Here is a 56,416-nt window from a genome sequence, read left to right as displayed (position 1 = left end):
CGCAGGCGGACATTGCCCTTGCCGCCGTCGAGGTCGCGGCCGTCACGCGCCATGCCACGCAACAATTTCTCGACGACGTCGGGGCGGACGTGGCTATGACCTTGGTCGCGCAGCTTCTGGCTGGCCAGTTGCAAGTTGAAAGGCGTGCTGACCGCGTCCTCTTTGTCAGGCGCTTCTTCTCGCATGACCGCAATCAGGTCGGTCTCAAGCCGCGTCGTCTGCCCGAGCCGCTTGCGGGAATCGTCCACTACCCCGGAGTGCACAAAAACTGTCACCGCCGTGTCGTTCCGCGCGATTCCGAGGGTTTCGAGATCCGCCATCGCCTTGGTCAGTTGCCCGCCCGTCAGGCCGCTGACACCGGTCAGCTCATCGGTGGAAATCCCCTCGTCAGGCGGGGCGTTCATCAAGTGGCGCACAATGTCCATCAACTGCGTGCGGCGCATCCCGGTGATCTGCGCCTTTTCCACCAGTGCCCCCGCCTCGTCGATGCTGCGCACCCGAAGCGACGAAGGAAAGACCTGCACGCGGTTTTCCTCACGCGACAGCAGCTTGGCTTCTTCCAGCCAAGAGATCGCGGTCTTGACCCGCGTGTCGTCGGTGGCGCTCTCGCGTTGGAATTCGCGGTCATGTTCCTGTCGCACGATCTCTCCCGAGGTGGCGACGACAGTACCCGTGTGGCGGGTCCGGACATCCATCCGCCGCACCGCTTTGAGGATGGCCCCGATTTCGCGACGGTCGAGCCGCGACCGCGCGGATAGCTGGAATTGCCGCTCCACGTCGTCGGGCGCATAAAGCAACACGCAATTAGCGCCGGCGCGGTCCCGCCCGGCACGGCCTGCCTCCTGAAGGTAGTTTTCAAGCGAGCCGGGAATGTCACCGTGCACCACCAGCCGGATGTCAGGTTTGTCGATACCCATGCCAAAGGCGTTGGTGGCCGCAATCACCCGCAACTGGCCGATGCGAAACCGCTCCTGAATGGTCTTTTTCTCGTCCGGCGTGAGGCCCGCGTGATAGCGCTCTGCCGACAATCCCTGTTGTTGCAGGAACTGTGCGACTTCCTCAGTCGCGTTGCGCGTTGCGCAATAGACCACGGCACCAGAGGCGCCTGCGGACGGGAGGCGCTGTTCGATGACATCGAGGATGTCGGCCAGCTTTGTCCGCTTGCCGGTCGAGCGCACTTCAAAGCTCAAGTTGGTGCGCGAGGCCCCGCCGTCGAGCAGCAACAGTTGGGTTCCAAGCCGCTGGTGAAAATGATCCCGAATATCGCGCACCACCTCTGGCTTGGCGGTGGCGGTCAGGCAGATCACCGGGACCGGATCCTCGTCCCCTGCCGTTTCGCGTATGAACCGAGAGATGTAGCGATAATCCGGCCGGAAATCGTGCCCCCATTTCGATACGCAATGCGCCTCGTCCAGCACCCATAGGCCAATCTCACGCTGTTTGAGAACAGAGCGCACCGAGACGCTGCGCAACTGCTCGGGCGAGATCAGCAGCATCGCGGCCTCGCCCATTCGGACCTTGTCCAAGGCATCCTGCCGCTCTGGTAGCGACAGCATTCCGTTCACCGTGACCGCCGAGGAAATGCCTGCCCGCTCCATCCCGGCCACTTGGTCAGCCATGAGCGCAACCAGCGGCGAGATCACGACCGTCAAAGCGCCGGTCCGGTCGAACTTCGCCAGAGCCGGGATCTGGTAGCAGACAGATTTGCCGGTCCCGGTGGGCAGGATACCCAGCAGACTGTTGCCACGCATGCCCTCATCGACGATGCGCTCCTGCAAGGGGCGACCGTCTGCATCGGTGGGCACCGGCCGGAAGCCATCGAAGCCGAACCAGCGAGAGAGCGCCTTGACCGGATCGCCTTTTTCGCGGCACCAGACGCAGTTTGGCGCGTCGCAGGCCGTGTCGCGCAGGCGTTTGACCATGCGTGCCGCATCCGGAAACTGCATCCGAACCCATGGCGGCATGACGGAGTCGCCTCCCGCAACCGAAATCCACGCCAAAGCATAGGCCAACGGCCATCCCGTCTGCGGCGCGCCGATCTGCTCCAGCAGGTCCTGCAAAGCCGTGGCGCAGGCCTCTTCGTCAAGCAATTGCCACAGCGCCTGTCGCGCCTGTTCAGCAGAGGGCACGCAGGCAGCACGGACATGTCCAAAGACAGCCTCGAAACCCCGGTCCTGTTCGCCCAGAGACGTCAGGTAGTGGTAGGCGGCAATTGTGCTGGGCGCTTTTACGTTCAATGTGCGGAAGGCGTCGAATTGGTTTTCCAGCACCTCAAAGACCAGCCGCGCGTCTGCCTCCGGATCGTTGACGTGCCCCGACAGAAGGCGCCCGTCGTGGTGATGCTTGACGAGGCGGTGATACGGGTTGCGCGGAAAGGCCAAGGGATTAAGCCAGAGCGTGTCGATCGGCGCCTTGGCAAGCGGTCCAAGTCTCGGCCGCATGGCCGCCAGATGCGGCAAGTCATGGCGCAGGATATTGTGCCCGATGAGGTGCCGGGTCTCGCCGAGGTCAGCCTCTAACCGATCCAGCGCCGCCGCCATATCTCCCCGATGGCACCGAATTGCGGGCCTATCGTCATAGCGCACCGCCGCAAGATCGAATACCCGCGCCGTTTTCGGATCGACCTCAAGGTCAACGGACAGACATTCTGCCAAGAAGGGATCGGGCTGTTGGACGGACTTTAGCAGGGGGCACCGGCGAAGTTATTTATATCAATAACATGTGTGAGATACTTCGCGTAGCGGGGTCAAGCGTGACCCGGAAATATACGTTGTTCGGGCGCAAATTCTGTGTCCACAAAGCACCTCCCTCAAATGCGAATTTCATAGAGATGGGGCCAATTCAACTTACCCGAAACCCTCGGGATGATCGTGAATAAGCAGGTCAGCGCGATTGCCTTTCCTATACTGTATTGGGTGAGCCACGCCTAAATTTTCTGGACAGGTTTTGACGTAAATTGAGTCAACTTCGCCCTGCTCATCAGGGTTGGCTGTTTTGCGTCGCAGGCAAAAGCACCGCAGGAATTTGATCGGTAACGACCAAATCGGAACGCACAATCTGATAGAGGAAAGCAGTCGGGAAACCTGCGCGACTGAACCCGGACGCGAAAATTAAGGCCTTTACGAAATCAAAAGTACTTTGCGACAAACCGTTTGGCATCGCAGGAGTTACGGCCATGCCTACAACCTTCACGCCACCGGACCATGAGTTCGCCGCCGCCAGCGGCGACAACGTGAATTGGGACCCGGACTGGAGCTACTTCGATTACCCGCCGAACTCTACCGCGAACCTCACCGTGACCTCAAACGACGGAGATCTTGATCCCGGCAAATTTGAAACCGGCGAATCCTATGACCTCACGTGGACGGGCCATGGCGGTGGAAATATTGAAGATGCCGTGGTCATTCGCTCGGACTATCTTGGCCCCGGACAAGGGGCTATTGTGTTCGAGGGCACCAATACCGTGTCGGGCGAGCTTGTTCAGATCGTCTGGACCCCCTCGTTTGATCTGGAGTCATGGTATTACGACCATGGTGGAGGCCCTTCCAATTCACCGGGGTTCTGGACTTCGGACCAGGATCCCGAGAGTTTTCAATTCGCATGTTTTGCCAAGGGGACAATGATCGAAACGCGCGATGGTCCGCGCGCCGTTGAAACCTTGTGCGCGGGCGATCTGGTGATGACGCTGGATCACGGCCCGCAGGAAATCCTTTGGACCCATTCCAGCGATCAACCGCTGGAGCACGCAGACATCCAATCGAAACCTGTGCTGATCAGCGCGGGTGCTTTAGGCCCGGACCGGCCGACCCACGATCTGATCGTCTCACCGCAGCACCGGATGCTGGTAGGCGGCCAAGGTCAGATCAAAGCCGCATTCGAAATCGAGTATCTGGCCCCGGCCAAGGCGCTGGTCGATTTGCAAGGTATCCGGTTCATGAACGGCAAGCGGGCCATCACTTGGGTGCATTTCGCCTGTGCCCGTCACGAAGTGGTGTTTGCAAACGGCTGCGCGTCGGAATCGCTGTTGCTGGGACCGATGGCGCTGCAACCGCTGACCCGAAGCGAACAGGCCAAGGTCGTTCAGACGTTCAGCGCCCTCCAATCCGATGCAGAGGCGTTGAACGGTCACGCTGTGCGACCCTGCCTCAGTGTTGGCTCGGCCCGTCAGCGTATTGAGGCGCATCTCAAGCAGAAGACAACGCGCAAGGCGCAGGAAGCCCACAAATGGGATGCCGACCTTGCGATCGAGAAATCGGAAATCAAACAGCGTCGCCAACGACAGCCGAGCGGCCAAGTGATGGAACACATGCTTCGGCCCTGACGTGTCGCCTCAACCAGCCTGTCGACTACTGGGCTAGCATTTCGGAGGTAGCCGCCCCAATGGTCAGATATCGATCTCGCCAATGATCTGCGCAAAGGATGCGCCGTGCATATCCCGGTCGAAAATCGTCCCCTGAATTGCAGGGCGCGGCAGGCTGAACTTGACGACATTCAGGTCCGGCATGTCGAACCGTTTGAGAGATGTCGGATCAATCCGGAACGCGTCGGCCACGCGCGCCGTGTCCAGCCCGCTGGACACGCGCGCGAAAACGTCGGGCGCACCGCAAAACACATCGACCGTCAGCCAGAACGGTCCGGCGTTCTTGGACCGGACTTTGGGGACCAGATCGGCAAGCTTGCTCATGCGCCCAACTCCTCGGTGGTCAGGGTGAAGGCCGCCATCGGATCGTCCAGTTCCAGCACGTGGTTCAGGCAGAATTCGTAGATCGCCCCGCGCGACATTTCGGCCGGTGAAAAGGGAAAGGCGAAGGTCGGCATTTCTTCTTGTTCGGTCAACGGATGGTGCAGCAGGTAGGGGTTCAGCATCTTGGCCACCTCGCGGCTTTGCGCCTCTGTCGGGGCGGTCACGATGCCCAGCACCCCGACCTCACTGCCGACAACAGGGGCGGTGTCCAGCGGGCCCAGAGTGGCATCGACGCCGATCAGGCGGAGTTCCATTGTGAACTCTCCGCCGACGCGGTCGCGGGCCTTGGCGCTGCATTTGGCGTGGATATCGTCACACCACTCACGGATATGCGCCACGTAACGCGGGTCGCACACCAGCGCCAGAGAGACTGTCTGATAGCCGCCCAGCAGCGCGCCCTCCAACTTGACAGTGTAGGTGTCAGAGGGCACCCATTCGCTGCCCTCGACCCGCACCTGACGGTCGTCCAGCGCGGTATAGCTGGCCCCGCGAACATCCAGATGCCCGCCGGGTTCATAGAGGATATAGGGATCAGAGTTCTCATACAGCATATGGGCAGAGACAGTGTGCGGCGTGGCGCGCGCCTCTGCGCCCATCGGCGTCATGGTGAACCCGGTTTCGTCAAACGCGATCAGAATGGTGCCGGAATTGGGACTGGTGGTGGCCAGCGCGCCGCATTCGCCAATCTTGGCCCCGTGCCACGCGCCGCCCGCGTGACACCCGCGCGCCAGCGGCAGGGCAGAGATGATCGCCGTGTCCGTGGTCCGGCCCGCGATGACGATATCTGCGCCGGTGTTCAGCGCGGCCTGAACCTGCTCGGCCCCGGCCAGCGCCACGATGTTAGAGCACTCGCGGAACGTCTCTGCCGTCACCTCGGGGGCGGCGGCCAGCGGCGTGATGCGCCCCGCCTCGAACGCCTGAGCCATGGCTTCGGGCGACTGACCGCTTTTCAGCACCGCCAGCTTCAGCGACGCGCCGGTCTCGGCGGCGATCTCACGGGTGATCTCGACCAGCCAGTCGACCGCATCATCCGCGCCGCAGGTCCCCGCCGTGCCGATGATCAGCGGCACGCCCGCCTCGGCCCGAGCGGCCATCAATTCGCGCCACTCGGCCTTGGTCGAGCCGCGCGAATATTTGGATGTGCCCGTGCCCAGATAGTGGGGTCCGCTGTCGGTCGACCCGCCGTCGATGGCAATGATGTCGGGCTTTTCGGCGATACCACGGGCCAGCGCGGCCCGGTCGTACCCCAGACCCAAAGCACCGGAGGGAATAAGCACCTTGACCATCAGTCGGTGATCCTTTGCGGTTTCTTCATGATGCCGCGCAGGAACATCGGCGCGACAAACCCGGCCACGGCGACAACCCAGAGCGAGGTCGCGATGCCAGAACTGAACAGATAGGTCCAGTCGCCATCCGACAGCACCATGGCGCGGCGCAGGCTGTCCTCCATATGGCCACCCAGCAGGATGCCAAGAATGATCGGCACCGTCGGCACGTCCAGCTTGCGCAGCACCCAGCCCAGCGCGCCAAAGCCCACCATCAGCAGCAGGTCAAAGTACGACCCCGACAGCGAATAGATGCCCACGAAAGAGATCATCGTGACACCCGGCAGCAGCACCCAGGGCGGCACGCTGAGGATCTTGACGAAGATCTTGACCATCGGGACGTTCATCAGAAGCAGCACAAAGTTGGCGATCAGCAGTGAGGCGATCAGGCCCCAGACCACCTCGGGCCGTTCGGTGAACAGCGTCGGGCCGGGGGTGATGTTCAGCGTCATCAGCAGCGCCAGCAACACGGCAGTGGTGCCCGATCCGGGCACGCCCAGCGTCAGCATCGGCACCAGCGCGCCGCCAGCGGCGGCGTTGTTGCCCGCCTCGGGGGCGGCCACGCCCCGCGCGACTCCGGTGCCGAACTTGCCCTTTTCACCGGCAATGGATTTTTCCGACATATAGGCCATAAACGACCCCAGCGAGGCCCCTGCCCCCGGAAGCACACCGGCAACAAACCCGATCAGGGAACTGCGCAGTTGCGTCCACTTGGTGTCCCAGATGTCGCGCCACGGCACGGTGACCTTGTCCAGCTTGACCCCGATCGAGGTGTTCTTGCCGTGGCTCTCGATGAAAAAGAACACTTCGGCGATGGCGAACAGGCCCACGATGGCGACAAGGAAATCGATTCCGTCGAACAGGTGCATGTTGCCAAAGGTCAGCCGCGGCAGACCAGAGTTGTTGTCGACCCCGACCATCGCGATTCCCAGACCGATACAGGACGCAATCGCGGCCTTGGCCTGGTTGTTCGAGGCGATGCCACCCAGCGTGGCAAAGGCCAGCAGGTAAAGCGCGAAATATTCCGCCGGACCAAACTGGAAGGCGATCCGCGCCAGCAGCGGTGCCAGCAGCATCAGGCCGACGGTCGACAGGAACGCGCCGGTAAACGAGGCCACGCCCGAGATTACCAGAGCATCACCCGCCCGACCCGCCTTGGCCATGGGATATCCGTCCAGTGTGGTCATCAAGGCGGGTTCGTCGCCCGGAATGTTCAGCAGGATGGAACTGATCCGCCCGCCGTACATCGCGCCGTAATAGACGGCTGTCATCAGCACCAGCGCACTGGTCGCGTCCAGCCCCATCGAAAAAGTCAACGGGATCAGGATCGCCACGCCGTTCGAAGGCCCAAGGCCCGGCAGTGCGCCGATGATCGTGCCGATAAAACATCCAAAGACGGCCAGCATCAGGGTAAACGGGCTCAGCGCGATGCCAAAGCCAATCGCGAGGTTCGAAAACAATTCCATGTCGACATCCTCAGCCGTGCAGGACGGCCGGCAGCGCAACCAGACCAAGGCCCAGCGCGAATTTGAAAATGATGAACAACCCGACCGACAGGCCGACACCGGCCAGCGCGGCAGCGCGGGGGCGCGGGCTGATCTGATAGCTCAGGATCGCCGCCGTGATCGCTGTCGGCAGCAGGAAACCCAGCGGCTTCAACGCGTAGGCATAGGCCACCAGAACCACCACGGCGACAAGCAGCGCACCCAGCGTTCCCAAAACGGGCCATTCCGGGTCTTCGTCCGGACGCAAGACAACGATGAGACCGCAAAATGCAGCCACGCCGCCGACGATGAAGGGGAAGGTGCGCGGGCCGACCGGATCGGCCAGAAAGCTGGTCTGAATCTGTGTGGCGCTGGCAATATATGCCAGCGCCACCAGGGTCACGACCGCTCCGAAGATGCGGTCAGAAACCATTACTGGATCACCCCGATCTCTTTCGACAGGGTGCGGATTTCAGCCACGACACCGTCGACATAGGTTTGGAAATCAACGCCAACCTTGGTGAAGGGGGCAAGACCGTTGGCAGCCATCGCTTCTTTCCACTCGGCGCTGTCAGCCACCTTTTGCAGACGCTCGGCCCACATGTTGAAATCGTCGTCGCTGATGTCCTTGGGGACATAGAGGCCACGCCAGTTCACGGCGACCACGTCGATCCCCTGCTCTTTGGCAGTGGGGATGTCCTCAAAGCCCGGAACGCGCTCATCGGTCAGAACCGCAATCGCCCGAACGTCACCCGACTTCAGAAAGCCGACGATTTCGGACATGTCGCCGGTCATCGCTTGGGTAAAGCCACCCACGGTCTGGGTGATCGCATCCGCACCACCGTCGACGCCGATGTATTTGATCGCCCGCACGTCGGTCACACCGGCACGTTGCAGGATCATCAGCGGCTTGAGGTGGTCAAACCCGCCCACGGCAGAACCACCGGCAAAGGCTATCTTGCCCGGTTCGGCCTTGATGGCGTCGACCAGATCGTTCAGCGACTGATAGGGGCTGTCTTTGGCCACAACGATCACACCCGGATCGGCACCGATGGCCCCGACAAAGCGGACCTGATCAGCCGTCATGCCAGCATAGGCGTTCTGTGCCAGCCGGGTCGACGTCGCCGACGAGGCTGCAACGATCAGGTCGGCGTCATCGCCGCGTTCGCTGACCACATGGGTAAAGGCAAGACCGCCACCGGCACCCGCCATGTTGGTGACCTGCACGGGTTTGTCGACCGCGCCGATGTCATACATGATCTTGCCGATCTGGCGGCAAGTGAAATCCCAGCCACCGCCGGGGTTTGCAGGGGCAATGCATTCCGCCGCATATGCAGCGGACGCGCCAAAGCCCAACACGGCGCTGGTTACCAGCGCCTTGAGTACGTGATTGTTCATATTTTCTCCTCCCGTTTGACACGACGTGCCGTGTCCAACATGCTTAAAGGAAATCCTGAACCTGACAACAACCTGTCACGTTCTGAAAAAGGTTGCAGATGCGGTTCCTGCTGATCGAAGACAGCCCCAAGCTGGCCCGCGCCGTTGCGGAACGGTTGCAACTGGATGGACATGCGGTGGATCACGCCGAAACGCTGGATGCCGCCAGCGCCTGTATCGCCGTGGCGGACTACGATCTGATCTTGCTGGACATCATGCTGCCTGACGGCGACGGGCGGGACTTTCTACAGCACCACCGCGAGGCGGCGAACAAGACGCCTGTCATCGTCATCACGGCGCGGTCGGCGGTGTCCGACAGGGTCGGACTGCTGGACCTCGGGGCCGATGACTACATCACCAAACCCTTTGATTTCGCCGAGCTCGAAGCCCGCTGTCGCGCCGTTTTACGGCGTCAGGGCGGCCCTGCCGACAACCGCAAGAGCTTTGCCGGAACGGTTCTTGATTCCAGTGCTGCTGAATTGCAGTTTTCGGGAAAGGCCATCCCCCTGCGCAACCGTGAATTGCGCCTGCTGGAGGTGTTCTTCAATGCCCCCGGGCAGGTGTTTTCCAAGACCTATCTGCTGGACCGGCTGTTTTCCCTGACGGATGAGGCCAGCGAAAACGCCATAGAGGTCTATGTCGGACGGTTGCGTAAGCGTCTAGAAGGCTCGGGCACGATCATCGAAACCGTGCGCGGTCTGGGCTATCGCATGGTCGCCGCGTGAACGCCCGCGGATCGATCCGCCGCCGACTGTTCTTTCAACTTGCGGGTGTGGCGGCCCTTATGTCCCTGACCTTTTTTCTGGTGCTGCGCAGCGTCGCGGAGCGCGCCGCCGAAGGCACTCAGGACGGCATTCTGGCGGCCTCGGCCACAGCGATGGCGGACAGCCTGCGCAACGTGGCCGACGGTGTCACGCTGGACCTGCCCTATTCGGCGCTGTCGATGCTGGGCTCTGTCGGGCAGGACCGCGTGTTTTACCGCGTGGTCGTGGATGGCCAGACACTGACCGGCTATGACGACCTGCCACTGCCGCAGAATATCCCCTCCAACGGAGAGCCGAAGTTCGAGTCGCTGGTCTTTCGCGGCGACAAGGTGCGCGTGGCCGTTGTCAGCCGCACGGTCGGCAATTTGGGCAGCCTGATCCGGGCGGACGTGGCCGTGGCCCAGACACGAGAGGCACTAGAGGCCACCTCACGCCGGATCACCGCAATTGCCACCGGTGTCGGGGCCGGGTTCTTTGTTCTGGCGACACTGCTGAGCCTCTGGGCCGCGCAATCCGCGCTGGCCCCTATCGACCGGATGACCGCCTCTGTGACACGGCGCGGGCCAAAGGACCTGCGCCCGGTGACAACTGACACGCCAAGGGAACTTGTGCCGCTTGTCGATGCGCTCAACAGTTTCATGTCGCGATTGCGCGCCTCATTGTTGCGGACCGAGGATTTCATCGCCGAAGCGGCGCACCGGGTCCGCACGCCGCTGGCCACTGTGCGCACGCAGGCCGAAGTGACCCACCACAAGCTGACCAAGCCCGAGCATAAGGCCGCCATCCGCGAAATGATCCGCGCCATCGACGAAAGCTCGCGGTCGGCGGGGCAGATGCTGGATCATGCCATGGTGACATTCCGCGCCGACAGTCTGGCCAAGGACGCGCTGGATCTTGTCCAGTTGACCGTTGAGGCGTGTAACCGCCTCGCGCCAACCGCGGAACTGAAGGACAACACAATCCTGCGCAGCCTGCCGGATCACCCCGTCACCTTCCACGGGGACGGTATCCTGCTTCAGGCCGCCTTGCTGAACATTCTTGATAACGCGATCAAATACTCCCCCGCCGAAAGCGACGTGCAGGTCCGTGTGACCGAAGGCGACGAAATTTGCCTTTCCGTCACTGATGAGGGGCGCGGATTTGGCGGCGTGGACATATCGCGCCTTACAGAACGCTACCAGCGCGGGTCCAACGTGGGTGACATCGTCGGCTCGGGTCTTGGGCTGACCATTGCCCATGACGTCGCGCGCGCCCACGGCGGCAGGTTGTCGATCACCGAAAACACGAAGGGACAGGGCGCATGCGTGTCACTTTACTTGCCGCGCTGATCTGGTCGGCTCTGGCGCTGCCGGCGCTCGCGTTCGAGATCGAAGACAGGGTGATTTACCCGTCCAGCACACCCGGCCCGCTGCTGCGCATCCTGTCCACCACGGACCGTGAGGCGTTTGAGCCGATCATTCTGGCATTCCAAGCCGAATACCCCGGCATCGCGGTGGATTACACCATCGCCAGCACCACAGAGCTGATGACGGCCCTTCATGACGAGGGCGCGGTGTTCGACCTCGCGATATCCTCGGCAATGGACCTGCAAACCAAGCTGGCCAATGACGGCTTTGCCCTGACCTATAGCGCCGCCAACACCGGCGCGCTGCCAGACTGGGCCAACTGGCGCAAACAAGTCTTTGCCTTCACGCAGGAACCGGCGGTGCTGGTTCTTTCAGACAGGTATTTCCCCAGTGGTTCTGCGCCGCGCACCAGAGACGACCTGATCGACCTTTTGCGCGCCGACCCCGACCGTTTTCAAGGGCGGGTTGGCACCTATGACATCCGCAGTTCCGGGTTTGGGTATCTCATGGCGACACAGGACAGCCGCAACAGTCAGGCTTTCTGGCGGTTGATGGAGGTCATGGGCAGGCTGGAGGCCAAGCTTTACTGCTGTTCCGGCGACATGATCCGCGATGTGTCCAGCGGCGAATTGGCGCTGGCCTACAACGTGCTGGGAACTTACGCAGCGGCGCAGCAGGCGCTGGGGGACGGTATCCAGATCGTCGTTCTGGAAGACTATGCCAACGTCATGATGCGCACGGCGCTGATCCCGGTGACCGCCGAAAACGTGCTGGACGCGCAAAAGATGATCGATTTTCTCACCACGCTGGGGACTCGCCCCGATCTGGTGGCGAGTTCGGGGCTTGCAGCGATCGATTCCACGGTCTTGCGGGAAAACACCGCCCTGCGGCCGATCCGCTTTGGTCCCGGTCTGCTGGTGTTTCTGGACCAGTTGCGGCGCAAGAACTTCTTGCGCAACTGGCAGAACTCATTGGTGCAGGAATAGGCGGGCAAATCCCGGCATTTTTGCCCTGTCATCCGTCCCCGACCTCCAGCGGATGAAAGCAGGCCACCTGCACGCTCCCCTGCCCGTCCAGAACCGGCACCTCGGCGCGACAACGCTCTGACGCGCGCGGGCACCGTGCCGCAAAGGCGCAGCCGGGCGGCGGGTTCAGCGGATCGGGCAGTTCGGTCTCTCTGCCCTCGGGTGCTGTCAGCGGGCGACCGACCACCGGCGCGCTGTCGGCCAACAGTTTGGTATAAGGGTGGCGCGGCGCGCGAAAGATTTCCTCCGCCGCGCCCAGTTCCACAACCGACCCAAAGTACAGCACCGCGATCCGGTCACTGACCGCCTCGACCACCGCAAGGTCATGGCTGATGAACAGATAGGTCAGGCCGAAATCGCGTTTCAGATCCGCCAGCAGGTTCAGCACCTGCGCCTGCACCGAAACATCCAGCGCCGACACGGGTTCATCAAGGATCAGAATGCTCGCCTGCGCCGCCAGTGCGCGGGCAATCCCGATCCGTTGCGCCTGCCCACCTGAAAACTCATGCGGATAACGGTCAAGGAACTCTTCGCGCAGGTTTACGCTTGCGAAAATCTCGGCGATGCGCCGCGCCCGCTGCGCCTTGTCCATGCCATGCAGATGGATCAGCGGCGCCTCGATGATCTGACGGATCGTCTTGCGCGGGTTCAGCGATGAGATCGGGTCCTGAAAGACATACTGGATGCGTTTGCCGAACAACGCCGGATCGGCGTTATCCAGCGCCGCGCCGCCGATTTCGATCGTGCCGGTGGTCGGCTCCAGCAGCCCCACCAGCATCCGCGCCAATGTGGACTTGCCGCAGCCCGACTCTCCCACGATGCCCAACGTCTCGCCCTGCGCCACGGTCAAAGTGATCGGATGCACCGCCTTGACCGACGCCTTGGGCGCGCCGAAAAGCCCCCGCCCCAGGGGAAAGCTCTTGGACAGGTCGGTCAGTGTCAGCGCGGCACTCATTCGGCGGCCTCCGTCAGAGGGGTCACGGGATGCAGGCAGCGCACGGCGCGGTTGCCCTGCCGTTCCAGCATGATCTCGCCCGCGCGACAGTTGGCCTGCACCCGGTCACAACGGTCGGCAAAAGCACAGCCCTCGGGCAGTTTGTCGACCACCGGCGGCAGGCCCGGGATCGCCTCAAGCCGCCGCTTGCCGCCGCCCAGTTCCGGCACGCAGGCCATGAGCCGCGCGGTATAAGGATGGGTTGGCGCCTCCAGCACCGATTGGGTCGGTCCCTCTTCGACAATACGGCCCGCGTACATGACGGCAACCCGGTCACAGAGCTGCCCCACCACGCCAAAGTCATGGGTGATAAAGACGATAGCCAGCCCGCGCGAGCGGCGCAGATCATCCAGAAGCGACAGGATCTGCGCCTGCACGGTCACGTCCAGCGCGGTCGTCGGCTCATCCGCGATGATGATGTCGGGATCATTGGCCATCGCCATAGCGATGCCAACACGCTGGCGCATCCCGCCCGACATCTCATGCGGGAAGTCGGTCAACCGTTGTTCGGCGTTGGGAATGCGCACCGCCTTCAGCAATTCGACGGCACGCGCCTGCCCTTCGCCCCGCCCGATGCCATGATGCGCGCGGATCGCCTCTATCAACTGGTCGCCGATACGGTAGAGCGGGTGCAGCGTGGCCTGCGGGTCCTGAAAGATATAGGCGACGTTGCGCCCGCGCATGTCGCGCAACTTGCGATAGGGCGCGCCGATCAGATCGCTGCCGTCGTATCGCACCGCCCCACCCGTGATCACACCGGGCGGCGAGGCCACCAGTCCCATAACCGACAGCGCCGTGACCGATTTGCCCGACCCGCTTTCGCCGATGATGCCCAGACACTCTCCCGGTTTGACATGCAACGACACGCCGCCCACCGCGCGGTAAATCCGGTCGCGAACATGAAACTGAGTCTGCAAAGCCTGCACCTCCAGCAGGCCCTTGCCCTCTGGCTCCGGCACCGGCCCCTTCCGCCTGACCATGGTCGAGGCCATAGGCCGCGACAGCGCACCGCTTTTCAACCGCGGGTCCAAAGCATCACGCACCCCGTCGCCCAGCAAGTTGATCGCCATGACGATGATCAGGATCATCACCCCCGGCACAACGGATGTATGCGGATTGGTGATCAGGGCAGAGCGCGCCTCTCCCAGCATAGACCCCAAATCCGCCTGCGGTGGCTGCGATCCCAGCCCAAGGAACGACAGACCAGCGGTTTCGAGGATCATCCAGCCAATGGTGGTCGACATGGCGATCACAATCACCGGCACCACGTTGGGCAGAATTTCCGTCAGGATAATCTTGGTATTCGACAACCCGGCCAGCCGCGCCGCATCGACAAACTCCTTGTGGGCGATGCCCACGGTGATGCCGCGAATGTTGCGCGCAAAGAACGGCACATTGACCGCCGCCACCGCAATCAGCGCATTGAACAGACCGGGGCCAAGGGCGGCCACAATCGCCAGCGCCAGCAGGATATAGGGAAAGGCCATCAACATATCGACGCCGCGCATGATCAGGTTATCGGTCCGCCCGCCATAGAACCCGGCGATGATTCCAATGGCCGCCCCCAGAGTGGCCGCGACCACTGCGGCAGCAAATCCGACAGCAAGCGACAACCGCGTGCCCCACAACAGCCGTGACAGCAAATCGCGACCTAGGTGATCGGTGCCCAGCAGCGCACCTTCGGAAAAGGGTCTGTGAAACCGCTCAGACGTATTGGTAACATTCGGCTCCGCCAAAGGCAGCAGCGGCGTGATCAACGCCAGCAGCACAACCAAAACCAAAACGATCCCGCCCGCCAGCGCCAACCTGTTGCGGGCCAACAGCTTGAGAAACCCCCTCATGTCTTGATCCTCGGGTCCAGCAGGCTTTGCGCCACGTCCACGAGGATGTTGAAAATCACGTAGCAAGCGGCCACAAAAACCACGCCCCCCTGCACCAGCAGGATATCGCGCTTGAGGATCGCATCGACCAGCATCCGCCCGACGCCGGGCCACTGGAAAACGATCTCGATATAAACCGCCCCCGACAGGACAAAACCCGCCTGTATACCCAGCACCGGAATGATCGACACCATCGCCGCCCGCAACGCATGCCGCCAGATCACGCCGCGCTCATGCACACCCTTGGCGCGCGCGGTGCGGATGAAATCCTGCCGCAACACTTCCAGCATGGCGGACCGCGACAGCCGCGCAATCACACCCGTCGCCACCACCGCCAGCGCACTGGCTGGCAACACAAGGTGATCCAACAAGGCCCAGATGTCCCGCGTCCCATAGATCGGCCACATGCCTGACACCGGGAACAACCGCAGGTTCACCGCGAAATAGAGGATCATCATCATGCCAAGAAAAAACGACGGGATCGAAATGCCCAGCAACACCACAAAGGTAATCGCCTTGTCTCCCCAGCCATACTGATTGGCCGCCGAGACCACGCCCGCCGCGATCCCCAGCACGGAACAGATCACAAAGGCGGTTCCGGCCAAAATCAGCGTCGCGTTGAACCGCTCCAACACCTCGTCGATCACCGGACGGTTCAACGAAAAGCTGGTGCCGAAATCACCCTGCACCATATTGCCCAGCCAGATGAAATATTGCGCGACCAATGACTTGTCCAAACCCAGGTCGCGGTTCAGTTTTTCAACATTCTCGGGCGTGGCATAGCTGCCCAGAATCGCCGTCGCCGGATCGCCCGGGATCAGCGCCATGATCGCAAAAACGATCACCGTGATCCCCAGCAACACCGGCACGGCCGATATCAATCGTCTCAGGATATAGCGCCCCATGCGCTCCCCCATTTTCCGGAACTCCGACCCCCGCCCTTCTTCTGTCCAGAAGTATCCCGGGGGTGCGCGCCACAGGTGCGCTTTGGGGGCAGAGCCCCCGCCGGTCTGGGCCGGGCTCGATGCCCGGCCCAGACCGCACCGCGATCAGTTTTTGACCACGTCATCCAGCAACAAAAAGAAAGACGGCTGCAAAGAGAACCCTTCGACCTTGTCGCTGGTCACCGCGTTCTGTTTCCAGTTCGCGACAAAGACCCAAGGCGCATCCTCCTGCACGATCACCTGCATCTCCTTATAAAGACGCGCACGTTCCTCCTGATCAGTGGCGACGCGGGCGGCCTCCAACAACTCGTCCACCTTCGGATTGGAATAGTAGCCCGAGTTGAACCCACCCTTGTCCGGCCACGCCTCTGTCCGCAAAGCGAGGAAGGGCAAAGTGTCGGGGTCGTTGGTCATCCACGCCATCTCGGCCATGTCCGCCTTGCCCTCCAGCCCCGGGTTCACGTTGCCAAGGAAGGTGTTCCATTCATAAGTCTCGATCTTGACGTCGAACCCCACGGCCTCAAGGTCGGCCTGAATGGCCGTGCCCATCGCCACCGGGTCCAGCATCCCCGATCCGCCTTCGGTCACGTAGAACGTCAGTTCCGCGCCCTCGACACCGGCCTCCGCCAGCAGCGCCCTGGCCTTTTCGGGGTCATAGGGATAGGGTTCCAGCTCCTCGTTATAGGCCCATGCAAAGGCCGGGGGCGTCGGGCCAGCGGCGACGGCGGCGGTGCCCTCCAGCACCTCATCCACCAGCGCGGTTTTGTTGATCGCGTAGTTCGCCGCCTGCCGGACCAACTTGTCCGCAAAGGGGCCTTCCTTGGCGTTCAGGATCAGGAACCAGACGTGCGGGCCAGCCTGCTCATGTACGGTATAGGCATCGCCCTGAAACTCCGACAACGCCACAGGCGGGACTTCGACCATCAGGTCGATCCCCCCAGCCAGCATCTCTGCCGTGCGGGTATTGGCGTCGGTGATAGGGCGGAAAACGACCGCCTGCAATTCCGGCGCGCCGTCCCAGTAATCGGCGTTGGCCTCAACCACCACCGCCTCGTTCGAGCGCCATTCGGCGAATTTGAACGCGCCGGTGCCGGAAGGGTTGCGGCCGAAATCCGCACCATGCTGCTCAACCGCTGCCGGAGAGACGATCAGACCTGTGGGATAGGCAAGGTTCGACAGGAACGGCGCGTAGGGTCCATTCAGGATGAATTTCACCGTCGTGGCGTCCACCGCCTCAACCGACTCGACCGCCGAAAAGAAGAAGGCCAGCGGGAAAGGCCCGGTGTCGTGGTAGGGGTGGTCCTCGTTCAGCATCCGGTCAAAGTTGAACTTGACCGCCTCAGCGTTGAAATCGCTGCCGTCGTGGAATTTCACCCCGTCGCGCAGGGTAAAGGTGTATTCGGTGCCGTCGTCGCTGATGGTCCAGTCGGTTGCCAGCGCCGGTTCCACCTCCAGCGTGCCGTCCTTGTAGCGCACCAGCCCGTCATAGACGTTCATCAGGATGCGGAAATCGTTGACGGCCGTCACCGCCGCCGGATCCAGCGCCTTGGGCTCTGCGATCTGGCCAACGATCAGGACGCCCGGTGGCGTCTGCGCCTGTGCGCCCGACACTGTGCCAAGCACAGGGCCAAGGGACAGCGCAAGCGCCGTCCCTGCGGCCAACACCCCGCGACGCGTGAATGAAAAGAGCGACATTGCGTTACCTCCGCTGTTGTCTTTGATTTTTATTTTTCATGATAAATTGCATCAGGCCAAATTTTCATGATAAATTCAAGCCTCATGATGAGGAGCCCCGCATATGACAATCTCGATCCTCGCCCTCGATGAAAAATCAGGCCGTTACGGCGGTGCGGCCACAACCGGCAGTCTGTGCGTCGGCGGCTGGGTGCTGCGCGGCGATGCCGAATCGGGGATGTCTGCCGCGCAGGGCTCGCTGCCATCGACCATGTGGGGGACCGATACACTGGCCCTGATGAAGGCCGGAACCACCGCCCAAGACGCCGTGGATCAGGTGACGGGGGCCGACAGTGGGCGCGGTCAGCGTCAGTTGGCGACGCTGGACCCACAGGGCGGTGTCGGCCATTTCACCGGCGCGGACAGCATCGCCGTGGCCGGCGCCCGGCAAAGTGGGTCGGTGATTGTCACCGGCAACCTGCTGTCGTCCGAGGCGGTGCTGGACGCCGCTTTGGAGGGGTATCTTTCCGCCGAGGGGCCGCTGGACCTGCGCCTTCTGGCGGCGCTGGACGCGGCCTTTGCCGCGGGCGGCGACAGCCGGGGCCTGCTATCGGCGGCCTTGCTGATCGTGGGCCGAGACTTGGCCCCGCGCACCCTGCGCATCGATTATTCGCCAACCCCGCTGGACGACCTGCGCGCGCTGCACACCCGCGCCACAACCGGCGACTATGCCGACTGGGCGGTTCTGGTGCCAACCTTGGCTGAGCCAGAGCGCGCCGCCCCTTATGGCGCAAAAACCGACCAACCGGTGTAATCGGCGATCCGCTCGGCCAGCCAAGTGCCGACCTTGGAATTGCCATACCCGTCCAGCCCCGGCGACCAGACCGCGATAGAGGCGCGTCCCGGCGCGACCAGCAGGATACCTCCGCCCACCCCGCTCTTGCCCGGCAGACCGACGCGAAAGGCAAAGTTGCCAGAGCCGTCGTATTGCCCGCAGGTCATCATCAGCGCGTTGATCCGCCGCGCCCTTTGGGGTGAAATCATCGTCGGCGCCCCCGGCAACAACGCCAGCATCCGTCCCGACCGCGCCAACTGGCGACAGGTCATCTCGATGGCGCATTGATGGGCGTAGGTGCCCATGACCATCTCTGGCGGACACTTCAGATTATCGTGGGATTTCAGGTAGTAGAGCAAAGACATATTGCGGCTCGCCGTGGCCTTTTCCGACTCCGCCACCGCCTTGTCGATATGGATGTCGTCATCCTCTGCCGCCGCGCGCACCAGATACATGATCTCTGACAGCGCCTGACGCGGCTCACGCCCGCCCAGCAGCGCGTCGGTCGTCACCAAGGCCCCCGCGTTGATAAACGGATTACGCGGGCGGCCTTGTTCATGCTCCAGCAGAAAGATGCTGTCAAAGGCGGTGCCAGATGGCTCCCGCCCGACCCGCCGCCACAGGTCATCGCCCAGACGCCCCAGAACGGCGGCCAGCGAAAACACCTTTGAGATGCTCTGGATCGAAAACGGCACGTCCGCGTCCCCTGCCCCGATCTCCTGCCCTTCTGCCAGACAGACCCAGACACCCACCTGCGCCGGGTCCACCTTGGCCAGTTCCGGGATGTAGTCCGCGGGCAAACCCCAATCCTGCGCCGCGCGGGCCTCTGCCACCAGACGCCGCAGTTCTTCTGCCAGTCCCTGCATGTCTGCTCCGTCCCGCCTGTTCCGCCCCGTCTATTCTGCCATGAACCGCTTCATCACCACCGCTTCCTGATCTTCCATCAGGCGGCGGGCCATCTGCATGTGTTCACGCATGACCGCGCGCGCACCCTCGGCGTCACCGTCCCGCAGTGCCGCGACCAATTCCGCCTGATGGTCGCGCCCCTGCTTCCACAGCTCATGGTTTGGCTTGGAGTACAGCCGTTTGTAAACCGTCAGGTCAGCGAGGATCTGCGCCATGAAGCCAATGAAAAACCCCAACAGCGCATTGTCTGCGAACTCCGCCAGCCGGGCGTGAAACTTCAAAGAGGCGACGTGTTGCGCGCGCTCTTCCTCGGCATCCGCGGCGGGGGCGGCATAGGCGGTCATGATCTCTTCCAGTTCGGCCAGTTGATCCACTCGGAGCTGTCCGGCCAATGAGGCGGCAAGTTCCGGCTCCAACGCGATACGCACCAGATAGATGTCATCAATGGAAATATTGCGGAAGAAGAAATAGTTGCCCAGCAGCGCATGGGCGCGGTCCTTGCCGACCTCACCAACAAAGCTGCCGCCCCCCGGCCCGGTCTTGGTCACCACCAGCCCCTGCGCCTGCAACAGGCGCATGGCCTCGCGGATCGTTCCTTTGGACATGCCGAAGCGGGTGATGAGATCGGCCTCACCGGGCAGGCGGTCGCCGGGTTGCAGCCCCCGTTCCACCACCCAGTCCTTGATCGCATCCGCCACCAGAACCGGGCGCGATCTGCGGGTGCGGCTTTGGATCAGGGGGCCCGGCCCCTTGAGATTCGTCATGAGAGACAAAGGCGTGTCAGCATTTCATTGATGCAATCAATTCATCATGATCAATTCAAGAGGCAATGCGAAAATCAGATAAAATCAAATGGGTTTTGCGGCCTAATCACGGGCAGTGACTGGGTGATCCCGGCCAGTCGAGCCAAAGTCGCGGCACCCAAAGTACATGTGCGCGGACCCTGCCAAACAAAAGAAGGAACGGTTTGGCAACAAAATGCCGGGTAAGAGTGGCCCGCTATACCAAACGCCACCGCGACAATGACCTGCCCGCAACCGCCACAGATGACCCGACCCCACCTGATTGAGGCGTTTTACATCAAAAATGACCCGTCGTGGCATTTGACCTGATGCCCCTTGCGGGCATTTTGCCTGCAGAGTTTTTCAAAAGGACCCCCCCTGAGATGAGCCCACGCATTGCCATGATCGGAGCCGCCTTCCAGACGTTGGATCGCTGGCGTTTTGTCGCCACGGATCGCCCCTCTTTCGCGCCGTTAATCGCCTCACCGGCCTCAAACCTGTTGGGCAAGGAGATCAAGGTATGAAACTTGGGTTTGTTTCGGACAGTCTTGGGGCGATGCCCTTTGAAACCGTGCTGGACCACGCCGCCCGCATGGGCGTCTCAGGGATCGAGGTGAATACCGGCGGGTGGTCCACGGCTCCGCATTTCGATCTTGCGGCGATGAAATCCAGCGCCGAGGCCCGCAAGGCATATGTTGATGCTTTTGCGACCCGGGGGCTGGAGATCATCAGCCTCAACGCCAACGGCAACCCGCTGCATCCGACGGACCGGGCCCAAGGCGATTGCCTGCTCGACACGATCCGTGTGGCGGGCGACATGGGGATCGAAACCGTCTGCACGATGTCCGGCCTGCCCGCAGGTGCCGCCGGGGATAAGATGCCCAATTGGGTCGTCTCATCCTGGCCGCCCGAAACGCAGGAGATCCTGAGGTTTCAATGGGAAGAGGTGTTGCTGCCCTTCTGGGAGGGCGCCGCCGCCGTGGCGCGCGACAGTGGTGTCCGGCGGATCGCGCTGGAATTGCATGGCAATCAATGTGTCTACAACGTGCCATCCCTGTTGAAACTGCGCGACGCCATCGGGCCGGTCGTGGGGGCCAATCTTGATCCCAGCCACTTGTTCTGGATGGGGGCCGATCCGCTGGCCGCCGCCGATGCGCTGGGGGATGCCATTTATCACGTCCACGCCAAGGACACGTTGCTGAACGCGTCGGTGCAGGCGACAACCTCATTGCTGGAAAACGGCTCGCTCATGGACATTCCCGCGCGCAGCTGGTCCTACATCACTCTGGGCTTTGGCCATGGTGAGGAATGGTGGCGGCAATTCTGCTACCGCCTGCGAATGGCGGGCTACGATGGCTGGCTGTCGATCGAACATGAAGACGTGCTGCTGAACGCGCTCGAAGGGCTGGAAAAATCCGTGGACCTGCTGCAAGGCGTCATGCCCGTCGCCCCGTCTGACTTCAAACCACAGGACATCTGAGATGAGCTTTCAACTGGCGGCCTGCGCCGAAATGCTGTGGCAGGACAAACCGATTGCGTGGCGCGCGTCGCGCCTGCACGAAATGGGCTTTGGCGTCGGGCTGTGGAACTGGCCCGCGTGGGATCTGGACGCGCTGGAAAAGACCGGCGCGGATTTCACCATCATGAACGGCTATCTTGAGGGGCGGCTGGCCGATGCCGAAGGGGCCGATCTGCTGATCAAGTCCGCGCGCGAAACCGCGCAGGTGGGCAAGCGGCTGGGTGTCGACCGGTTGAACCTGCACGGCACTGGTCTGGGCGACATGGGTCTGCCGATCCAGCAGATGGCCCATGTGGCCCCCGGCATGTGGCTGCGGGCGCGCGATACGCTGCACCGGATCTGCGACATGGCCGAACAGGAGGGGGTGAGTTTTACGCTGGAAAACCTCAACCTGCGCGAACATCCCGGCTGTCCCTTCAACTCGACCGCCGATGTGTTGTCACTGGTCGCCGCCGTCGACCGCCCGCAGTTGCGCATCAACCTTGACCTGTACCACACGCAGATCGGCGAAGGTGACGTGATCCGCTGGGCAGAGGCCTGTCTGCCGTGGATCGGTGAGGTGCAGGTGGCCGACAATCCGGGCCGGTTTGAGCCGGGCACCGGTGAGATGAACTGGCCCGGCATCGCCCGGGCGCTGGCCGAAATGGGCTATGACGGTCCCGTCGGGATGGAGGCCTTTGCCAAGGGTGATCCCGAAGTGGCGCTGGAGGCGTTTCGCGCCGCCTTCACGCTGTGACGCGGTCCTGACACGGGCCACGCACGCCTCGGACCCGACCCGGGGCCTCTTGCCAGATAGGTGGAGGTCCCGGGGCAAGCCCGCGACGGCGTCGTGCCGGGCGGCGGCCTTCACAAGCCGTGCAGACCCTTCAGCGTCAGGTTGGTGACAAGCTGGGCATAGTCCTCGCGGGCCTCGCTGCCCGCGCCGGAATTCCACATGTAGTACCAGTTCAGCATCCCGAAGACCGACATGGTCACAGATCGTAGCTTGCGCGCGTCCGCCCCCAGATCCTCTGGCGCGATCTCGGTCAGGATGGCTGACAGATGGGCCACCATGTCGCGCTGATAGGCGCGCAGCACCTTTTGTTTGTCCTCGGGCAGCGCGCCCAAGGCGGAAACCTGAACTCTGTGGTGATCGTCCGCCCCCTGATAGGCCCGCAGCACCGCGCGCACGGTCTGCAACAGCCGGTCCTCTGGTGTGGCTCCCGGCTCTGGCGGGGCGCAAACGCGGTCGCGCAGCTCGGACAGATAGTTTTCCAGCAGGTCGAACAGCATCGCGTCCTTGCCAGCGTAATAATGATAGATATTGGCCTTGGAGATACCGCAGGCCGTTGCGATCTGGTTCATCGACGCGCGATCGTAACCTTCGGCGGCAAAGACCTGCGCCGCCGTGTTCAGAATCTGCGCGCGTTTCTCGTCGTGGTCCTTGGCGATGGGGCGTGCCACTGTCATTCCTCGCTGCCTGCCCCGGCGCGATCCCGCGGCTTTGGCGGCAAATTAACTGACCGAATGGTCAGTGACAATATCGCAGCCGACCGCGCCGGACTTAGGAGGACTGGAACAGAGTTTCGGGCGAAGGTCTGGGGAGACGATTCAGCAGCCGGTCCATGCGCACGCGGCACTCTGGCCCGGCCCAGATGTCCGGGAGCACGTAATCCGGCAATTCCGGTGCTTTCAGGACAATCCGCCGCCAGCTGTGCACGATCAAGACCCGCAAGGCCGCTGCCTGTACCGGATCCGGCGGATCGGCCCCGTCAAGCGCGCGCTCCAGCCGCGCCAGCCGCACCGCCAGATCCGTCGACAGCGCCGCCGTGGTGTCATCGCAGGTCTTGGCGCGCATCCAGCGCGGCAAAACCTGCGCAGCGTTCAAGGGTGTGGCAAAGGCCTCGGCCCCCTGCGGCGGATGCGCCGTCAGCACCGCATGTGGTGTGACCCAGATGTCCCCGCCGCCCCAGTCCAGCGGAGACGCAGGGTCCGTCAACACAAGAAACGCCCTGTCTGCGGGCGGGTCCACCGCATAGATGCGCGGGCTGGCGGCCACGGCCTGCGCACGGCCGCCGGAGGTCAGCCGGTACAGGCTGCTGCGTCCCTGTCGGGTGCTGTCGATCCAGCCATCTTTGCGCAGCCGGTGCAGCGCCACGCGCATCGCCTCGGGTTTGATCCCGATCCGGGCGGTGATTTCGCCCAGCACGGCGGCAGGGATCGACGCCCCGTCCCGCGCGAGGTCGCCAAAAACGGTGACAAGCAGCGACCAGACGCGCGGCGGGACATCGCCCCGCAAATCGGCCACCGCCTGTTCGAAAACCTCTGCCTGCATCGTCCTCCGTGTGCGCCTCAGGCGCTATAGGCGTTCATGGTCAGCAGTTCGTATTCCGCCACCGTCTCACCATCCTGATTGGTCAGCGTCACGTGCCAGCGCACTTCGCCATAGTCATCGGTCCGCCGGGTCTTTTGCTTGACGGTCAGTCGCACGTTCAGCGCATCGCCCGCCACCACCGGTTTCATAAAGCGTAGCCCGTCAAGGCCGGTGTTGGCCAGCACAGGTCCCTCATTCGGCTCAACAAAAAGCCCGGCAGCAAAGCTGAGCAGCAGGTAGCCATGCGCCACCCGTCCGGGAAAGAAGGGGTTCCGCGCGGCAGCCTCGTCGTTCATGTGGGCGTAGAAGGTGTCGCCGGTGAACGCCGCGAAATGCTCGATATCGTCCAGCGTGATCACACGCGGACCTGCGCGCAAGGTCTCGCCAATTCTCAGGTCGTCAAAGCCACGGGTAAAGGGATGCGCTTGCGCCTCGACCTCGGGCGCGCCGGGGATCCAGCGGCCTCCGATGGCGCTCAGCATCTCGGGGCTGCCCTGAACGGAGGTTCGCTGCATGTAATGCATCACGCCGCGCACGCCGCCCATTTCCTCACCCCCGCCCGCGCGACCGGGGCCACCGTGGACAAGATGCGGCAAAGGCGATCCGTGGCCGGTGCTTTCCTTCATGCTGGTGCGATCGTTGATGTAGATCCGCCCGTGGAAAGCGCCTGCGCCCAGCGCGACCTCACGCGCCACGTCAGGATCATGGGTGATGATCGACGCCACCAGCGACCCGCCGCCGCGATTGGCAAGCTGTACCGCATGGCCAATGTCACGATAGCCAAGGATCGTGGACACAGGGCCAAAGGCCTCTGTGTCATGTACGCGCTGCGCGCCGTCCGGGTCGGCGCAATGGAACAGCATCGGCGGCAGGAAAGCCCCTTTGCCGCCATCAGCCCCAACCACGTCAAAGCTGTCGGGATCGCCGTAGACCCGCTCTGCCTCCGCGCCGATCAGCGCGGCCTTGGCCAGCACGTCGCGTTTCTGGCTGTTGGACACCAGCGCCCCCATGCGGGTCGCCTCATCACGCGGGTCGCCGATCACGGTCTTGGCCAGACGGCCCGACAGCGCCTCGATCAACGCGGGCACCTGCGCATCGGGCGCGAGGATACGCCGGATCGCGGTGCATTTCTGCCCCGCCTTGGCGGTCATCTCGCGGTGGACCTCTTTGACGAACAGGTCAAACTCCGGCGTGCCGGGCGTCGCATCCGGTCCAAGGATCGAGGCGTTCAAACTGTCCTGTTCGGCCACAAACCGGATCGAGTTGCGCAGGATATGCGGTGCCGAGCGCAGCTTGAACGCCGTATCGGCAGAGCCGGTGAAGCTGACAACATCCTGACAGGTCAGCCGGTCCAGCATGTCGCCCAATCCGCCAGACACCAGTTGCAGCGCGCCCGCAGGCAGGATGCCACTGTCCAGCATCAATCGCACCGCCAGTTCGGTCACATAGCAGGTCGCCGTCGCCGGTTTGACGATGGCAGGCACGCCCGCAAGCAGCGTCGGGGCTAGTTTCTCCAACATCCCCCAGACGGGGAAGTTGAAGGCGTTGATATGGACCGCAACCCCCTGCAAAGGCGTGCAGATATGATGCCCGATGAACTGGCCAGAGCGGGACAGATGCTCGACATCGCCATCCAGATAGACGTGACCGTCGGGCAGTTCACGCCGCCCCTTGGAGGCAAAGACGAACATCGTGCCGATGCCGCCATCGACGTCGATCAGATGATCCTTGGCGGTGGCCCCGGTGCTGAACGACAGGTCATATAGCGCCTGCTTGTGCTGGCCCAGATGCTGCGCCAATGCCTTGAGCATCTTGGCACGTTCATGAAAGGTCATCGCCCGCAAGGCCGGTCCGCCGGTGGTCCGCGCGTAGTCCAGCATCGCAGCCACATCCAGCGCGTCGTTGCCCGCGCGCGCCATGACGGCGCCGGTCACGGCATTTTCGATCTCGCGCGCACCCGCACCGGGCGCAACCCATTGGCCAGCCGCAAAGCTGTTGATCTCTAGAAGGCTCATCCTTCCCCCCTCTTCCCTCGGCAGAAGCCGATCAATGTGTGTGTTCAGGCGGCCTGCGTCAGGCCCAGCCGGTCCAGCGCCGCATCCAGCCGCGCCTCCCAGCCTTGTCGCATCTCTGCTGCCGTGGCGTGGCGCAGGCCCCAAGCCTTCAATTGCGCCAGACGGTCGTCGGATGGATCGCCAAAGATCGCCGCGACGCGCGGACGCCAGTACGACAGGCTACCGGCAATCGCTGCGCCCTGCCCCTGTTCCGCCATGTGCGCCAGCCCTTCTTCGGCCAGTTCCGTGTGACGCTGCTCTCGCGGGGCAACCTCGCGGATTGCCTCGGCCAGCGGCTGATAAGAGGTGCGCATCATGTCGTCCAGTTGCACCGCCACCGCGTGGCCCATGCACAGGTTCATCACCACCGCATCGGCCCAACCCTCCAGCGGATAGTTGAAGACGGACAAACGCATGTCATGGGCCGACCGCGCGCTGCCCGGCGTGGTGTCACGCGGCAAGCGATCCGTCCAGGGATGGTGGCCGACATAACGGTCGGTATTGGCCCCGAACTCGCCCATCAGGCGCAGCACCTTGTCGGCGTGATCGGTCTTTTCCAGCACGATCCGCGCGGCGGCGATGCGTTCCTTGATGCCGGGGCCATCGTTGATCACGTCGGCAAAGCCCGCCGCCCCCGCCAATTCGCTGTCGACGAAGATGCTCATCAGCTTCATCAGTTCGGCGCGGTAGCGCGGTGGCACGTTGGCAGGGTTGGTCAGCTTGCCGCCCTGAGACAGGTAGTCGGCAATGTTCATCTCGTCCGTCATGTCCCTCTCCCTTATTGGTCGTAATCGACGACCACACGATCGGTCAGCGGGTAGGATTGGCAGGACAGCACATAGCCGCGTTCCACCTCGTAATCCTCCAGCGCGTGGTTGGCGATCATCTCGACCTCACCTTCCAACACCTTGCATTTGCAGGTGGAACAGACCCCGGCCTTGCAGGCATAGGGCGCGTCCATCGCGTTTTGCAGCGCCGCGTCGAGGATCGAGATATCCTTATCCATTTCAAAGCTGCGCGCTGTGCCGTCCAACGTCACCGTCGCCTGCGTCCGCGCCGCCTGAGTGCCCGCGTCGACGTCACGGGCCTTGCGCTCCAGCCGACCGGGCTGGGCGCTGGCGAACAGTTCAAACTTGATCTGCGCATCCGCCAGCCCGTGATCCTTCAGCGCCTTGGCAATGCCCAGCATCATCGGTTCCGGCCCGCAGATGAACGCAGTGTCGACGTTTTCCACGTCGATCCAATGTTCGAACAGCGCCGCGCATTTCTCTGCGTCGACCCGGCCCTGAAACAGCTCGATGTCCTGCGCGTCGGATTCCAGCACGTGGATCACGTTCAGCCGTCCCATGTAGAGGTTCTTGAGATCCTCCAATTCCTCGCGGAACATGATCGTGTTCACGCCCCGGTTGGCATAGACCAGCGTGAAATCCGACTGCGGTTCCGTGGCCAGCACGGTCTTGAGGATCGACAGCACCGGGGTGATCCCTGACCCGCCCGCAAAACCCAGATAGCTGCGCCGTGCGGCGGCGTCCAAGGGCGTATGGAACGACCCCATCGGCTCCATCGCCTCGACCACCATGCCCGGTTGCAGCACATCGTTGGCCCATGTGGAAAAGGCCCCGCCATCGACCTTCTTGATGCCGACTTGCAGGACACCTTCGCCACGCCCCGCGCAGATCGAGTACGAGCGGCGCAGTTCCACACCCTCGATTTCCTGCCGAAAGGTCAGGTACTGCCCTTGGATGAAATCGAACGCCTCGCCGTTTTTCGGCTCCAACGTCACCACAACAGCGTCACGGATCGTCTTCTTGACGGCCCGAACGGTCAGCTCATGAAAGCGCGGCATGGGCCACCCTCCTCAGATGCATTTGAAATAATCGAAAGGCTCAAGGCAGTCGCTACACCGCCAATGTGCCTTGCAGGGGGTAGAGCCAAACTGGCTCACGCGGGTGACATTCTTTGACCCGCACCGCGGGCAATGGTCCGGTCCACCAGCGGGCGACGGCGGCGCGATGCCGTAATCCTCTAGCTTGGCCTTACCTTTGTCGCTTAGCCAGTCGGTGGTCCAGGGCGGCGCGATGCGCGTCTCGATCTGGATCTTGTCCAGCCCGTGATCCCGCAGCGCCGTCTCGATATCCATCGAGATCACACGCGTCGCCGGACAGCCTGAATAGGTGGGCGTCACCGCCACCTTGACGGTATCCCCTTCCAGCGTGACCTCACGCACGATGCCCAGATCGACGACCGAGATCACGGGAATCTCGGGGTCCGGCACTTCGTCCAGCCAGCCCCATATCTGATCCACTGTCGCTGTCATGGCGGCCTACCAGGTCGCGCCGGGATAGGCCCGCTGCAACCACTGCATCTGCGTCAGCAGGTGGCCCAGATGTTCGGTATGGCGGGTGCCGGTCTTGCCGCCCGCATGGGCAAAAAGGCTGTCGGGGATGACCAGCGTCGCCTCCGCCATCGTGTCCCGCACCGCCGCATCCCAATCGGCGCGCAATGTCGACGGCTGCGGCGCGATCCCGGCCTCTGCCATCTGTCCGCTCACAGCGTCATCGGTGAACATCTCACCGGCAAAGGGCCAAAGCAGGTCCAAAGCGGCCTGCATCCGCCGATGGCTTTCCGATGTGCCATCGCCCAGCCCGATCACCGTGTCGCGGGACCGTTCGACATGATAGGCCACCTCCTTGACGGATTTCGCTGCAATCCCGGCCACCCGTTCGCCCGACGATCCGGACAACTGCTGCAACAGAAGCACATGGAACTGGTCGAACAGATACTGCCGCATCATGGTCTGGCCGAAGTCGCCATTCGGCTGCTCGGCCAGCAGCACGTTGCGAAAATCCCAGACGTCGCGCAGCATCGCCAGATCATCGGCAGACCGCCCCGCGCCCTCGACCTCTCCGGCAAGGCCCAGCCACATCTGCGTCTGGCCGATCAGGTCCAGCGCGGTATTGGCCAGCGCAATGTCCTCTTCCAGCACCGGCGCCAGACCGCACCATTCGCTGACCCGGTGGCCAAGGATCAGGGGATTGTCCCCCATCCGGCAGAGGAATTCGAAAAACGCCTGATCACGGGTCATCACATGGCCCCCACTTCGTCCGGAATGTCGAAGAAGGTCGGGTGACGGTACACCTTGCTCTCGGACGGCTCATACAACGGCCCCTTGTCCGAAGGCGAGGAGGCCGCGATATGGCGCGCCTCGACCACCCAGATCGAAACGCCCTCATTGCGGCGGGTATAGACGTCGCGGGCGTTCTTGACCGCCATTTCGGCGTCGGGTGCGTGCAGCGACCCAACGTGCCGGTGACTCATGCCGTGTTGGCCGCGAATGAACACCTCCCACAGCGGCCATTCATGGCGCTTGGGTTTGGTGGCTTCGGGCGTATCGGGATATGCGGAATTCGGAGAACTCATTCTGCGGCCACCTTTCTTGCGGCTTTCTTCTCGGCGTGGGCCAGCAGCCCGTCGCGCACCCAGCGGCCATCGTCCCAGGCCTTGTTGCGGGCCGCGAGCCTTTCGCGGTTGCAGGGGCCATTGCCCTTGAGCACGTCGAAGAATTCGGACCAGTCGGGCTGCGAGAACGCGTAATGCCCGGTGTCCTCATTCAGTTTCAGGTTTTCGTCCGGCACGGTCAGGCCAAGGTATTCCGCCTGCGGCACGGTCTGATCGACGAACTTTTGACGCAACTCGTCATTGGTGTTCATCTTGATCTTCCACGCCATCGACTGTTCGGAATGCACGGATTCCTTGTCCGACGGCCCGAACATCATCAGCGACGGATACCAAAAGCGGTTCAGCGCATCCTGCGCCATCTTCTTCTGCGCAGGTGTGCCAGCGGCCATTTTCATCATGATGTCATAGCCCTGCCGCTGGTGGAACGACTCTTCCTTGCAGATGCGGATCATGGCGCGGGAATACGGACCAAACGATGTCCGCTGCAACGGCACCTGATTCATGATCGCCGCGCCATCGACCAGCCAGCCAACCGCGCCCATGTCGGCCCATGTCAGCGTCGGATAGTTGAAGATCGACGAATATTTCATCCGCCCGTCCAGCAACATCTCTGTCAGCTCATCGCGGGTCACACCCAGCGTTTCGGCCGCGCAGTACAGGTACAGACCATGCCCGGCCTCGTCCTGCACCTTGGCCAACAGGATCGCCTTCCGCTCCAGCGTGGGCGCGCGGGTGATCCAGTTGCCCTCGGGCAGTTGGCCGACGATCTCGGAATGCGCGTGTTGGCCGATCTGCCGGATCAGCGTCTTGCGATAGCCCATCGGCATCCAGTCTTTGGGCTCGATCTTGTCGCCCGCGTCGATGCGGGCCTGAAATTCGGCGAGCTTCTCCGGGTCTTCCCGCGACGCTTCCGACTTGACCATCTGTGCGTACATCTGAGCCTCCCTGCTCTGTTCCTTAAACCCGTTCGAGGACGATTGCCGCCCCCTGGCCGACGCCCACACACATGGTGCAGAGCGCGTATCGCCCACCGTTGCGGCGCAACTGATGCGCCGCGGTCAGTACCAGACGCGCCCCGGACATGCCCAAAGGGTGCCCCAGCGCGATGGCCCCGCCCTGAGCGTTGACGCGCGGATCATCGTCCGCCACGCCCAATTCGCGCAACGTGGCCAGCCCCTGCGCCGCAAAGGCCTCATTCAATTCTATCACATCCATCTGGTCGATGGTCAGACCAAGCCGCTCCAGCACCTTGCGGCTGGCAGGCACCGGGCCAATCCCCATCACGCGCGGCGCCACCCCGGCCGAGGCCATACCCAGCACACGGACAATCGGCGTCAACCCATGCACGCCGACCGCAGCCTCAGAGGCCAGCAGCAAGGCCGCCGCCCCGTCGTTCACACCGCTGGCATTTCCCGCCGTCACGCTCAGATCCGGGCCGTTCACACCCTTCAACTGACCCAGCTTTTCCGCGCTGGTGCCGGGGCGCGGATGTTCATCCGTGTCAACCACAACCGGCGCGCCCTTGCGCTGCGGCACCTCGACCGGGACGATTTCATCCGCGAATAGCCCGGCCTCTTGCGCCGCCGCCCAGCGCGCCTGAGAGCGCGCGGCAAAGGCGTCCTGATCGATCCGGCTGATAGCATAATCGGCGGCCACATTGTCGGCGGTTTCCGGCATGGAATCGGTGCCGTACATCGCCTTCATCTTCGGGTTCACAAACCGCCAGCCGATGGTGGTGTCAAAAACCGCATTCGCGCGGGTAAAGGCGCTGGTCGCTTTGGGCATCACAAACGGCGCGCGGCTCATGCTCTCGACACCGCCCGCGATGCACAGGTCATAGTCGCCCGCCTTGATCCCCCGCGCCGCAAAGCCCACCGCATCCATACCGGACGCGCACAAACGGTTCACCGTGGTCCCCGGCACATCTTCGGGCAGCCCCGCCAGCAGCGCCGCCATGCGCGCCACGTTCCGGTTGTCCTCACCCGCCTGATTGGCCGAGCCATAGATGACCTCGTCCACCGCGCGCCAGTCGACCGACGCGTTACGCGCCATCAATGCCGCGATCGGCAAGGCCGCCAGATCATCCGCCCGAACCGAGGACAGTGCCCCGCCATAGCGCCCGATCGGCGTGCGCACCCCATCACAGATAAAAGCATCCATGGACGGTAAACCCTCCCATTAGTCGACCACATGGTCGAATTAAGCCAGCACAGAGATTCGCGCAAGAAAAAGTTACAAATATCCGAACCAACGAAAATCTCGTAACGCAACACCCTGCCTCCCCCAGCCTGTTCGCCGGAGCCATCTCTCGCTTGATGCCTATAAGAGCCGAAGACGCGGTTCCTGCAAGGGGGCGCAGCCCCGCGCTTGCGCGGCTTGCCCTTGCGGGAAACGGGGCTTTGGCTCAGGCAGCAAAAAGCGAGGGATGGCTCCGGCGCACAGGCGGGTTTGTTCGCGGGTGAATCGCAAAGCGGAAAAACGCGCCGCAAGGCGCGTCCACTGGGTCGGCGGGCGGGCGATGTTGCGGCCTGCAGGGCCGCAACGAGTCCCGTCCCGGCGCCCCCGGATAAAAAAAGGGGCGCCCCGGTTTCCCGGAGCGCCCCGCCACACAGTCATTGCCGTCAGATCAGGCGTCGAAACGGTCCGCGTCCATCACCTTGGTCCAGGTCGCAACAAAGTCCTTCACGAACTTCCCGGCGCTGTCGTCCTGCGCGTAGACTTCCGCATAGGCCCGCAGGATCGAGTTGGAGCCGAACACCAGATCGACGCGCGTCGCGGTCCACTTGGTCGCGCCGCTCTTGCGGTCCTTGATCTCATAGGTGCCCGCATCCGCCGGCACCCAAGAGTTGCCCATATCCGTCAGGTTGACGAAATAGTCGGTGGTCAGTGCCCCGGCCCGGTCGGTAAAGACGCCATGCGATGTCCCGCCGTGGTTTGTCGCCATGGCGCGCATTCCGCCCAGCAGCACGGTCATTTCCGGTCCGGTCAGTCCCATCAGCTGGGCGCGATCCAGCAGCAGTTCCTCGGCGCTGACAATGTAATCCTTCTTCAGCCAGTTGCGGAAGCCGTCAGCGACCGGTTCCAACACCTCAAAGCTTTCGGCGTCGGTCATCTCCTGCGATGCATCACCGCGACCGGGCGTGAACGGCACCGTGACGTCGAACCCTGCCGCCTTGGCGGCCTGCTCGACACCGACGTTACCCGCCAGAACGATCACATCCGCAACCGAGGCACCGGTTGCCGTCGCGATCGGCTCCAGCACGGACAGCACCTTGGCCAGACGGGCAGGCTCGTTGCCTTCCCAGTCTTTCTGCGGCGCAAGCCGGATACGCGCGCCATTGGCCCCGCCGCGCAGGTCAGACTGGCGGAAGGTCCGCGCACTGTCCCAAGCTGTTGCGACCATCTCGGCGACCGACAGACCGCTGTCGGCGATCTTGGACTTGACCGCATCCACGTCATAGCCTGTCGACCCCACCGGGATCGGGTCCTGCCAGATCAGATCTTCGGCCGGGGCATCCGGACCGATATAGCGGTCACGGGTGCCCATGTCGCGGTGGGTCAGCTTGAACCATGCGCGGGCAAAGGTGTCGTCGAAATAGGCTGGATCGGCCATGAACTTCTCGCAGATCGCGCGATAGTCCGGGTCCATCTTCATCGCCATGTCGGCGTCGGTCATCATCGGCATCACGCGCTTGGTCGCATCCGAGGGATCGACCGGCATGTCCTCTTCCTTGATGTCGATGGGGCGCCACTGGCTGGCACCGGCGGGCGACTTGGTCAGTTCCCACTCATAGCCGAACAGCAGCTTGAAATAGCCCATGTCCCACTTGGTCGGCTCTGTCGTCCATGCGCCCTCGATCCCAGAGGTGACGGCATTGCTCGCCTTGCCGCCCAGATTGGGGTTGATCCAGCCAAAGCCCTGCGTTTCGACGTCGGCACCTTCGGGTTCCGCGCCCAGCGCGCCCGCATCGCCGTTGCCATGCGCCTTGCCGACGGTGTGGCCGCCACAGGTCAGCGCTGCGGTCTCCTCATCGTTCATCGCCATGCGGGCAAAGGTTTCGCGCACCTGACCGGCGGTCTTGAGCGGGTCGGACTGACCGTTCACGCCTTCGGGGTTCACGTAGATCAGGCCCATCTGGACGGCGGCCAGCGGGTTTTCCATCGTGTCGGGCTTGCCCACGTCCTCATAGCGCGTGTCCGACGGTGCCAGCCATTCACGCTCGGCGCCCCAGTAGACGTCCTTTTCAGGGGCCCAGATGTCCTCGCGGCCAAAGGAGAAGCCAAAGGTCTTCAGACCCATCGACTCATAGGCCATGTTGCCCGCCAGCAGGATCAGGTCGGCCCAGCTCAGCTTGTTGCCGTACTTCTTCTTGACCGGCCACAGCAGGCGGCGCGCCTTGTCGAGGTTGCCGTTATCCGGCCAGCTGTTGAGCGGCGCAAAGCGGATGTTGCCGGCACCGCCGCCACCGCGACCATCGGCCAGACGATACGACCCGGCAGAGTGCCACGCCAAACGGATCATCAAGCCGCCGTAGTGACCATAGTCCGCAGGCCACCAATCCTGGCTCTCGGTCATCAGCGCCTTCACGTCCGCCTTGACCGCCTCGAAATCCAGCGACTTGACCTCTGTCCGATAGTCAAAGTCCTGACCCAGAGGATTGGACTTGGTGTCATGCTGGTGCAGAATGTCCAGATTCAGCGTCTTTGGCCACCAATCGGTGACTGTGGTCCCCGTCTCCGTGATTGCGCCGTGCATGACCGGGCACTTGCCCGCTCCGATATCATTGCCGTCCATGATGGTCTCCCTTGGTCAATAACGCCGGTGCACGCCTTTGGCCCACGCCGGTCCTTGTCTCATTTGGGGAGGAAGATTGCGAAAACCGGGTCCGGACGACCCGGTTCGGCGACTCGCTCTCCCTCTTACCCTAGAATGCTTCTAACAAGACCAATCCATATCTTTAAGTTGTATTTTCTCATGAGGTCTATAACTTTTTCCTATGAAAAATCCCACCCTGAGACAGTTGCGTTATTTCGAGGCCCTCGCCCGCCATGGCCACTTTGGTCGCGCCGCGGCGGCCTGCTCTATCTCGCAGCCCGCCTTGTCCGTGCAGATCCGCGATCTGGAAGCCGACCTCGGCGCGCCCTTGTTCGAACGGGGCGCGCGTCAGGTGCGCCTGACCGCCCTTGGCGAGGCGTGCCTTGACCGGGCGGTCAAGATCCTGCGGGCTGTGGATGAGTTCGATGACCTCGCCCGTGCGGCACAGGGCGATCTTGTCGGGCGGTTGCGGCTGGGGGTTATCCCGACCGTCGCACCCTACCTGTTGCCCGCGCTTTTTGCCAAACTGGCGGACAGCCATGCAGGTCTGGACATACACATCCGCGAAACGATGACCCCACGCCTGCTGAGCGAGCTGCATGAGGGGCGGATTGACTGCGCCATTCTTGCCTTGCCCGTGGGCGAACCGGGGCTGGACGAGGTAGCGCTGTTCGATGAGGCGTTTGTCTTTGTCCGCCCCGAGGCCGAGACAGACCACCCCGTCCCCGATGGCGAGGCCCTGCAAAAGATGCGCCTGCTGCTGCTGGAAGAGGGGCACTGCTTTCGCGATCAGGCGCTCAGCTTTTGCAAGCTGAACGCCGCAACGCCGCGCGACGGGCTGGACGGGTCGTCACTGACGACATTGGTGCAGATGGTCGGTGCGGGCCTTGGCGTGACGTTGATCCCGGAAATGGCGGTGCCGGTCGAAACGCCGTCGGCGCGCGTGGCGGTCGCGCGGTTTTCGTCGCCGGAACCGGCGCGCACCATCGGCATGGTCTGGCGCCGCTCCAGCCCGTTGGCGGACCAGTTCCAGCGCCTCGCAGAGACCGTTCGTCAGGCCGCCCGCGCCCGGTCGTGACGCGGCGTGCCACACACATCATGCGCATGGGTTGTGCATAGGATGTGCATCCGTTGTGCCCGGTCATTTTTCATGAGGCCAGACGCAGGTCCTTTCGCGGCTGCATGGCCACGCCCGCATCCATCAACTTGCCGATTTCCCCCTCCGGAATACGCGCGACATCGGCCAGCACTTCTTCGGTATGCTGTCCCAACATTGGGGCGGGCGCCGGGTCTTGGCGGGCAATCCCGGCAAAGGAAAACGGCGATCCGGGGGTCAGGTAACGGCCGGTTTGCGGGTGGTCGATCTCGGCAAACATTGGATTTGCGGTCGACAGGTCCGGGTCCTCCCGCAGCGCCTGAGCAAAGCTGCGAAAGACCGACCATGTGACACCGCCATCGTCAAATTTCCTCGAAAAATCAGATAGTTTTCTCTTGGCAAACCAAGGTTCCAACACCTTGGTAATCTCTGCCCGATAGGCCCAACGCACGCCTTCCTGAGCCAGATCAATACCCAGCCGCGCCGCGAGGTATCCCATGTCCTGCGTGGTGCCGGTCACCGTCATCAGGTTTACCCACTGGCGCGGCGTCAGTGCGATCACCATGACCCGCCGTCCATCCGCGCAGACAAAATCCTGACCGTATGCCCCGTACAGCGCATTGCCCGATTTGGCGCGCTCGGTCCCGTTGACCGCGACTTCCCCGATGATGCCCAGATTACCCAGCATGGCGGCGGCGGCATCCTTCAGCGTCAGATCAACAAACTGCCCCAACCTCTTACGAAGGCGCAATCTTTCTGCCGCCAACAAGCCTGAGACAACCATATTCCCGGCGATGCAATCCCATGCGGGCAGCACATGCGCCACCGGCTCTGCCGAGCCTTCCGGCCCAGTCGCCATGGGAAACCCCAGAGAGGGGTTTACGGTATAATCGACAGCCGGACGCCCGTGCCGGTCGCCTCGCAGGCTGACCATACACAGATCCGCGCGCCGCGCCTTGAGTGTCTCGTAATCGGTCCAGCCCTTGGCTGCGAGATTGGTGATGAACAGGCCCGCATCCTCACCATCGGCACAGATGATCTCTTGCGCGATCTCACGGCCCCGCGGAGACTTGACGTCCAGCGCGACAGAGCGTTTCCCCTTGTTCATGCCGTCCCAGAAAAGACTTTGCCCTGAATTGGTTACGGGCCAACGTTTCGCGTCCATCCCACCCTGTGGCAGGTCGAACCGGATCACGTCCGCGCCCATCTGCGCCAGCGTCATCCCCGCCAGTGGCACCGCCACAAAGGCCGAGCTTTCGACCACGCGCATACCGTCCAGAATACCGCTCATGTCTGCCACTCCATCCTTGCTTGCAGCCCCAGATAGCCCTCAAACGTGGCTGTCCCGACCTCAATCGCGCCACCCGCCGGGTCCAGCGCCCCGACCAACCGCATGTCGGAGTCGTGAAACATCGGGTGCACCACGCGATACCTGAACCGCGCAGGCGTACGTCCCGTGTGCCGCTGCGCCGCCTCGATCGCCATGGTGGCCTGCATCGGCCCATGCACAACCAGCGCCGGATATTTTTCTACCTGCTGTGCATACGGCAGGTCATAGTGGATGCGATGCGCGTTGTAAGTCGCCGCAGAATAACGAAAAAGCCGTACCTCATTCATCGGAACGCGCTCATCGTAGGCCATGCGTTCAGGCACCGGAACCTGCCGTGGCGGGCGAAAGGTTTTCGGGATGTCGAGGTAAACGATGTTCTGCTCTTCCTCGATTGCGCCGCCCATTTCGCCGGTGGTCACATGGTCCACGGTGACGAATGCCATCGGCCCGGTCTTGCCATCTTTTTGGGTCACCGCGCGGATGGTCGAGGTCTTGGTCAACCTCTCACCGACGTGAAAGACGCCTTTGAACCGCATATCACCCCCGGCCCACATCCGACGACGAAATGGCAGCGGCGGCAGAAAGCCACCCAGCGCGGGATGGCCGTCCTCTCCCAACTCGCTCATGGGCACAAACTCAGGGAAGGCGACCCAATGCCAGAGGTTTGGCAGAACGCTCCCGGCCCGCACATCGCGGACCGGGCTCAGGTCGTGGCTGACCGCCGCGTTCAGCATCCCCGCAAGGTTGGGCGTGACGCCCCCCTCGCGGGTTTCTGTTCGACCGATCCAGTCTGTGTAATCGGGGTCCATCAGGGCGGCGGCGCTCATGCCGCTGCCTTCATGCCCAACACGCGCGCCATGGTCGCCCCCATGGCCGAAGGATGCGGCGCCACCGTGATGCCCGCCGACGACAGGATCTCGACCTTTTCCTGCGCGCTTTCGCCAAAGGCGCTGATGATCGCGCCAGCATGGCCCATCTGCCGACCCTTGGGAGCGGCAAGACCCGCGATATAGGCGGCCACGGGTTTGGTCATGTGATCGCGGACATAGGCGGCGGCCTCGGCCTCTTGTGGGCCACCGATCTCACCGATCATCATGATCGCGTCGGTTTCCGGATCGTTTTCAAAGAGTTCAAGGATGTCCTTGAAGCTGGACCCATTGATCGGATCACCGCCAATGCCGATGGACGACGAAATCCCGATGCCCAGCGCCTTCATCTGGCTGGCGGCCTCATAGCCCAGCGTGCCAGACCGGCCCACAATGCCCACGCGGCCCGGCATGTAGATCGCGGGTGGCATGATCCCCATGAAGCCGCGCCCCGGTGAGATGATGCCCGCGCAGTTCGGCCCGATCAGGCGCATTTTCCGCTCTCGCGGATAACGACGCAAAAACCGCTTTACCCGCATCATGTCCTGCGCTGGAATTCCGTCGGTCACGCAGACCGCCGTCTTGATGCCCGCTTCTGCCGCTTCCATCATCGCATCTGCGGCGAAGGGAGGCGGCACAAAGAGCAGCGAGGCCTCTGCCCCGGTCGCTTCAACGGCTTCGCGCACCGTGTTGAAAACGGGGCGATTCAGGACCGTTGTGCCACCCTTTCCCGGAGTGACCCCGGCGACCACCTTGGTGCCGTATTCGATCATTTCCTGCGCGTGGAACTGGCCGATGCGGCCCGAAAGCCCCTGGACAACGACCTTGGTGTTTTCATCAATCAGGATAGCCATGTCGTGTCTCCTCAGGCTGCAGCGGATTGCGGGCGGGCGGCGACGGCCTTTTGGGCGGCCTCCTCCAGCGTGACGGCGCTGATGATGGGCAGGCCGCTTTCGCGGATGATTTTTTGCCCTTTTTCGACGTTGGTGCCGCTCAGGCGCACCACAACCGGGATCTGGATGCCGACCTCGCGGTAGGCCTGGATCACCCCCTTCGCGATCCAGTCACAGCGGTTGATTCCGGCGAAGATGTTGACAAGGATCACGCTGACGTTGGCGTCCGACAGGACCGTGCGGAACGCCTGACAGACCCGCTGTGGCGAGGCACCACCGCCGATGTCGAGAAAGTTCGCAGGGGCACCACCCGCAAGCTGGATCATGTCCATCGAGGCCATGGCGAGGCCCGCGCCGTTGATGATGCAGCCGATGTCTCCATCCAGGCCCACATAGGCCAGCCCGTTGTCAAAGGCGGTCGCCTCACGCGGGTCTTCCTGGCTGGGATCGCGCAGCGCGGCGATGCCGGGGTGTTTGTACAGCGCATTGGTGTCAAAGGACATTTTCGCATCCAGCGCAACCAGATCGCCCGCTCCGGTGATCACCAGCGGGTTGATCTCGACCATCATGGCGTCAAGATCGCGGTAGGCGCGATAACAGGCCCGCAGGAAGGTCGAGAACTGGTCGACTTGCTTGCCCTCCAGCCCAAGGCGAAAGCCCAGTTCACGCGCTTGATACAGCGCCAGCCCAACGGCAGGGTCGATCACGCTGCGCACAAGGCTGTCGGGGTCTTCTTCGGCGAGGTCCTCAATCTCCATCCCGCCGTGCCCGGAGGCGACGATCATGATCCGCTCTGACTTTCGGTCCAGCACAAAGCCAAGGTACAACTCCTGTGCAATGTCAGAGGCTTCCTCGACCCACAGACGATAGACCCCCTTGCCATTTGCGTCGGTCTGCTTGGTCACTAGCTGCTTGCCCAGCAGGCCACGGGCGAACTCCGCCACCTCGGCCTCAGTCTTGCAGACTTTGACGCCGCCCACTTCGCCGCGACCGCCGGAATGGATCTGCGCCTTGACCACCCAAGCGTCGCCACCCAGCTCACGGGCGCAGTAGGCCGCCTGTTCCGGCGAATAGGCCAGCCCGCCGCGCGGCACCGGGACGCCAAAGCTTTTCAGGATTTCTTTGGCCTGATGTTCGTGAATATCCATGCTAATTCCTCCCCTGACGGCGATTATTCTGCCGCGATGTCTGTGCTTTTCGTGGCAATGGCCTGCGCCATGTCGATGACGTTGCGGGCCATCTTTTCGCTTGCGGCGTCGATCATCTTGCCGTCAAGACTGGCAGCGCCATTGCCTGCGGCCTCTGCCGATCTCAGTTCCTCGATAATGCGCTGCGCCTTGATGACTTCGGCCTCTGGCGGGCTGAAGACGTCATTCGCCATGACGATCTGGCTGGGATGAATGGCCCACTTGCCCTCACATCCCAGCGCCGCCGCACGCCGCGCGCCTGCGACATAGCCCTGACCGTCGCTGAAATCGCCAAAAGGTCCATCAATGGCGCGCAGCCCGTAAGCGCGGCAAGCGATGACCATCCGGGTGATCGAGGCGTGCCACTGGTCGCCCGGATAATCGGGGTTCAGCCCGCCTATGTTCACCGTCCGCGCCCGCATACTGGCGGCATAGTCGGCGACACCAAAGTGCAGCGCCTCCAGACGCCCGCCGAACTGGGCGATTGCCTCGACGTTGGCCATTCCCAACGCGGTTTCGATCAACGCCTCTAGACCCACGCGGTTGGTCAGCCCGCAGGCCTGTTCGATCTGGTTGATCATCGCCTCGACCATGTAGAGGTCCGCAGGCACGCCGACCTTGGGCACAAGGATTGTGTCGATCCGGTCGCCGGCCTGCTCCATGATGTCGACCACGTCGCGGTACATGTAATGCGTGTCCAGCCCGTTGATCCGCACCGACACCGTCTTGCCCTTGGCCGCCCAGTCGATGTCGTTCAGCAGTTCCACGGCGTTCTTGCGGGCCTGATCCTTTTCCGGCGGCGCGACCGCGTCCTCAAGATCAAGGAACACGTAGTCAGCGGCGCTGTCGGCGGCCTTTTCGACCATGCCGGGGTTCGAGGCGGGCACGGCCAGTTCAGAACGGTGCAGGCGCTGCTTGCGAAGGGGGTGAAGCGTATGGGACATGTTTCAGACTTTCATTTGACAAAGGATGAGTGCCCGCGCCTGCCGAGGGGCGCAGTCCGGGACGAACCGGCTGTGCAGAGGATTTATTCGGCGGCGACCGCGTAGGTTTGCGGCGTGCCCGCGCCTTCGGCGAACCAGGCCTGCGCGGCACCTGTACCAGAGCCAGGAACAACGCCCGCGCCGGCCCGCATCAACGACAGTTCCGCGAGGCTGAGCGCGGTCAGCGCCATGCCTTCGTTGAAATCGCCCAAGTGACCGATGCGAAAGACCTTGCCGTTCAGCCGCCCAAGACCAGATCCAAACGACGCGTTGAATTCGTCATAGGCAATGCGCAGCACTTCGCGCGCGTCGACGTCCTGCGGCACGCGGATCGCGCTGACGGTGTCGGAGTAATAGCTGTGATGCTCCGCCACCAGATCCAGCCCCCAGGCCTGCACCCCCCGGCGGATGCCTTCGGCAAGCCGCGTGTGGCGGGCAAAGACCGCCTCCAGCCCTTCGGCAAAGATCCGGTCCAGCGCGGCCCGAAGCCCGTGCAGCAGCGGCGTCGGCGGGGTGTAGGGAAAATAGCCATCGGCGTTCATCGCGCGCATGTCGGCAAAGTCATAGTAGGCGCGGCGCATGGTGGCTGTCCGCGACGCCTCCAACGCCTTTTGGCTGACGCCGAGAATGCCCAGCCCCGCAGGCATCATCATGCCTTTCTGGCTGCCGGTAACGGCAAGATCGACGCCCCATTCGTCCATGCGGAAATCCATGGACCCGATGGACGAAACGCCGTCAACGAAAAGCAGCGCGTCGTGAAAGGTGCTGTCCAGCGCGCGGCGCACGGCGGCCACATCGGACACAACGCCGGTCGCGGTCTCATTGTGGGTGACGAAGACCGCCTTGATCTCATCCTGCACGTCGCGGCCAAGGATGCGTTCGAACTCTCCCACCGGGGCGCTGGCCCCCCAGGGCAGATCGACCACGACAGGGTCCAGCCCCAGCATTTCCGCCATCTTGACCCAGAGCGTCGAAAACTGACCATAGCGCGCCATCAACACCTTGTCGCCGGGGTTCAGCGTGTTGGTGATTGCCGCCTCCCAAGCCGAGGTGCCAGAGCCGGGGAACAGCATGACCTCGCCTGTTCCGGTCTTGAACACACGCTTGAGGTCGGAAAACAGACCCAGCGTCAACTGGCCGAAATCGCTGGCGCGCTGGTCCTGCTGCGGGACGTTCATCGCCTGCCGCACGGCCTCTGGCACATTGGTCGGTCCGGGAATGAAGAGATGTGTCTGTCCGGTACGCATGGCGGTTCTCCCTATCGAATGACAGGGACCATGCGCCATACATTCGGAAACCGGAAACACTCCCGGGTCCTGCTGTAAATGCGAGATTTTACAAAACTGAATATTTGTAAATTTGTAAAATTTCGTATACTGTGAAATACCATGAAGACCTTCATCGGCCCCCGCCTGCGCCGGCTGCGCATCGAACACGGACAGACACAGGTCCAGATGGCCAAGGCGCTTGGCATCTCGACCTCTTATGTAAACCTGCTGGAAAAGAACGAGCGCAGCATTTCAGTGCCCGTCCTGCTCAAGCTGTTCGAGGCCTATGGCGTCGATTGGCGCGACATCGCCGAGGACGACGATACCGCGCAGCTTGCCGACATTCGCGCTGTGCTACAGGACCCCTTGTTCGAGAGCGGCCGCCCCGATCTGCCACAATTGCGCGCGGCGCTGGCGCACAGTCCCGACCTTGCCAGTTGCTTTCTGAAACTGCACCGCGCCTATCTGGCCACAAACGACCAGTTAATGAGTATGGCCAGCACCGGTGAGGGCGGAAGCCGTGTTCTGCCATTGACCTCCGAGGCCGTGGTCCACAACTTTTTTCGCAGCAACCGCAACCACTTCGAAGCGCTTGAAGAGGCGGCAGAGGGCTTTTGGTTTGGCGAAGGCGTGGACCCCGACGACATCTATCCGGCGCTCAAACTGCGGCTGAAACACCGGCTTGATCTGCGGGTGCGCATCGTCCCGGTGGCGGACATGCCGCAATCGCTACGTGAGTACGATGAGGACCGGCGTGAGGTCAGATTGTCAGAGGCACTGGACCACCCCAATCGCGTGTTCCAACTGGTGCATGTGGCGGGCCTTCTGGAACAGAAAGAATTGCTGGACGGCATTCTGGAACGCAGCGGGCTGACCGATGCCAAAGGCCGCGCGCGCTGCCGGGTGGAACTGGCCAATTATTTCGCCGCCGCCGTGCTGATGCCCTACGACCGCTTTCTGTTCGAGGCCATTGCGAGCAAGTACGATTTCGACCACCTCGCCACCCGCTTTGGTGTCAGCTTTGAACAGGCGTGCCATCGGGCGACCACGCTGCAGCGCAGCGGAGCGCGCGGCGTGCCGCTGTTCTTTCTGCGAATCGACAAGGCCGGAAACGTCACCAAGCGTTTCAACGCGACCGATTTCCACCTTGCCGAATACGGCGGGGCCTGCCCCCGGCTGGAGGTCCACGCCTGTTTCCGCTCTCCCGGTCTGATCCTGCCGCAGGTGGTCGAGATGCCGGACAAGTCGCAGTTCATCGTTTTTGCGCGCACCGTGGATCGCCCCAGTTTCACCCGACACCGGCAGGATGTGCGGCTGGCCGTTGCCGTGGGCTGCGCCATGGATCACGTCGGCAGCATCGGATACGCCGAAGATCTCAATATCACACAGGCGCGTGCGACGGAGATCGGCATCAACTGCCGTGTCTGTCCCCGCGCCAACTGTGACCAGCGGGCGCATCAGGCGGTGGTTCTGTCCGATCCGGTGGATGAAAACCGGCGCGGCGCCACCCGCTATGCGCTCTGATCGTGCGTGGGCCTTTGTGGCTTTCTTCGGGTTGACCCTTCAGCCACAGCCCTATCTACCTTGACGTGTAGGTCCGGATCGGGCCGACACCAACACTCGTAGACAGAGTCCCTTCCCCCGGCGCACCTCACGTCAAAATTTCCTCTGAAATCGATTGGAGCCCTCATGGCTACTCCCCCCCTTCATCCCGTCGCACGAACCCTTGCTGCCGAACATGCGCGTGGAGAGTTGTCGCGTCGCGAGTTTCTGACGCGCACCACGTCGCTTGGCCTGACAGCCGCCACCGCCTACGGGCTGATCGGCGTCGCCATGCCCTCCGAGGCCCGTGCCCAGCCCGCACAGGGCGGCACATTGCGGATCCAGTCGGACGTGCGCGCGCTCAAGGATCCGCGCACCTATGACTGGCCGCAAATGTCGAATTTTTCGCGTGGCTGGCTGGAATACCTCGTCGAATACCAGCGCGACGGCAGCTTTAAGCCGATGCTGCTGGCAGGCTGGGAGGTCAACGCCGACGCCACGCAATACACGCTGAATGTGCGCCCCGGCGTCACATGGAATGACGGCACGCCGTTTACCGCCGCCGATGTCGCCTTTAATATTACCCGCTGGTGCGATCAGACGGTCGAGGGCAACTCGATGGCGTCGCGGATGTCCACGCTGATCGACCCCGCAACAAAGCAGGCCATCGACGGTGCCATCGTCGCAAGCGATGACCTGACCGTCACGCTGACCCTGCCCGCGCCGGACATCACGCTGATTGCCGGTTTCTCGGACTACCCCGCCGCAATCGTGCCGCAAGACTTCAGCGGCGACCCGATGGCCGATCGCAAAGGCACCGGCCCCTTCATCCCGACCGAACTGGAGGTTGGCGTAAAGTCGGTCATGGTCCGCAACGAGGACCACACTTGGTGGGGCACCGAGGTTTATGGCGGCCCTTATCTGGACCAGATCGAATACATCGATTTCGGAACCGATCAGGTGACCCATTTCTCTGCCGCCGAGTCGGACGAAGTGGACATGCTCTATGAATCGCTGGGCGAATTCGTCGAGTTGTTCGACAGCATCGGCTGGCAAAAATCCGAAACCATCACCGCAAACACGGTGGTGATCCGCACCAACCAGAACGCGGAAATCGACGGCCAGACACCCTATGCGGACGTTCGCGTGCGCCGCGCGCTGGCAATGGCGGTCTCGAATGCGGTCTGCCTTGAGCTTGGCTATGCCGATCAGGGCGAGGTCGCCGAAAACCACCATGTCTGTCCGATCCACCCCGAATATGCCCAACTTCCCGCGCAAGAGCCCGACCCGGCCAAGGCGGCGGCCCTGATGGCGGAAGCCGGGTTTGCGGACTTCGAGCATGAGCTGATCTCGATCGACGACAACTGGCGGCGCGACACCTGCGATGCGGTCGCCGCACAGCTGCGCGATGCCGGTTTCAAGGTGCGTCGCACAATCATCCCCGGCAACACCTTCTGGAACGATTGGGCGGACTACCCGTTCTCAGCGACCGACTGGGCACAGCGCCCCTTGGGAGTGCAGGTTCTGGCTCTGGCCTACCGGTCAGGCGAGGCGTGGAACGAAACCGGCTTTGCCAATGCCGAATTCGACGAGACACTCAAGCAGGCGATGGCCGTCGCCGACGCCGAGACCCGGCGCGCGCTGTCGGCCAAGTTGCAGACGATCATGCAGGACGAAGGCGTTATCATCCAACCTTACTGGCGCGCCACATATCGCCACGCACGCCCGGGCGTCATCGGCGCCGAACAACATCCGACCTTCGAAATCCACGTCTATAAATTGGGCCTTGAGGCCTGAGCCATCAAAAATGCCGCCCTGCGCAGGTTCGCAGGGCGGCACTTTTCCAAAGTCGACCCGCAGTCTGACCTAATTCAGGGCCGGGATCACTGCCAATCCAGCACCACCTTGCCAGAGCGGCCCGACTTCATCACCGAAAAGCCATCGGCAAATTGGTCCACCGGATACCGGTGGGTGATCACCTTGGACACGTCCAGCCCGTTTTCCAGCATCGCGATCATCTTGTACCAGGTCTCGAAGATCTCGCGCCCGTAGACGCCCTTGATCGTGATGGCCTTGAACACGATGCGCGACCAGTCGACCGGCGATTTCCCCGGCGGGATGCCCAGCAGCGCGATCCGGCCGCCCATCACCAGCGTCTCGACCATCTGGTCGAGCGCCACCTGATTGCCCGACATCTCCAGCCCCACGTCAAAGCCTTCGCGCATCTTCAGCCGCGTTTTCACGTCGCGCAGGTCCTCTGTCGCCACGTTGACCGGCACGACGTCGGCCACCTTTTCCGCCAGCGCCAGCCGATCGGGGTTCACATCCGTGATGACAACGTGCCGGGCACCGACGTGCCTCGCGACTGCGGCCGCCATGATTCCGATTGGCCCCGCGCCGGTGATCAGCACGTCTTCGCCTACCAGATCGAAACTCAACGCCGTGTGAACGGCATTTCCCAGCGGGTCCAGAATGGCCCCGATCTCGTCGGGGATCTCGTCCGGCAGCGGCACCACGTTGAAGGCAGGAAGGCGCAAATACTGCGCAAAGGCCCCCTGCTCATTCACGCCAATCCCGCGGGTTTGCGGGTCCAGATGGAACTTGCCCGCCCGCGACTGGCGCGAGTGTTTGCCAATCAGGTGGCCCTCACCACTGCACCGCTGACCGATCTTGAGGTCATCGACGTTGCGGCCAATCTCGACGATCTCACCTGCGAACTCATGGCCCGTCACCAGCGGCACCGGCACCGTCTTTTGTGCCCACTCGTCCCAATTCCAGATGTGTATGTCGGTGCCGCAGATGCCGGTGGCCTTGATCTTTATCAGCACATCATCGGGGCCGATCTCTGGCACAGGGACGCGTTCCATCCACAGGCCTTCCTCGGGCTTGGCCTTGACCAGTGCTTTCATCTGGTTGCTCATGAGATCACCTTTAGTTCGCGCCCGACTTCACCAAAAGCCGCCAGCGCACGGTCCAACTGTTCGCGCGTCAGAGCCGCGCTCATCTGTGTGCGGATGCGGGCCTGTCCGCGCGGCACCACCGGAAAGAAGAAGCCTGAGACATAGACGCCCTTGTCGAACAACCGCGACGCCATGTCCTGCGCCAGTTGCGCCTCCCCCAGCATCACCGGGATGATAGGGTGCTCCCCCGGAAGCAGGTCAAAACCGAGGTCGGTCAGGCCCGCCCGCCAATAGGCGGCGTTCTCAAACAGTTTTGCGCGCAGGTCGTCGCCCTCTTCGACCAGCCGGATCGCCTCGATCCCCGCAGCCACGACAGCGGGCGGCAGCGCGTTGGAAAACAGGTAAGGCCGGGCGCGCTGGCGCAGCAGGTCGATAACCGGCTGGGGACCGGCAATATAGCCGCCGATGGCCCCGCCCAGCGCCTTGCCCAGCGTGCCGGTCAGGATGTCCACATCGACGCCGAAATGCGCGGGCGTCCCCTGCCCCTTTGGCCCCATGAATCCGGTCGCGTGGCAGTCATCGACCATGACCAGCGCATCGTATTTTTCAGCAAGCGCCGTGATCTCAGGCAGCTTGGCCAGATAGCCGTCCATCGAGAACACGCCGTCCGTGGCGATCATGATAAACCGCGCGCCATCTTCGCGCGCCTTTTGCAACTGCGCCTCCAGTTCCGCCATGTCGGAATTGGCGTAGCGATAGCGCCGCGCCTTGCACAGGCGGATCCCGTCGATGATCGACGCATGATTGAGCGCGTCCGAGATGATCGCATCCTCAGGCCCCAAGAGCGGCTCAAACAACCCGCCATTGGCGTCAAAACAAGCGGCGAAAAGGATCGAGTCATCCTTGCCCAGAAACCGCGCCAGCCGGGTTTCCAATTCGCGGTGCAGATCCTGCGTACCGCAGATAAAGCGGACAGAGGCCATGCCGTAGCCTTTTGGCTCCATTGCAGATTTTGCAGCCGTGATCAGGTCAGGGTGGTCTGCAAGGCCAAGATAGTTGTTGGCGCAGAGGCAGATCTTGCTCTGACCGTCCACCATGATTTCACCGCCTTGGGGCGAGGTGATCATGCGCTCACGCTTCATCAATCCCTCGGCGTCGATTTGGGCGAGGGTGTCGGTCATATGGGTCAGGAATCGGTTTGTCATGTCAGCCTCCGTTGCCGGACACGCTAACATAACGGACACATTTCCGAAATAGGGGATTTTCAGTATGACGGATTATTTTCCATCATATCGGCATAAGTTTAAGCGTCCTGCACCACAAGGAAAGCCCGTGCCGGGGCGGCGGCGGCAATCTTGTGCGCCACATCCGCTGCATACCGCGCCGTGTCACCGGGGCCGAGCCGTTCGGTCCCCGCCCCACTGGTGACCTCCACCTCTCCCTCGATGACGCTGAGGTGTTCGCGCGCGCCGCGCGCGTGCGGCAGGCTGTCAAGCATACCACCGGCAGCAAAGCGCAGCTCATAGACCTCATGCCGCCCCGCCTCTTCGGGTGGTGACAGAATGCGGATGGTACAACCCGCGCCACGATTCTCGATCGTCGGCACGTCGCTGGCACGCAGCACCTCGATCTGGCGGGCGGGGGCCTCTTCCAGCAAACCGGCAAAATCGACCTGCAAAGCGCGGGTCAGGTTCCAAAGCGTCGCGATTGTGGGCGAGGATTCGCCCCGCTCTATCTGGCTGACCATACTGCGGGACACGCCCGACAGCTTGGCCACCGCATCTAGCGACAGCCCTTGTGCGCGGCGCGCCTCACGCAGGCGGGCGGGGAGTTTTGCCAAGATGGCGTCGGGATCTTCCGTCATACTGGATGCATAGCGCGCGTATTCCACCCGGACAAGTCCGGTGCTCTTTCCACCGCGTGCCGCCCGTGTCACGGTCCCCGCGATTTCACACAGGACATCCCGATGACCGACAGCCACGTCTCAACTCACGACGCCGCCCCCGACGCGCGCAACGACGATATCCTCATCTACGTGAACGGCGAAATCGTGCACCGGGATGAGGCGCGCGTGTCGGTCTATGACAGCGGCTTTCTGCTAGGTGACGGGATCTGGGAAGGCCTGCGCCTGTACGACGGCCATATCCCCTTTGTGGATGCGCACCTTGACCGGCTGTATGAGGCGGCCCTGTACCTCGACCTCGACATCGGCAAAACGCCGGCCGAACTGACGCAGGCGGTTTGGGACACGCTAAAAGCCAACGAAATGACAACGGACGTGCATATCCGTCTGATGGTCACGCGCGGCCGCAAGAAAAAGCCGTTTCAGCACCCGCATCTAAGCATCTATGGACCGACCATCGTCATCATCGCCGAGCATTCGAAACCCGACGACAGTGTGATCGAGCGCGGAATTTCCTTGTTCACCGTACCGCATCACCGGGGACTGCCGCTGACGCAGGACGCCAAGCTGAACTCGCACTCCAAGCTGAACTGCATCATCGCGCTGAACCACGCGGTGCGGGCAGGCGCGGATGAGGCGCTGATGCTGGACCCGTTCGGGTTTGTGAACACGACCAACGCCTGCAACTTCTTCATCGTGCGCAAAGGCGCGGTTTGGACCTCGACCGGCGATTATTGCATGAACGGGATCACTCGGCAGAAGGTGATCGACCTTTGCCGTGCGTTGGATATCCCTGTCTATGAGCGCAACTATTCGCTTGTAGACACCTATGGCGCCGATGAGGCCTTTCTGACCGGCACGTTTGGCGCGCAAACCCCGGTGTTTACGATTGACGGGCGTGTGATTGGCGGCGGCAAGGCCGGGCCGGTGTTCCACCGCATCCGCGCGGCCTACAAGGCGATGATCGCGCGCGGCGACTGACACGCCGCTTCAGACAAACCCCAGGATCGTGTCGGTGCCCGCCGGACCGCTCGCCGTCCCCGCGCCCAGACCAACCGTCACCTGCACCGCGTAGGCGGAAAAATTCAGCGTGTCGTTGCCATTCCCTGCTTCGCCACCGATCAGGGTCTCATTGCCCGATCCGCCGATAATGTGCTCGTACTGCATCGAAACGCGGTCCCCGGCGGCTACAGGATCGAGGGAACTGCTGACGGCCCAGTAGGACGACCCGTTGGTAATATCGAGATGCCCCCCCGTCGTGGTCGCGGAGTAATCCAGCATGTCATTGCCAGCCCCACCCGATCAGCGCATCCACGCCCAGTCCCGGCACCTCCCAGTCATCGCCGGACCCGCCGTCAAGCGACTCCGCGCCATCCCCGGCAAACGGCGTGTCATTCCCTCCCAGCCCAAGCAGCCAATCGGAAAAGATACTGCCATTGTTGACGTCGTTTCCATCTGTCGCCGTAGCGAAGATCACTCCGCTATCACGATGTGCCATGTGCCCCCAGACCTCCATTGTCGATGCCGCTGTGGCGTTCGTGCCGAGAGTTAAAGGAGGGCAAGAGACGCGGAGCATTGATCCCAGGCAACGCCCCCAAGATGGAGATAATCGGCGCACTTCATAAAACGGTATACAGAAAACACCTCAACGCGAGACCTAAGCCAGAAAAATTCGATCTATTGACAGAATCTGTATACAGGATAACTTTCCGACATCGCCCTTTGGGAGGAGAGGCATGGATCGGCAAGAACGCAGTGCGCAGTTCGCGCGCGCCCTCATGGAATTGCGCTCTCTGGTGCTCAACGGAGAGTATGCCGGGGGTGAACGTCTGGCCGAAACGGTGCTGGCCGACAGGCTGGGCCTGTCGCGCACACCGCTGCGTCAGGCGATGGACCGTCTGGTAGACGAAGGCCTGCTGGAACGGATCGAAACCGGCGGATGCCGCGCGGCGCGGTTTTCCAAGGCCGATATCCACGATGCCATCGAATTGCGCGGCGTGCTGGAGGGTACGGCAGCGCGTCTTGCGGCGGAACGCGGCGCCCTGCCCGACCTTGCCAGCCGCATGGTTGAGGTGCTGGAACAGTTGGACGTCGCGGTGGCAGGTACGCTGGATTTCAAGGCCTATGTGCCCCTCAACGCCGAGTTCCACGACCTACTGGCCAATCTTGCTGGCAGCGCGGTGATCGCCCGCGAGGTAGAGCGTGCCGGCCGCCTTCCCGCCGCCTCGCCTTCGGCGTTCATGCAGGGGCAAGAGCTGATCCCGGATTTCCGCGAAAGCCTGACACGCGCACAGCGCCAGCATCGCGACATCTTTGACGCCATACAAAACCGGCAAGGCAGCCGCGCCGAGGCGCTGGCCCGCGAACATGCGCGTCTTGCCCGCACCAACCTTGAATACGTGACGCAGGAAGAGCCGGAACTGGCCGAAAAAGTGCCGGGACTGTCCCTTATCGCGAACTGACATTTTGACATAGGGAGAGAGGACCAACCATGCCCAGTCTCAACGACGCAATGAAAGCCTGGAACAATCCGGTAGAGATGCTGCGAAATTCGCAGGCAGGAATGTATGTCTACCCGGTGGTAACGCCGGAGTTTCAGAACTGGCGCAACGAACAGGCGGCGTGGCGCGAAACGGCTGTGCTGTTTGACCAGTCACACCACATGGATGAGGTGATCGTCGAGGGTCCGCAGGCGACAGAGTTCTTGTCTCATCACGGGATCAACTCTTTCTCAAATTTCGACCTGAACCGGGCCAAGCATTTTGTGCCGGTCACGCCCAATGGCCATGTCATCGGCGACCACATCATCTTTCGTGAGCGTGAAGACAAATACATCCTCGTCGGGCGCGCTCCGACCTCGAACTGGCTGATGTTTGCCGCCGCTTGGGGCAAATGGAATGTCCGGTTGCGGCACGACCCCCGCTCTCCCTCGCGGCCCGAAGGGGAGCGTGTGATCCGCGAGCATTATCGCTATCAGATCCAAGGGCCGGACGCGCCGAAAATCTTCGAGAAGATGAACGGCGGGCCGATCCCTGACATCAAGTTCTTTCACGTCGACCAGATCAATGTCGGCTCCAAGAAGGTGCAGGCGCTGCGCCACGGCATGTCCGGCGCGCCGGGGCTGGAGATCTGGGGGCCGTACAAGGACAAGGATTACATCCACTCTGTCATTCTGGAGTCCGCCCGCGAGGCCGGTGTGAACCTCGTTCAGTGCGGCAGCCGCGCCTATTCGACCAACACGCTGGAATCCGGCTGGATTCCATCCCCGCTGCCCGGAATCTACACCGGCGACGGGATGCTGGCGGACTACCGCGACTGGCTGGGTGCCGACATGTATGAGGCCGCAGGCGCTATCGGCGGCTCCTTTGTCAGCGACAACATCGAGGATTACTACGTCAACCCCTTCGAACTCGGCTATAACTTTTACATCGGCTGGAAGAAGGATGATTTCATTGGCAAAGCCGCTCTGGAAAAGATCAAGTCAGAGGGCGCGACCCGCAAGAAGGTTACGTTTGAGTGGAACCGCGACGACGTGCTGAAGGTGATCGCCAGCGGCTTTGAAGAAGGGCTGCCGTACAAGTGGATCGACTTCCCTCAGCCGAACTACGCCTCCTCCAGTGCGGATATGGTGATGCGCGACGGGCAGAAGGTCGGCATGTCGATGTTCAACGGCTATAGCTGGAATGAACGCTGCATGCTGTCGCTGGGCGTTGTGAACAACGACGTCGAAGTGGGCGATGTGCTGACGTTGATCTGGGGAGAGCCGGACGACACTGCCAAAACCTCGACCGAAAAGCACAAGCAGGCCGAAATCCGGGTGCGTGTCGCCCCGACGCCCTATGCAAAGGAAGCCCGCGAAACCTATGCGGACAGCTGGCGCACCAAGGCGGCGCAATAGCAAGATTTCATGCCCTCACGGGCGGAATGCATTTCTTTCCGGGCATAGTGGTACGCTACTGTGGCCGGAAAACAGAGCGAGCCGGGGAGGGTTCGCCACACCAACCGGGAGGAATACCATGAAACTGACCCATATGATTGCGGGTGCCACTGTCGCGGCGACACTGGCGGTGACCGCGCAGGCGCAAGAGTTGAAATTTGCGAATTTCACCCCGCCCTTTCACACAATCAACGCCAGCGTGATCGAAAAACTGAACGCTGATTTGACCGCCGCGACCGATGGTGCGGTCACAGTGCGCGGCTATCACGGCGGCGAACTGGGCGCAGGCCCGGTGGAACAATATGTGCGCGCGGTGCAGGGCGTGTCCGACATGGTGTGGGGTCTGCCAGGTTATACCTCGTCGCAGTTCCAAAAGACGATGATTGTCGAACTGCCCAACGCCATCCCGCTGGACCAGCCGGGCTATGTCGCCCTCTGGGCGGCCTTTGACGAGATCAGCGGCGAGTTTCCGGCCACCAAACCGATCGCCTTGTGGACCTCGGAACCGAATATTTTCATCATGAAGGACGTGCAAATCCGCAAGCCGTCGGACCTTGCCGGGCTCAAGGTCCGGGTTGCCGGTGCCACCGCCGCAGAAGTCGCAGAGGCACTGGGGGCGACCCCGGTACAGATGCCGATCAACCAAGTCTACAACGCATTGCAGACCGGGCTGATCGATGGCGTGATCACCGGTGCGTCGACCCTGTCGGACTTCAAACTGGACGAAGTTGCGGACAGCTACACCATCGGTGCCAACCTTGGCCGCCTCGCCTTTTACACGGTGATGGGACAGGGGTCTTATGACAAACTGTCCGCCGAGGCCAAGGCCGCCGTCGACGCCGCCGCCGGGATCGAGGTTTCAAAATCCGCCGAGATCGCGTGGAATGCCACCGCGGATGCTGCCCTTGAGGCGGCGCGCGCCGACGACCGGAACGTGGTGATCGACCTGTCCCCCGAAGAGGCACAGGCGTTTTCCGATGCCGTCGCCGATGTGGTCAACGGCTATGTCGCCGAAGTCAACGGCGACGCCGCATTGGCCAAGATGCGAGGAGAGTGAGTGCTCAACTCTCTCAGGACGGTTGCGGACGGGCTGATACGCCTGTCCGCGGCTATCGGCACACTGGCCCTGCTGGCCGAGGTTGGGGTGATCCTTGTGGATGTGATTGGCCGTGCCTTTGGCCATCCGCTGTTCGGCAGTCAGGACCTGATCACCATGATCATGGTTATGCTTGTCTTCGGCGGCATGGCCCTGTGTGACCGGAGCGGAGGCCATATCGCGGTCGATCTGTTCCAGAAATCCTTTCCGCCGCTGCTGAACCGTGTCATCGACGTGCTCTCTGCCCTCTTGGGCGCAGTGATCTTTGCCTTTATCGCCTGGGCGATCTGGGAAAGCGCGAAACTGAGCGTGATGCTCAACCTGTCCACCAATCTGTTGCGCCTTCCCAAGGTCTGGTTCCAGTGGGGCCTGTGCGGCTTTGCGGTGCTGACGGCACTTGGCCTGATGTTGCGCGCGCTGGAATTGACGATCTCAGGCCGTGACGTGCGAACCGAATGGAACAACACATGAGCGGCGGCGCTGTCGGTATCCTTGGAATCGCGTTTCTACTTGTGCTGTTGATGCTGCGCATCCCGGTGGCCTTTGCGATGTTCCTTATCGGCTTTCTGGGGATCTGGCACCTGAACGGCTGGAACGCGGCCATGGGCCTGCTGTCCTCGGAAACCTTCACGCTGGCCTCAAACCCGGAACTGGTGATCATCCCGCTGTTCATTCTGATGGGCAACGTGGCGACAGTCACCGGGATGAGCCGTCAGCTATATGACGCAGCCTATGCGCTGATCGGGCAAATTCGCGGCGGGCTGGCCTCGGCCACGGTGATCGGATGCGGCGGGTTTGCCGCCCTGTCCGGGTCATCGGTGGCCTCAGCCCTGACGATGGGCAAAGTCTCGCTGCGTGAAATGGACCGTTTCAACTATGACAAACGCCTATCGACAGGGGTGGTCGCCGCCGGAGGCACGCTGGGTATCCTGATCCCGCCCTCGACCGGTTTTGTGATCTACGCGATCCTGACCGAACAAAGCATCGGACGCCTGTTCCTCGCCGGGGTTCTGCCCGGCTTGCTGTTGCTCTCCGCCTTTATCCTGACAATCACCCTGATGTGCTGGATCTGGCCCGCGCTGGGCCCCGCCGGTCCGCGCACCAGCATGGCGGACAAAAGCCGCAAGCTGCTGGGCGCTCTACCGATCCTCATCGTCATCCTGCTGACCATCGGCGGCATCTATGCCGGTTTCTTTTCCCCGACCGAAGCGGCAGGCGTCGGCGCGGGATTTGTCATCCTCTACGGAATTGTGACCCGCACCCTGGGGCTGCGCGCCTTTTGGGAAGCCGCCAAAGACAGCATCGTGACGACGGCAACTGTTATGCTGATCCTGATCGCGGCTCATATGATCAACCCCTTCCTTGCCCTCAGCCATATCCCGACAGTCGTGGGAGAGTTCCTTAGCAATCTTGGGACCGGGAGCATCGGCACGCTGATCGTAATCCTGCTGGTGTATCTCGTGCTGGGCTGCTTTCTCGAAGGGTTTGCCATGCTTGTCCTGACCCTGCCGATCTTCTTCCCGGTCATTATCGACCTTGGCATCGATCCAATCTGGTTCGGGGTGTTGGTCGTGCTTACGCTGGAAATGGGCCTGATCTCACCGCCCGTGGGGCTTAACGTATTTATCGTTAAGTCCGTGGCGCCGAACGTCGATCTGGGGACAATCTTTCGCGGGGTTCTGCCATTCTGGCTGGCAATGATGGCGACACTGGCGGTCTTGATTGCCTTTCCCCAGATTTCCCTCATCCTGCCAAATACGATGTTCAACTAGACAGGCCGACCCATGGCAGACGCGCAGGTGATCCCCCGCAATCTCAGACACCTGCGCCTGCTTCCAGCCATCGCGGATCAACGCTCATTGACGGGGGCTGCGCATGTCTGCGGCTTGTCACAAACCGCCGTCACCCATGCGCTGCACAAACTTGAAGCCGCCATCGGCAATGCGCTTTTCGATCGCAACAGCGCAGGCGCTTTTCCGACACAGCGCGGCGCGGTCCTGCTTGCCCGGGTGAGACGCGCAATGGAGAGACTGGACCCCGCGTTGGAAAGCGTCACTCCCGGGCTGTCGCGTGTGGTGACCCACTCGCAGTTAACGGCTCTCATTGCCACAGCCGACAGTGGCAATGTCACCTTGGCCGCGCGGCGCCTGAAACTTGCGCAACCCACGGTACACCGCGCAGTCACCGACCTTGAGAAAGCTGCTGGTCGACCGCTTTTTGATCGCGCCGCAAACGGTCTGCTGCCTCGGCGTGCCTGCCTTGCGCTGTGCCGGGCCGCTCGTCTGGCCTTTGCAGAACTGGATCAGGCAGAGGCCGACTTGGATGAATTTGACGGTCGCGAAGGGGGCAAGATCGTGATCGGTGCACTGCCTTTGTCGCGGTCCAGTCTGTTGCCCTCCGCTTTGGTCGCCTTCAGAAAGGAACGCCCCAACACACCCGTCACGGTTCTGGATGGGCGGTACGAAGATCTGCTTGCAGGTTTGGTTTCCGGCGAAGTCGACATGATATTAGGCGCACTCCGTGACCCGGCCCCGATCGCCGAAGTCGAGCAACACGCCTTGTTCGATGACCGGCTGTGCTTCGTGGCCGGACCTGAACACCCTATGGCAAATGCCCCTGCCCCTTCGGTCGACGCCCTTGCCAAACAGGCATGGATTGTTCCCCGCGAAGGGGCACCAGCCCGCCGCCAGTTCGAGACGTTCTTTAGGGAGCGCGGCCTGCCCCCGCCGCAAAGCGTGGTCGAGAGTGGGTCAGTGTTGCTGATGCGGGAAACATTAAGACAGAGCGACATGCTGGGCTGTATTTCGGGCGGTCAGGCCGCTGCGGAAATACGCCAAGGTCTTATGGTTCGTCTTTCGGTTCAGCCCGATCTTCCCGTACGTCGGATCGGTTTGACGCATCGTTCCGGGTGGTACCCGACGGCGAGTCAGGAGCGGTTTCTGTCCCACTTGCATTCAGATACGAGTATTTGAATATGGATTTTTGTATATGATTGGACGGACAAAAGCCCCCGCGAGTGTTTACTCGTGGGGGCTTTTGTATTTGGATATGTATAGAGCTGTTGGTTTTTTCTA

The 56,416-nt window shown here is 62.4% G+C and carries 52 protein-coding genes (1 of these 52 cut by a window edge); 18 read left to right on the top strand and 34 right to left on the bottom strand.

The window, feature by feature from the left end; genetic code table 11:
* Positions 1 to 2,540 carry the 5' portion of a RecQ family ATP-dependent DNA helicase gene (locus VOI21_RS23420; RefSeq protein ID WP_323772401.1) on the bottom strand. The gene continues 2,425 nt to the left of window position 1, outside the view, so the window shows 2,540 of its 4,965 coding nt (coding positions 1-2,540); its start codon is at positions 2,538 to 2,540; its stop codon lies beyond the left edge, outside the window.
* Positions 2,541 to 3,175: 635 nt separating this feature from the next.
* On the opposite strand from VOI21_RS23420, the gene VOI21_RS23415 reads away from it, so the two are divergent.
* A complete protein-coding gene (locus VOI21_RS23415) occupies positions 3,176 to 4,321 on the top strand; it encodes a Hint domain-containing protein (RefSeq protein ID WP_323772393.1) in 1,146 nt (381 codons plus the stop codon).
* Between the two features lie 63 nt (positions 4,322 to 4,384).
* Here VOI21_RS23415 and VOI21_RS23410 read toward each other — a convergent pair whose 3' ends face one another.
* Genes VOI21_RS23410 through VOI21_RS23390 form a run of 5 tightly spaced genes read right to left on the bottom strand, consistent with a single transcriptional unit; the run spans position 4,385 to position 8,951 of the window.
* The gene (locus VOI21_RS23410; protein WP_323772392.1) at positions 4,385 to 4,684 is read right to left on the bottom strand and encodes a DUF4387 family protein; all 300 of its coding nucleotides are present in this window, start codon (positions 4,682 to 4,684) and stop codon (positions 4,385 to 4,387) included.
* Positions 4,681 to 6,030: an acyclic terpene utilization AtuA family protein gene (locus tag VOI21_RS23405; protein WP_323772391.1), complete on the bottom strand. Its 1,350-nt coding sequence runs from the start codon at positions 6,028 to 6,030 to the stop codon at positions 4,681 to 4,683. Before VOI21_RS23405 ends, VOI21_RS23410 begins: the two co-directional genes overlap by 4 nt.
* Positions 6,030 to 7,535 carry a tripartite tricarboxylate transporter permease gene (locus VOI21_RS23400; protein ID WP_323772390.1) on the bottom strand — a complete coding sequence of 502 codons (1,506 nt, stop codon included), beginning with the start codon at positions 7,533 to 7,535 and terminating at the stop codon, positions 6,030 to 6,032. Before VOI21_RS23400 ends, VOI21_RS23405 begins: the two co-directional genes overlap by 1 nt.
* A gap of 10 nt (positions 7,536 to 7,545) precedes the next feature.
* A complete protein-coding gene (locus VOI21_RS23395) occupies positions 7,546 to 7,986 on the bottom strand; it encodes a tripartite tricarboxylate transporter TctB family protein (protein ID WP_323772389.1) in 441 nt (146 codons plus the stop codon).
* Positions 7,986 to 8,951 carry a Bug family tripartite tricarboxylate transporter substrate binding protein gene (locus VOI21_RS23390; protein ID WP_323772388.1) on the bottom strand — a complete coding sequence of 322 codons (966 nt, stop codon included), beginning with the start codon at positions 8,949 to 8,951 and terminating at the stop codon, positions 7,986 to 7,988. Before VOI21_RS23390 ends, VOI21_RS23395 begins: the two co-directional genes overlap by 1 nt.
* A 98-nt stretch (positions 8,952 to 9,049) precedes the next feature.
* On the opposite strand from VOI21_RS23390, the gene VOI21_RS23385 reads away from it, so the two are divergent.
* The 3 genes from VOI21_RS23385 to VOI21_RS23375 are packed head-to-tail and all read left to right on the top strand — an operon-like array spanning position 9,050 to position 12,086.
* The gene (locus VOI21_RS23385; protein ID WP_323772387.1) at positions 9,050 to 9,715 is read left to right on the top strand and encodes a response regulator transcription factor; all 666 of its coding nucleotides are present in this window, start codon (positions 9,050 to 9,052) and stop codon (positions 9,713 to 9,715) included.
* Between the two features lie 59 nt (positions 9,716 to 9,774).
* Positions 9,775 to 11,082: a sensor histidine kinase gene (locus tag VOI21_RS23380; protein ID WP_323772386.1), complete on the top strand. Its 1,308-nt coding sequence runs from the start codon at positions 9,775 to 9,777 to the stop codon at positions 11,080 to 11,082.
* Positions 11,055 to 12,086, top strand: coding sequence for an extracellular solute-binding protein (locus tag VOI21_RS23375; RefSeq protein ID WP_323772385.1), 1,032 nt, complete (start codon positions 11,055 to 11,057; stop codon positions 12,084 to 12,086). Before VOI21_RS23380 ends, VOI21_RS23375 begins: the two co-directional genes overlap by 28 nt.
* Positions 12,087 to 12,114: 28 nt before the next feature.
* Here the strand turns inward: VOI21_RS23375 and VOI21_RS23370 are convergent, their stop codons facing one another.
* The 4 genes from VOI21_RS23370 to VOI21_RS23355 form a co-directional block, all read right to left on the bottom strand.
* The gene (locus tag VOI21_RS23370) at positions 12,115 to 13,080 is read right to left on the bottom strand and encodes an oligopeptide/dipeptide ABC transporter ATP-binding protein (RefSeq protein WP_323772384.1); all 966 of its coding nucleotides are present in this window, start codon (positions 13,078 to 13,080) and stop codon (positions 12,115 to 12,117) included.
* Positions 13,077 to 14,960, bottom strand: a complete 1,884-nt coding sequence (locus VOI21_RS23365) for a dipeptide/oligopeptide/nickel ABC transporter permease/ATP-binding protein (RefSeq protein ID WP_323772383.1) — start codon at positions 14,958 to 14,960, stop codon at positions 13,077 to 13,079. Before VOI21_RS23365 ends, VOI21_RS23370 begins: the two co-directional genes overlap by 4 nt.
* Positions 14,957 to 15,904: an ABC transporter permease gene (locus VOI21_RS23360; protein ID WP_323772382.1), complete on the bottom strand. Its 948-nt coding sequence runs from the start codon at positions 15,902 to 15,904 to the stop codon at positions 14,957 to 14,959. Before VOI21_RS23360 ends, VOI21_RS23365 begins: the two co-directional genes overlap by 4 nt.
* A 144-nt stretch (positions 15,905 to 16,048) precedes the next feature.
* The gene (locus VOI21_RS23355) at positions 16,049 to 17,638 is read right to left on the bottom strand and encodes an ABC transporter substrate-binding protein (RefSeq protein WP_323772381.1); all 1,590 of its coding nucleotides are present in this window, start codon (positions 17,636 to 17,638) and stop codon (positions 16,049 to 16,051) included.
* 103 nt (positions 17,639 to 17,741) lie between these two features.
* Between VOI21_RS23355 and VOI21_RS23350 the strand changes: the two genes are divergently transcribed.
* Complete coding sequence (locus tag VOI21_RS23350) at positions 17,742 to 18,431, top strand: DUF1028 domain-containing protein (protein ID WP_323772380.1); 690 nt, start codon at positions 17,742 to 17,744, stop codon at positions 18,429 to 18,431.
* Here VOI21_RS23350 and VOI21_RS23345 read toward each other — a convergent pair.
* Together VOI21_RS23345 and VOI21_RS23340 are read right to left on the bottom strand one after the other, a co-directional pair.
* Entirely contained in the window at positions 18,401 to 19,318 is a 918-nt protein-coding gene (locus VOI21_RS23345; protein ID WP_323772379.1) for a glutaminase, read from the bottom strand. The two genes, VOI21_RS23350 and VOI21_RS23345, sit on opposite strands and share 31 nt — an antisense overlap.
* A 30-nt stretch (positions 19,319 to 19,348) precedes the next feature.
* Complete coding sequence (locus tag VOI21_RS23340; RefSeq protein WP_323772378.1) at positions 19,349 to 20,122, bottom strand: FadR/GntR family transcriptional regulator; 774 nt, start codon at positions 20,120 to 20,122, stop codon at positions 19,349 to 19,351.
* A gap of 401 nt (positions 20,123 to 20,523) precedes the next feature.
* On the opposite strand from VOI21_RS23340, the gene VOI21_RS23335 reads away from it, so the two are divergent.
* From VOI21_RS23335 to VOI21_RS23325, 3 genes are read left to right on the top strand one after another with little or no spacing between them, the layout of a single operon-like run.
* Positions 20,524 to 20,664 carry a hypothetical protein gene (locus VOI21_RS23335; protein ID WP_323772377.1) on the top strand — a complete coding sequence of 47 codons (141 nt, stop codon included), beginning with the start codon at positions 20,524 to 20,526 and terminating at the stop codon, positions 20,662 to 20,664.
* On the top strand, positions 20,661 to 21,620 hold the full coding sequence (locus tag VOI21_RS23330; RefSeq protein ID WP_323772376.1) for a sugar phosphate isomerase/epimerase: 960 nt from the start codon (positions 20,661 to 20,663) through the stop codon (positions 21,618 to 21,620). The genes VOI21_RS23335 and VOI21_RS23330 overlap by 4 nt, the downstream gene beginning before the upstream one ends.
* Before the next feature lies 1 nt (position 21,621).
* Positions 21,622 to 22,395, top strand: coding sequence for a TIM barrel protein (locus tag VOI21_RS23325; protein ID WP_323772375.1), 774 nt, complete (start codon positions 21,622 to 21,624; stop codon positions 22,393 to 22,395).
* Positions 22,396 to 22,505: 110 nt separating this feature from the next.
* Here VOI21_RS23325 and VOI21_RS23320 read toward each other — a convergent pair whose 3' ends face one another.
* From VOI21_RS23320 to katG, 11 genes are all read right to left on the bottom strand, one after another.
* Positions 22,506 to 23,102 (bottom strand): TetR/AcrR family transcriptional regulator, encoded by a 597-nt coding sequence (locus VOI21_RS23320; RefSeq protein WP_323772400.1) that lies wholly within the window; start codon positions 23,100 to 23,102, stop codon positions 22,506 to 22,508.
* A 100-nt stretch (positions 23,103 to 23,202) separates the two neighbouring features.
* A complete protein-coding gene (locus tag VOI21_RS23315) occupies positions 23,203 to 23,973 on the bottom strand; it encodes a PaaX family transcriptional regulator C-terminal domain-containing protein (protein WP_323772374.1) in 771 nt (256 codons plus the stop codon).
* 17 nt (positions 23,974 to 23,990) lie between these two features.
* Complete coding sequence (gene paaZ / locus VOI21_RS23310) at positions 23,991 to 26,027, bottom strand: phenylacetic acid degradation bifunctional protein PaaZ (protein ID WP_323772373.1); 2,037 nt, start codon at positions 26,025 to 26,027, stop codon at positions 23,991 to 23,993.
* Positions 26,028 to 26,071: 44 nt separating this feature from the next.
* Positions 26,072 to 26,833: a Phenylacetic acid catabolic protein gene (locus VOI21_RS23305; RefSeq protein ID WP_323772372.1), complete on the bottom strand. Its 762-nt coding sequence runs from the start codon at positions 26,831 to 26,833 to the stop codon at positions 26,072 to 26,074.
* Positions 26,834 to 26,844: 11 nt separating this feature from the next.
* Positions 26,845 to 27,912: a 1,2-phenylacetyl-CoA epoxidase subunit PaaE gene (paaE, locus tag VOI21_RS23300; RefSeq protein WP_323772371.1), complete on the bottom strand. Its 1,068-nt coding sequence runs from the start codon at positions 27,910 to 27,912 to the stop codon at positions 26,845 to 26,847.
* A 12-nt stretch (positions 27,913 to 27,924) separates the two neighbouring features.
* Positions 27,925 to 28,383, bottom strand: a complete 459-nt coding sequence (gene paaD, locus VOI21_RS23295) for a 1,2-phenylacetyl-CoA epoxidase subunit PaaD (RefSeq protein ID WP_323772370.1) — start codon at positions 28,381 to 28,383, stop codon at positions 27,925 to 27,927.
* Between the two features lie 6 nt (positions 28,384 to 28,389).
* Positions 28,390 to 29,151 carry a 1,2-phenylacetyl-CoA epoxidase subunit PaaC gene (paaC, locus tag VOI21_RS23290; RefSeq protein WP_323772369.1) on the bottom strand — a complete coding sequence of 254 codons (762 nt, stop codon included), beginning with the start codon at positions 29,149 to 29,151 and terminating at the stop codon, positions 28,390 to 28,392.
* Positions 29,151 to 29,486, bottom strand: a complete 336-nt coding sequence (gene paaB / locus VOI21_RS23285; protein ID WP_323772368.1) for a 1,2-phenylacetyl-CoA epoxidase subunit PaaB — start codon at positions 29,484 to 29,486, stop codon at positions 29,151 to 29,153. Before paaB ends, paaC begins: the two co-directional genes overlap by 1 nt.
* A complete protein-coding gene (gene paaA, locus VOI21_RS23280) occupies positions 29,483 to 30,460 on the bottom strand; it encodes a 1,2-phenylacetyl-CoA epoxidase subunit PaaA (protein WP_323772367.1) in 978 nt (325 codons plus the stop codon). The genes paaB and paaA overlap by 4 nt, the downstream gene beginning before the upstream one ends.
* Before the next feature lie 22 nt (positions 30,461 to 30,482).
* On the bottom strand, positions 30,483 to 31,685 hold the full coding sequence (gene pcaF / locus VOI21_RS23275) for a 3-oxoadipyl-CoA thiolase (RefSeq protein WP_323772366.1): 1,203 nt from the start codon (positions 31,683 to 31,685) through the stop codon (positions 30,483 to 30,485).
* A gap of 466 nt (positions 31,686 to 32,151) precedes the next feature.
* Positions 32,152 to 34,320: a catalase/peroxidase HPI gene (gene katG, locus VOI21_RS23270; protein WP_323772365.1), complete on the bottom strand. Its 2,169-nt coding sequence runs from the start codon at positions 34,318 to 34,320 to the stop codon at positions 32,152 to 32,154.
* A 202-nt stretch (positions 34,321 to 34,522) separates the two neighbouring features.
* On the opposite strand from katG, the gene VOI21_RS23265 reads away from it, so the two are divergent.
* Positions 34,523 to 35,419 carry a hydrogen peroxide-inducible genes activator gene (locus tag VOI21_RS23265; protein ID WP_323772364.1) on the top strand — a complete coding sequence of 299 codons (897 nt, stop codon included), beginning with the start codon at positions 34,523 to 34,525 and terminating at the stop codon, positions 35,417 to 35,419.
* 70 nt (positions 35,420 to 35,489) lie between these two features.
* Here VOI21_RS23265 and VOI21_RS23260 read toward each other — a convergent pair whose 3' ends face one another.
* The 6 genes from VOI21_RS23260 to VOI21_RS23235 form a co-directional block, all read right to left on the bottom strand.
* The gene (locus VOI21_RS23260; RefSeq protein WP_323772363.1) at positions 35,490 to 36,728 is read right to left on the bottom strand and encodes a CoA transferase; all 1,239 of its coding nucleotides are present in this window, start codon (positions 36,726 to 36,728) and stop codon (positions 35,490 to 35,492) included.
* Positions 36,725 to 37,594 (bottom strand): FAS1-like dehydratase domain-containing protein, encoded by an 870-nt coding sequence (locus VOI21_RS23255; RefSeq protein ID WP_323772362.1) that lies wholly within the window; start codon positions 37,592 to 37,594, stop codon positions 36,725 to 36,727. The genes VOI21_RS23260 and VOI21_RS23255 overlap by 4 nt, the downstream gene beginning before the upstream one ends.
* On the bottom strand, positions 37,591 to 38,487 hold the full coding sequence (sucD, locus tag VOI21_RS23250) for a succinate--CoA ligase subunit alpha (RefSeq protein WP_323772361.1): 897 nt from the start codon (positions 38,485 to 38,487) through the stop codon (positions 37,591 to 37,593). Before sucD ends, VOI21_RS23255 begins: the two co-directional genes overlap by 4 nt.
* A gap of 11 nt (positions 38,488 to 38,498) precedes the next feature.
* Positions 38,499 to 39,674 (bottom strand): malate--CoA ligase subunit beta, encoded by a 1,176-nt coding sequence (locus VOI21_RS23245; RefSeq protein ID WP_323772360.1) that lies wholly within the window; start codon positions 39,672 to 39,674, stop codon positions 38,499 to 38,501.
* 23 nt (positions 39,675 to 39,697) lie between these two features.
* Positions 39,698 to 40,657, bottom strand: coding sequence for a CoA ester lyase (locus VOI21_RS23240; RefSeq protein WP_323772359.1), 960 nt, complete (start codon positions 40,655 to 40,657; stop codon positions 39,698 to 39,700).
* An 83-nt stretch (positions 40,658 to 40,740) separates the two neighbouring features.
* Positions 40,741 to 41,943 carry a pyridoxal-phosphate-dependent aminotransferase family protein gene (locus VOI21_RS23235; protein ID WP_323772358.1) on the bottom strand — a complete coding sequence of 401 codons (1,203 nt, stop codon included), beginning with the start codon at positions 41,941 to 41,943 and terminating at the stop codon, positions 40,741 to 40,743.
* Positions 41,944 to 42,084: 141 nt separating this feature from the next.
* Between VOI21_RS23235 and VOI21_RS23230 the strand changes: the two genes are divergently transcribed.
* The gene (locus tag VOI21_RS23230; protein WP_323772357.1) at positions 42,085 to 43,488 is read left to right on the top strand and encodes a helix-turn-helix domain-containing protein; all 1,404 of its coding nucleotides are present in this window, start codon (positions 42,085 to 42,087) and stop codon (positions 43,486 to 43,488) included.
* A 165-nt stretch (positions 43,489 to 43,653) separates the two neighbouring features.
* Positions 43,654 to 45,303, top strand: coding sequence for an ABC transporter substrate-binding protein (locus VOI21_RS23225; protein WP_323772356.1), 1,650 nt, complete (start codon positions 43,654 to 43,656; stop codon positions 45,301 to 45,303).
* Between the two features lie 86 nt (positions 45,304 to 45,389).
* On the opposite strand, the gene tdh is transcribed toward VOI21_RS23225, so the two are convergent.
* The 3 genes from tdh to VOI21_RS23210 all read right to left on the bottom strand — a co-directional run bounded on the left by tdh (position 45,390) and on the right by VOI21_RS23210 (position 48,270).
* Positions 45,390 to 46,427 carry an L-threonine 3-dehydrogenase gene (tdh, locus tag VOI21_RS23220; protein ID WP_323772355.1) on the bottom strand — a complete coding sequence of 346 codons (1,038 nt, stop codon included), beginning with the start codon at positions 46,425 to 46,427 and terminating at the stop codon, positions 45,390 to 45,392.
* Positions 46,424 to 47,611: a glycine C-acetyltransferase gene (locus VOI21_RS23215; RefSeq protein WP_323772354.1), complete on the bottom strand. Its 1,188-nt coding sequence runs from the start codon at positions 47,609 to 47,611 to the stop codon at positions 46,424 to 46,426. Before VOI21_RS23215 ends, tdh begins: the two co-directional genes overlap by 4 nt.
* A 98-nt stretch (positions 47,612 to 47,709) precedes the next feature.
* Positions 47,710 to 48,270 (bottom strand): XRE family transcriptional regulator, encoded by a 561-nt coding sequence (locus tag VOI21_RS23210; protein ID WP_323772399.1) that lies wholly within the window; start codon positions 48,268 to 48,270, stop codon positions 47,710 to 47,712.
* Positions 48,271 to 48,372: 102 nt separating this feature from the next.
* On the opposite strand from VOI21_RS23210, the gene VOI21_RS23205 reads away from it, so the two are divergent.
* Positions 48,373 to 49,290, top strand: coding sequence for an aminotransferase class IV (locus tag VOI21_RS23205; protein ID WP_323772353.1), 918 nt, complete (start codon positions 48,373 to 48,375; stop codon positions 49,288 to 49,290).
* Between the two features lie 9 nt (positions 49,291 to 49,299).
* Here the strand turns inward: VOI21_RS23205 and VOI21_RS23200 are convergent, their stop codons facing one another.
* Together VOI21_RS23200 and VOI21_RS23195 are read right to left on the bottom strand one after the other, a co-directional pair.
* Positions 49,300 to 49,590 (bottom strand): hypothetical protein, encoded by a 291-nt coding sequence (locus tag VOI21_RS23200; protein ID WP_323772352.1) that lies wholly within the window; start codon positions 49,588 to 49,590, stop codon positions 49,300 to 49,302.
* A 1-nt stretch (position 49,591) separates the two neighbouring features.
* A complete protein-coding gene (locus VOI21_RS23195) occupies positions 49,592 to 49,807 on the bottom strand; it encodes a hypothetical protein (protein WP_323772351.1) in 216 nt (71 codons plus the stop codon).
* Between the two features lie 238 nt (positions 49,808 to 50,045).
* Between VOI21_RS23195 and VOI21_RS23190 the strand changes: the two genes are divergently transcribed.
* The 6 genes from VOI21_RS23190 to VOI21_RS23165 all read left to right on the top strand — a co-directional run bounded on the left by VOI21_RS23190 (position 50,046) and on the right by VOI21_RS23165 (position 56,314).
* Positions 50,046 to 50,771: a GntR family transcriptional regulator gene (locus VOI21_RS23190; protein WP_323772350.1), complete on the top strand. Its 726-nt coding sequence runs from the start codon at positions 50,046 to 50,048 to the stop codon at positions 50,769 to 50,771.
* A 29-nt stretch (positions 50,772 to 50,800) separates the two neighbouring features.
* Entirely contained in the window at positions 50,801 to 52,207 is a 1,407-nt protein-coding gene (gene ligM, locus VOI21_RS23185; protein WP_323772349.1) for a vanillate/3-O-methylgallate O-demethylase, read from the top strand.
* A gap of 118 nt (positions 52,208 to 52,325) precedes the next feature.
* Entirely contained in the window at positions 52,326 to 53,303 is a 978-nt protein-coding gene (locus VOI21_RS23180) for a TRAP transporter substrate-binding protein (protein ID WP_323772348.1), read from the top strand.
* Positions 53,304 to 53,813, top strand: coding sequence for a TRAP transporter small permease (locus VOI21_RS23175; protein ID WP_323772347.1), 510 nt, complete (start codon positions 53,304 to 53,306; stop codon positions 53,811 to 53,813).
* Positions 53,810 to 55,114 carry a TRAP transporter large permease gene (locus VOI21_RS23170; protein WP_323772346.1) on the top strand — a complete coding sequence of 435 codons (1,305 nt, stop codon included), beginning with the start codon at positions 53,810 to 53,812 and terminating at the stop codon, positions 55,112 to 55,114. Before VOI21_RS23175 ends, VOI21_RS23170 begins: the two co-directional genes overlap by 4 nt.
* 12 nt (positions 55,115 to 55,126) lie before the next feature.
* Positions 55,127 to 56,314 (top strand): LysR family transcriptional regulator, encoded by a 1,188-nt coding sequence (locus VOI21_RS23165; protein WP_323772345.1) that lies wholly within the window; start codon positions 55,127 to 55,129, stop codon positions 56,312 to 56,314.
* Positions 56,315 to 56,416: the final 102 nt, after the last annotated feature.

It is taken from the genome of Antarctobacter sp., from assembly GCF_034670325.1.
GTDB lineage: Bacteria > Pseudomonadota > Alphaproteobacteria > Rhodobacterales > Rhodobacteraceae > Antarctobacter.
This window is presented reverse-complemented; position numbering and strand designations above follow the sequence as displayed.

Excerpts from the sequence above, each read along its gene's own strand:
- VOI21_RS23195 (WP_323772351.1), bottom strand. The coding sequence starts at position 49,807 with ATGGCACATCGTGATAGCGGAGTGATCTTCGCTACGGCGACAGATGGA.
- VOI21_RS23335 (WP_323772377.1), top strand. The coding sequence starts at position 20,524 with ATGAGCCCACGCATTGCCATGATCGGAGCCGCCTTCCAGACGTTGGAT.
- VOI21_RS23215 (WP_323772354.1), bottom strand. The coding sequence starts at position 47,611 with ATGACAAACCGATTCCTGACCCATATGACCGACACCCTCGCCCAAATC.
- VOI21_RS23380 (WP_323772386.1), top strand. The coding sequence starts at position 9,775 with ATGTCCCTGACCTTTTTTCTGGTGCTGCGCAGCGTCGCGGAGCGCGCC.
- VOI21_RS23400 (WP_323772390.1), bottom strand. The coding sequence starts at position 7,535 with ATGGAATTGTTTTCGAACCTCGCGATTGGCTTTGGCATCGCGCTGAGC.
- VOI21_RS23230 (WP_323772357.1), top strand. The coding sequence starts at position 42,085 with ATGAAGACCTTCATCGGCCCCCGCCTGCGCCGGCTGCGCATCGAACAC.
- VOI21_RS23190 (WP_323772350.1), top strand. The coding sequence starts at position 50,046 with ATGGATCGGCAAGAACGCAGTGCGCAGTTCGCGCGCGCCCTCATGGAA.
- VOI21_RS23410 (WP_323772392.1), bottom strand. The coding sequence starts at position 4,684 with ATGAGCAAGCTTGCCGATCTGGTCCCCAAAGTCCGGTCCAAGAACGCC.
- VOI21_RS23210 (WP_323772399.1), bottom strand. The coding sequence starts at position 48,270 with ATGACGGAAGATCCCGACGCCATCTTGGCAAAACTCCCCGCCCGCCTG.
- paaA (WP_323772367.1), bottom strand. The coding sequence starts at position 30,460 with ATGTACGCACAGATGGTCAAGTCGGAAGCGTCGCGGGAAGACCCGGAG.
- VOI21_RS23340 (WP_323772378.1), bottom strand. The coding sequence starts at position 20,122 with ATGACGAATCTCAAGGGGCCGGGCCCCCTGATCCAAAGCCGCACCCGC.
- VOI21_RS23170 (WP_323772346.1), top strand. The coding sequence starts at position 53,810 with ATGAGCGGCGGCGCTGTCGGTATCCTTGGAATCGCGTTTCTACTTGTG.
- VOI21_RS23370 (WP_323772384.1), bottom strand. The coding sequence starts at position 13,080 with ATGAGTGCCGCGCTGACACTGACCGACCTGTCCAAGAGCTTTCCCCTG.
- VOI21_RS23315 (WP_323772374.1), bottom strand. The coding sequence starts at position 23,973 with ATGCAGGCAGAGGTTTTCGAACAGGCGGTGGCCGATTTGCGGGGCGAT.
- VOI21_RS23350 (WP_323772380.1), top strand. The coding sequence starts at position 17,742 with ATGACAATCTCGATCCTCGCCCTCGATGAAAAATCAGGCCGTTACGGC.
- sucD (WP_323772361.1), bottom strand. The coding sequence starts at position 38,487 with ATGGCTATCCTGATTGATGAAAACACCAAGGTCGTTGTCCAGGGGCTT.
- VOI21_RS23225 (WP_323772356.1), top strand. The coding sequence starts at position 43,654 with ATGGCTACTCCCCCCCTTCATCCCGTCGCACGAACCCTTGCTGCCGAA.
- VOI21_RS23305 (WP_323772372.1), bottom strand. The coding sequence starts at position 26,833 with ATGACGGACGAGATGAACATTGCCGACTACCTGTCTCAGGGCGGCAAG.
- katG (WP_323772365.1), bottom strand. The coding sequence starts at position 34,320 with ATGGACGGCAATGATATCGGAGCGGGCAAGTGCCCGGTCATGCACGGC.
- VOI21_RS23245 (WP_323772360.1), bottom strand. The coding sequence starts at position 39,674 with ATGGATATTCACGAACATCAGGCCAAAGAAATCCTGAAAAGCTTTGGC.
- pcaF (WP_323772366.1), bottom strand. The coding sequence starts at position 31,685 with ATGGATGCTTTTATCTGTGATGGGGTGCGCACGCCGATCGGGCGCTAT.
- paaZ (WP_323772373.1), bottom strand. The coding sequence starts at position 26,027 with ATGAGCCTTCTAGAGATCAACAGCTTTGCGGCTGGCCAATGGGTTGCG.
- VOI21_RS23205 (WP_323772353.1), top strand. The coding sequence starts at position 48,373 with ATGACCGACAGCCACGTCTCAACTCACGACGCCGCCCCCGACGCGCGC.
- VOI21_RS23255 (WP_323772362.1), bottom strand. The coding sequence starts at position 37,594 with ATGAGCGCCGCCGCCCTGATGGACCCCGATTACACAGACTGGATCGGT.
- VOI21_RS23415 (WP_323772393.1), top strand. The coding sequence starts at position 3,176 with ATGCCTACAACCTTCACGCCACCGGACCATGAGTTCGCCGCCGCCAGC.
- VOI21_RS23200 (WP_323772352.1), bottom strand. The coding sequence starts at position 49,590 with ATGCTGGATTACTCCGCGACCACGACGGGGGGGCATCTCGATATTACC.
- VOI21_RS23240 (WP_323772359.1), bottom strand. The coding sequence starts at position 40,657 with ATGTCCCATACGCTTCACCCCCTTCGCAAGCAGCGCCTGCACCGTTCT.
- VOI21_RS23180 (WP_323772348.1), top strand. The coding sequence starts at position 52,326 with ATGAAACTGACCCATATGATTGCGGGTGCCACTGTCGCGGCGACACTG.
- VOI21_RS23385 (WP_323772387.1), top strand. The coding sequence starts at position 9,050 with ATGCGGTTCCTGCTGATCGAAGACAGCCCCAAGCTGGCCCGCGCCGTT.
- paaC (WP_323772369.1), bottom strand. The coding sequence starts at position 29,151 with ATGACCCGTGATCAGGCGTTTTTCGAATTCCTCTGCCGGATGGGGGAC.
- VOI21_RS23395 (WP_323772389.1), bottom strand. The coding sequence starts at position 7,986 with ATGGTTTCTGACCGCATCTTCGGAGCGGTCGTGACCCTGGTGGCGCTG.
- VOI21_RS23235 (WP_323772358.1), bottom strand. The coding sequence starts at position 41,943 with ATGCGTACCGGACAGACACATCTCTTCATTCCCGGACCGACCAATGTG.
- VOI21_RS23390 (WP_323772388.1), bottom strand. The coding sequence starts at position 8,951 with ATGAACAATCACGTACTCAAGGCGCTGGTAACCAGCGCCGTGTTGGGC.
- VOI21_RS23365 (WP_323772383.1), bottom strand. The coding sequence starts at position 14,960 with ATGAGGGGGTTTCTCAAGCTGTTGGCCCGCAACAGGTTGGCGCTGGCG.
- VOI21_RS23375 (WP_323772385.1), top strand. The coding sequence starts at position 11,055 with ATGCGTGTCACTTTACTTGCCGCGCTGATCTGGTCGGCTCTGGCGCTG.
- VOI21_RS23260 (WP_323772363.1), bottom strand. The coding sequence starts at position 36,728 with ATGAGCGGTATTCTGGACGGTATGCGCGTGGTCGAAAGCTCGGCCTTT.
- VOI21_RS23405 (WP_323772391.1), bottom strand. The coding sequence starts at position 6,030 with ATGGTCAAGGTGCTTATTCCCTCCGGTGCTTTGGGTCTGGGGTACGAC.
- VOI21_RS23360 (WP_323772382.1), bottom strand. The coding sequence starts at position 15,904 with ATGGGGCGCTATATCCTGAGACGATTGATATCGGCCGTGCCGGTGTTG.
- VOI21_RS23265 (WP_323772364.1), top strand. The coding sequence starts at position 34,523 with ATGAAAAATCCCACCCTGAGACAGTTGCGTTATTTCGAGGCCCTCGCC.
- VOI21_RS23330 (WP_323772376.1), top strand. The coding sequence starts at position 20,661 with ATGAAACTTGGGTTTGTTTCGGACAGTCTTGGGGCGATGCCCTTTGAA.
- VOI21_RS23345 (WP_323772379.1), bottom strand. The coding sequence starts at position 19,318 with ATGCAGGGACTGGCAGAAGAACTGCGGCGTCTGGTGGCAGAGGCCCGC.
- VOI21_RS23165 (WP_323772345.1), top strand. The coding sequence starts at position 55,127 with ATGGCAGACGCGCAGGTGATCCCCCGCAATCTCAGACACCTGCGCCTG.
- paaE (WP_323772371.1), bottom strand. The coding sequence starts at position 27,912 with ATGCCGCGCTTTCATGAGCTGACCGTTCGGGCCGTCAAGAAGACGATC.
- paaB (WP_323772368.1), bottom strand. The coding sequence starts at position 29,486 with ATGAGTTCTCCGAATTCCGCATATCCCGATACGCCCGAAGCCACCAAA.
- paaD (WP_323772370.1), bottom strand. The coding sequence starts at position 28,383 with ATGACAGCGACAGTGGATCAGATATGGGGCTGGCTGGACGAAGTGCCG.
- VOI21_RS23325 (WP_323772375.1), top strand. The coding sequence starts at position 21,622 with ATGAGCTTTCAACTGGCGGCCTGCGCCGAAATGCTGTGGCAGGACAAA.
- tdh (WP_323772355.1), bottom strand. The coding sequence starts at position 46,427 with ATGAGCAACCAGATGAAAGCACTGGTCAAGGCCAAGCCCGAGGAAGGC.
- VOI21_RS23355 (WP_323772381.1), bottom strand. The coding sequence starts at position 17,638 with ATGTCGCTCTTTTCATTCACGCGTCGCGGGGTGTTGGCCGCAGGGACG.
- ligM (WP_323772349.1), top strand. The coding sequence starts at position 50,801 with ATGCCCAGTCTCAACGACGCAATGAAAGCCTGGAACAATCCGGTAGAG.